This window comes from Saccharopolyspora phatthalungensis (assembly GCF_014203395.1).
Classification (GTDB): domain Bacteria; phylum Actinomycetota; class Actinomycetes; order Mycobacteriales; family Pseudonocardiaceae; genus Saccharopolyspora; species Saccharopolyspora phatthalungensis.
On the sequence record NZ_JACHIW010000003.1, the window covers coordinates 170,550 to 228,220 of the forward strand.

At 66.6% G+C, this 57,671-nt stretch carries 44 protein-coding genes and 2 pseudogenes (2 of these 46 cut by a window edge); 16 read left to right on the plus strand and 30 right to left on the minus strand.

Features of this window, described 5'->3' with window-relative positions; all coding sequences use genetic code 11:
* The 7 genes and pseudogenes from BJ970_RS36090 to BJ970_RS36115 all read right to left on the minus strand — a co-directional run.
* Nucleotides 1-1,337, minus strand: partial view of an O-antigen ligase family protein gene (locus tag BJ970_RS36090; RefSeq protein ID WP_184732939.1) — the 5' portion only. It extends 112 nt beyond the left edge of the window; only the first 1,337 of its 1,449 coding nucleotides appear in the window; the start codon lies at nt 1,335-1,337; its stop codon lies beyond the left edge, outside the window.
* Complete coding sequence (locus tag BJ970_RS36095; RefSeq protein ID WP_184732941.1) at nt 1,334-2,944, minus strand: lipid II flippase MurJ; 1,611 nt, start codon at nt 2,942-2,944, stop codon at nt 1,334-1,336. Before BJ970_RS36095 ends, BJ970_RS36090 begins: the two co-directional genes overlap by 4 nt.
* Nucleotides 2,941-3,852, minus strand: a complete 912-nt coding sequence (locus BJ970_RS36100) for a GumC domain-containing protein (RefSeq protein WP_184732943.1) — start codon at nt 3,850-3,852, stop codon at nt 2,941-2,943. The genes BJ970_RS36095 and BJ970_RS36100 overlap by 4 nt, the downstream gene beginning before the upstream one ends.
* Entirely contained in the window at nt 3,849-4,958 is a 1,110-nt protein-coding gene (locus BJ970_RS36105; RefSeq protein ID WP_184732945.1) for a DegT/DnrJ/EryC1/StrS family aminotransferase, read from the minus strand. Before BJ970_RS36105 ends, BJ970_RS36100 begins: the two co-directional genes overlap by 4 nt.
* Entirely contained in the window at nt 4,955-5,095 is a 141-nt protein-coding gene (locus tag BJ970_RS38675) for a hypothetical protein (RefSeq protein WP_246472212.1), read from the minus strand. Before BJ970_RS38675 ends, BJ970_RS36105 begins: the two co-directional genes overlap by 4 nt.
* Before the next feature lie 281 nt (nt 5,096-5,376).
* Nucleotides 5,377-5,970: pseudogene (locus tag BJ970_RS40325) on the minus strand (Gfo/Idh/MocA family protein); the annotation flags it as partial.
* Nucleotides 5,971-6,010: 40 nt separating this feature from the next.
* Nucleotides 6,011-6,913 (minus strand): IS5 family transposase, encoded by a 903-nt coding sequence (locus BJ970_RS36115; RefSeq protein WP_312864098.1) that lies wholly within the window; start codon nt 6,911-6,913, stop codon nt 6,011-6,013.
* A 686-nt stretch (nt 6,914-7,599) separates the two neighbouring features.
* Here BJ970_RS36115 and BJ970_RS36120 point away from each other — a divergent pair.
* Nucleotides 7,600-8,568 carry a glycoside hydrolase family 18 protein gene (locus BJ970_RS36120; RefSeq protein ID WP_246472214.1) on the plus strand — a complete coding sequence of 323 codons (969 nt, stop codon included), beginning with the start codon at nt 7,600-7,602 and terminating at the stop codon, nt 8,566-8,568.
* A gap of 249 nt (nt 8,569-8,817) precedes the next feature.
* Complete coding sequence (locus BJ970_RS36125; RefSeq protein ID WP_184732949.1) at nt 8,818-10,032, plus strand: phenylacetate--CoA ligase family protein; 1,215 nt, start codon at nt 8,818-8,820, stop codon at nt 10,030-10,032.
* Here BJ970_RS36125 and BJ970_RS36130 read toward each other — a convergent pair.
* Both BJ970_RS36130 and BJ970_RS36135 read right to left on the minus strand, forming a co-directional pair.
* On the minus strand, nt 10,014-10,154 hold the full coding sequence (locus tag BJ970_RS36130; RefSeq protein ID WP_246472216.1) for a hypothetical protein: 141 nt from the start codon (nt 10,152-10,154) through the stop codon (nt 10,014-10,016). The two genes, BJ970_RS36125 and BJ970_RS36130, sit on opposite strands and share 19 nt — an antisense overlap.
* A 75-nt stretch (nt 10,155-10,229) precedes the next feature.
* Complete coding sequence (locus tag BJ970_RS36135; protein ID WP_184733068.1) at nt 10,230-10,817, minus strand: helix-turn-helix domain-containing protein; 588 nt, start codon at nt 10,815-10,817, stop codon at nt 10,230-10,232.
* A 347-nt stretch (nt 10,818-11,164) separates the two neighbouring features.
* On the opposite strand from BJ970_RS36135, the gene BJ970_RS36140 reads away from it, so the two are divergent.
* The 5 genes from BJ970_RS36140 (at nt 11,165) to BJ970_RS36160 (ending at nt 13,953) form a co-directional block, all read left to right on the plus strand.
* The gene (locus BJ970_RS36140) at nt 11,165-12,073 is read left to right on the plus strand and encodes a hypothetical protein (protein WP_184732950.1); all 909 of its coding nucleotides are present in this window, start codon (nt 11,165-11,167) and stop codon (nt 12,071-12,073) included.
* Nucleotides 12,074-12,101: 28 nt separating this feature from the next.
* Nucleotides 12,102-12,287, plus strand: coding sequence for a hypothetical protein (locus BJ970_RS36145; protein WP_184732952.1), 186 nt, complete (start codon nt 12,102-12,104; stop codon nt 12,285-12,287).
* Nucleotides 12,284-12,769 carry a hypothetical protein gene (locus BJ970_RS36150; RefSeq protein ID WP_184732954.1) on the plus strand — a complete coding sequence of 162 codons (486 nt, stop codon included), beginning with the start codon at nt 12,284-12,286 and terminating at the stop codon, nt 12,767-12,769. Before BJ970_RS36145 ends, BJ970_RS36150 begins: the two co-directional genes overlap by 4 nt.
* A 457-nt stretch (nt 12,770-13,226) precedes the next feature.
* Nucleotides 13,227-13,682 carry a hypothetical protein gene (locus BJ970_RS36155; RefSeq protein ID WP_184732956.1) on the plus strand — a complete coding sequence of 152 codons (456 nt, stop codon included), beginning with the start codon at nt 13,227-13,229 and terminating at the stop codon, nt 13,680-13,682.
* A complete protein-coding gene (locus tag BJ970_RS36160) occupies nt 13,675-13,953 on the plus strand; it encodes a hypothetical protein (RefSeq protein ID WP_184732958.1) in 279 nt (92 codons plus the stop codon). The genes BJ970_RS36155 and BJ970_RS36160 overlap by 8 nt, the downstream gene beginning before the upstream one ends.
* Nucleotides 13,954-14,061: 108 nt before the next feature.
* Here the strand turns inward: BJ970_RS36160 and BJ970_RS36165 are convergent, their stop codons facing one another.
* The 6 genes from BJ970_RS36165 to BJ970_RS36190 form a co-directional block, all read right to left on the minus strand.
* Entirely contained in the window at nt 14,062-14,478 is a 417-nt protein-coding gene (locus tag BJ970_RS36165) for an Imm1 family immunity protein (protein ID WP_184732960.1), read from the minus strand.
* A complete protein-coding gene (locus BJ970_RS36170) occupies nt 14,475-15,293 on the minus strand; it encodes a DddA-like double-stranded DNA deaminase toxin (RefSeq protein WP_184732962.1) in 819 nt (272 codons plus the stop codon). The genes BJ970_RS36165 and BJ970_RS36170 overlap by 4 nt, the downstream gene beginning before the upstream one ends.
* Nucleotides 15,294-15,389: 96 nt before the next feature.
* The gene (locus tag BJ970_RS36175; protein WP_184732964.1) at nt 15,390-16,208 is read right to left on the minus strand and encodes a protein kinase family protein; all 819 of its coding nucleotides are present in this window, start codon (nt 16,206-16,208) and stop codon (nt 15,390-15,392) included.
* A 72-nt stretch (nt 16,209-16,280) separates the two neighbouring features.
* Entirely contained in the window at nt 16,281-16,424 is a 144-nt protein-coding gene (locus BJ970_RS36180; protein WP_184721980.1) for a hypothetical protein, read from the minus strand.
* Entirely contained in the window at nt 16,421-17,389 is a 969-nt protein-coding gene (locus BJ970_RS36185; RefSeq protein WP_221468587.1) for a radical SAM protein, read from the minus strand. Before BJ970_RS36185 ends, BJ970_RS36180 begins: the two co-directional genes overlap by 4 nt.
* Before the next feature lie 204 nt (nt 17,390-17,593).
* A complete protein-coding gene (locus BJ970_RS36190; protein ID WP_184732966.1) occupies nt 17,594-17,860 on the minus strand; it encodes a hypothetical protein in 267 nt (88 codons plus the stop codon).
* A 259-nt stretch (nt 17,861-18,119) separates the two neighbouring features.
* Between BJ970_RS36190 and BJ970_RS36195 the strand changes: the two genes are divergently transcribed.
* The 3 genes from BJ970_RS36195 (at nt 18,120) to BJ970_RS36205 (ending at nt 21,145) form a co-directional block, all read left to right on the plus strand.
* Nucleotides 18,120-18,317 (plus strand): DUF397 domain-containing protein, encoded by a 198-nt coding sequence (locus BJ970_RS36195; RefSeq protein ID WP_184732968.1) that lies wholly within the window; start codon nt 18,120-18,122, stop codon nt 18,315-18,317.
* A 316-nt stretch (nt 18,318-18,633) separates the two neighbouring features.
* Nucleotides 18,634-19,935, plus strand: coding sequence for an MFS transporter (locus BJ970_RS36200; RefSeq protein WP_184732970.1), 1,302 nt, complete (start codon nt 18,634-18,636; stop codon nt 19,933-19,935).
* 277 nt (nt 19,936-20,212) lie between these two features.
* Nucleotides 20,213-21,145: a LysR family transcriptional regulator gene (locus tag BJ970_RS36205; protein WP_312864651.1), complete on the plus strand. Its 933-nt coding sequence runs from the start codon at nt 20,213-20,215 to the stop codon at nt 21,143-21,145.
* Here BJ970_RS36205 and BJ970_RS36210 read toward each other — a convergent pair.
* The 11 genes and pseudogenes from BJ970_RS36210 to BJ970_RS36255 all read right to left on the minus strand — a co-directional run bounded on the left by BJ970_RS36210 (nt 21,134) and on the right by BJ970_RS36255 (nt 36,903).
* Nucleotides 21,134-22,246, minus strand: a complete 1,113-nt coding sequence (locus BJ970_RS36210) for an Mrp/NBP35 family ATP-binding protein (protein WP_184732974.1) — start codon at nt 22,244-22,246, stop codon at nt 21,134-21,136. The two genes, BJ970_RS36205 and BJ970_RS36210, sit on opposite strands and share 12 nt — an antisense overlap.
* A gap of 233 nt (nt 22,247-22,479) precedes the next feature.
* Nucleotides 22,480-25,317 carry a molybdopterin-dependent oxidoreductase gene (locus BJ970_RS36215; protein WP_184732976.1) on the minus strand — a complete coding sequence of 946 codons (2,838 nt, stop codon included), beginning with the start codon at nt 25,315-25,317 and terminating at the stop codon, nt 22,480-22,482.
* A 19-nt stretch (nt 25,318-25,336) separates the two neighbouring features.
* A complete protein-coding gene (gene nrfD / locus BJ970_RS37465) occupies nt 25,337-26,269 on the minus strand; it encodes an NrfD/PsrC family molybdoenzyme membrane anchor subunit (protein ID WP_221468588.1) in 933 nt (310 codons plus the stop codon).
* Nucleotides 26,250-26,801: a 4Fe-4S dicluster domain-containing protein gene (locus BJ970_RS37470; RefSeq protein WP_221468589.1), complete on the minus strand. Its 552-nt coding sequence runs from the start codon at nt 26,799-26,801 to the stop codon at nt 26,250-26,252. Before BJ970_RS37470 ends, nrfD begins: the two co-directional genes overlap by 20 nt.
* Nucleotides 26,802-27,092: 291 nt before the next feature.
* Nucleotides 27,093-28,136, minus strand: coding sequence for a terpene synthase family protein (locus BJ970_RS36225; protein WP_184732978.1), 1,044 nt, complete (start codon nt 28,134-28,136; stop codon nt 27,093-27,095).
* Nucleotides 28,137-28,206: 70 nt separating this feature from the next.
* Nucleotides 28,207-29,265, minus strand: a complete 1,059-nt coding sequence (locus BJ970_RS36230; protein WP_184732980.1) for a polyprenyl synthetase family protein — start codon at nt 29,263-29,265, stop codon at nt 28,207-28,209.
* Entirely contained in the window at nt 29,262-32,360 is a 3,099-nt protein-coding gene (locus BJ970_RS36235; RefSeq protein WP_184732982.1) for a non-ribosomal peptide synthetase, read from the minus strand. Before BJ970_RS36235 ends, BJ970_RS36230 begins: the two co-directional genes overlap by 4 nt.
* A 65-nt stretch (nt 32,361-32,425) precedes the next feature.
* Complete coding sequence (locus BJ970_RS36240; protein ID WP_184732984.1) at nt 32,426-33,751, minus strand: cytochrome P450; 1,326 nt, start codon at nt 33,749-33,751, stop codon at nt 32,426-32,428.
* A gap of 36 nt (nt 33,752-33,787) precedes the next feature.
* On the minus strand, nt 33,788-34,762 hold the full coding sequence (locus BJ970_RS36245; protein WP_184732986.1) for a spirocyclase AveC family protein: 975 nt from the start codon (nt 34,760-34,762) through the stop codon (nt 33,788-33,790).
* Nucleotides 34,763-35,501: 739 nt separating this feature from the next.
* Nucleotides 35,502-35,750: pseudogene (locus tag BJ970_RS38685) on the minus strand (ISNCY family transposase); the annotation flags it as partial.
* 886 nt (nt 35,751-36,636) lie between these two features.
* Nucleotides 36,637-36,903, minus strand: a complete 267-nt coding sequence (locus BJ970_RS36255; protein WP_184732990.1) for an acyl carrier protein — start codon at nt 36,901-36,903, stop codon at nt 36,637-36,639.
* Nucleotides 36,904-37,081: 178 nt separating this feature from the next.
* Between BJ970_RS36255 and BJ970_RS36260 the strand changes: the two genes are divergently transcribed.
* The 3 genes from BJ970_RS36260 (at nt 37,082) to BJ970_RS36270 (ending at nt 44,596) form a co-directional block, all read left to right on the plus strand.
* Nucleotides 37,082-38,116, plus strand: coding sequence for a ketoacyl-ACP synthase III family protein (locus BJ970_RS36260; protein WP_184732991.1), 1,035 nt, complete (start codon nt 37,082-37,084; stop codon nt 38,114-38,116).
* Nucleotides 38,117-38,180: 64 nt separating this feature from the next.
* Entirely contained in the window at nt 38,181-43,373 is a 5,193-nt protein-coding gene (locus BJ970_RS36265) for a type I polyketide synthase (RefSeq protein WP_184732993.1), read from the plus strand.
* Nucleotides 43,370-44,596: a cytochrome P450 gene (locus BJ970_RS36270; RefSeq protein ID WP_184732995.1), complete on the plus strand. Its 1,227-nt coding sequence runs from the start codon at nt 43,370-43,372 to the stop codon at nt 44,594-44,596. Before BJ970_RS36265 ends, BJ970_RS36270 begins: the two co-directional genes overlap by 4 nt.
* Before the next feature lie 144 nt (nt 44,597-44,740).
* Here the strand turns inward: BJ970_RS36270 and BJ970_RS36275 are convergent, their stop codons facing one another.
* From BJ970_RS36275 to BJ970_RS36285, 3 genes are all read right to left on the minus strand, one after another.
* Entirely contained in the window at nt 44,741-47,128 is a 2,388-nt protein-coding gene (locus BJ970_RS36275; protein WP_184732997.1) for an ATP-binding protein, read from the minus strand.
* A 520-nt stretch (nt 47,129-47,648) separates the two neighbouring features.
* Nucleotides 47,649-48,095 carry a nuclear transport factor 2 family protein gene (locus tag BJ970_RS36280; RefSeq protein WP_184732999.1) on the minus strand — a complete coding sequence of 149 codons (447 nt, stop codon included), beginning with the start codon at nt 48,093-48,095 and terminating at the stop codon, nt 47,649-47,651.
* A gap of 375 nt (nt 48,096-48,470) precedes the next feature.
* Complete coding sequence (locus BJ970_RS36285; RefSeq protein ID WP_184733001.1) at nt 48,471-49,613, minus strand: FAD-binding oxidoreductase; 1,143 nt, start codon at nt 49,611-49,613, stop codon at nt 48,471-48,473.
* Between the two features lie 109 nt (nt 49,614-49,722).
* On the opposite strand from BJ970_RS36285, the gene BJ970_RS36290 reads away from it, so the two are divergent.
* Nucleotides 49,723-50,388 (plus strand): GntR family transcriptional regulator, encoded by a 666-nt coding sequence (locus BJ970_RS36290; protein ID WP_184733003.1) that lies wholly within the window; start codon nt 49,723-49,725, stop codon nt 50,386-50,388.
* Nucleotides 50,389-50,533: 145 nt separating this feature from the next.
* Here the strand turns inward: BJ970_RS36290 and BJ970_RS36295 are convergent, their stop codons facing one another.
* A complete protein-coding gene (locus tag BJ970_RS36295) occupies nt 50,534-50,755 on the minus strand; it encodes a hypothetical protein (RefSeq protein ID WP_184733005.1) in 222 nt (73 codons plus the stop codon).
* A 653-nt stretch (nt 50,756-51,408) separates the two neighbouring features.
* On the opposite strand from BJ970_RS36295, the gene rox reads away from it, so the two are divergent.
* Complete coding sequence (gene rox, locus BJ970_RS36300) at nt 51,409-52,836, plus strand: rifampin monooxygenase (protein WP_184733007.1); 1,428 nt, start codon at nt 51,409-51,411, stop codon at nt 52,834-52,836.
* A gap of 372 nt (nt 52,837-53,208) precedes the next feature.
* Nucleotides 53,209-57,671, plus strand: the 5' portion of a protein-coding gene (locus BJ970_RS36305; RefSeq protein ID WP_184733009.1) for a WXG100-like domain-containing protein. 4,576 nt of this gene lie beyond the right edge of the window; only the first 4,463 of its 9,039 coding nucleotides appear in the window; the start codon lies at nt 53,209-53,211; its stop codon lies off the right edge, out of view.

Sequence of the window (57,671 nt, forward strand, 5' to 3'; positions counted from 1 at the left end):
ACCACGAGATGGATGTCGATCAACGACAGAACCAGGACCATCCACCAAGCAATCTCCAGCGTTGCCGCGCACGCCCCGACCGAGCCCGGATAGGAGGCCAGCCGGCGGGACTCGCGCAGCACCGCAACCGACAGCCAGGCGAACGCGAGCAGCAGCGGAATCCCGCCGACCCAAAGGAACTGCAGATAACCGGATTCGAGGTAGATCACGTCCCGCCAGGTCTCCGGGGCAGTGAGCACCGAGTCCGGTGAGATCCCGAGGACGAAGCGTCCGTCGGCCAGCTGGGGCAGGTAGAAGGTGGTGAGGTTGTCCCACCGGCCGAGCCAGCTGCGGGGCACGTCGTAGCCCTGCGCGAAGTCGGCCATGCGGCCGAGGAACGCGGGCGCGCCGACGAGCGCGGCGATCCCCACGATCGGCAGGAACCTGGCCACTTGGCGCCGGGCCTGGGGGTAACGGCGCAGGATCAGCACCCCGCCCACGAGTGCGGAGATCCAGGTCGAGAACTGCCCGCTTGCCAGGACTCCGGCACCGAGCAGGACGCCGAGCCCGATCCGTTCCCACTTGCCGAGGATTCCGCGAGTGCCGCAGTACAGCAGGAGTGCCAACCCGACGATGATGTAATCGCCGGTGGCGATCGAGGACGCCAGAGTCGCCGTGCCGCGTTCGCTGGCGTCGCTCGCGTCCGCATTCCAGAACGCGCTGAGCAACGCCAGCACAGGTTCGACACCCAGCGTCTGCAAGATCGCCACTACCGACAACCCCGCGGTCGGCCAGACCACCAGGCGGATGCAGCGAAGCCGCTGTTGTTCGGTGTGCACGGTCAACCGGACGAGCAGGAACAGCGCCGCGAGTTTGCACACCGGCAGCAGCGCCGCTAGATCGGAACCGTGTGGTTCATTGCCGCGCAGCATCATCGACGTGATCGGCCAGACGGTGCTGAACACCACGAAACCGGCCAGCGGAACGTCCAGTGGCCGCAGGCGCAGCGGGATCGGGTCACCACGTAGCAGCCGCAGCCAGCCGCCGAGGCATGCCCCGGCCACCAGCACGGCGAACAAGGCCTCGTTCGGTCGCGCTCCCGGCACCAGCGTGCCCCGGTCGATACCCGCGAGAAATGGCAAAGTCAGCAGGTAGGCGTAGGTCGCGAACACGGGGCGGTACGCGGCCGCGGCAAAAAGCGCCGCAGTCACCAGTGCCCCGGCGACCAGCGGCCCGGCCACTGCGATGGACAGCCCGGCCAGCGATGCGCACAACGCCGCCACGGTCATGAGCAGCATTCCCGCGCGGTCTGTGACCCTGCCGGAAATCTCGTCGCGTCGGGGCAGCAAGACGCTCATGGGCATCGTCCGATCCAGCTGATCCGCACCGCCCCGGCGTAGACGGCGATCGCCGCCAGTCCGCACGCACCGAGAACGATCACGTATCCGGCCTGGCTGATCGCGCCGACGCTCAGAAACCAGCGGCCGAAAGCGACGATCGGCACCATCGAGATGCAGGCGAGAAATGCCCGCGCGATCTGCGCGTGGTCGATCCAGCCTTCGGGCCGCAACGCTGCTCGCAGCCCGAAGATCACGGTCACCGCTCCGGCCAGCTCACCCGCGAGCAGGCTCGCGCACAGCACCACCAAGCGGGATTGGTCGTCCGGCACGAGCAGCGAGGTGGCGGTGACGGTGAGCGACGTGGCCAGCAGCGCGTAGCTGGCCAGCCGCGGGCAGCGGGTGTTCAGCCGCGCGAACAGCGCGTCGAGGCCGACCATGTGCACGCTCGCCGCGAACTGGGCGACCGCGATCACCGCGAGGCAGGCCGCGAGTTGGTCGATCAGCTTGTCCGAGTGCATCTGCCCGTTCGCCAGCATGCTCGCCAGCGGGTGGGCGAGCACGGTGAGCAGAAGCAACGGCGGCAGGCTGGTGATCGATGCGAGGCTTAGGGCTTGTCGCCATGACGCGGCGAAACCGCTGTGGTCGTCACGTGCGGCTGCGGCCGACAACCCTGGCAGCACGACGGTCGACACTGCCCGCGCCCCCAACGCGGTGGGGACCTGCATGACCGTGTATGCGTTCTGCACCACGATGACTCCGCCAGGCACAGTTGACGCGACGCCCAAGAGCACGTACAGCGCGACCGACCGTGTGAGGGGCAGGCTGATCGAACTGCGCAGCCGTCGCAGGACGGCCGCCAACTCCGGGTCCGAGCGCCATCGCAGCGACGGGCGCACCGGCAGCCCCACCCGGGACGCCCCGAACAACTGGAGGCAAGCATGTACCGCCACGGCAAGGGTGCTGCCCAGCCCGAGAACGACCATCGGACCAGCCGAAATGTCCGCGAAATCGAGCCCAGCGCCCCAACGCACACCGACCACGACTACGGCGGCGATGAGCACCACGTTCTCCGCTGCGGGAGCCACGGCCGCCAGCGCGAAGCGTTCATGGGCCTGCTGAGCAGCGGCTCCCAGCGCTGCCAACGTGTAGAGCATGACCTGGGGCGCGACCAGCAGGACGAGCACTGTCGTCGTTTGCTCGGCCTGCTCCCGGAGCGAGGGCTGCGAGATGCCGAGGCTCAGGCACCACCCGAGCACCGGCGCGACGAGCGCCATGAGTCCGGCTAGCCCCGCTGACGCGATCAGCAAGAATCCGCTGACCCGGCCGAGCAGTCTGATTGCCACGTCTGGTCCGCCGCGCGCGAGCACCTGCACCACGGTTGGGACGATCACCAGAGCGAGTGCCGGCCCCGCGATGACGCTGTAGGTCAGGTTGGGAACCATGTTCGTGGCGACGAACGCGTTCGCGAAGTAGGTCGGGCCGAGCACCGCGCCAACCACGACGACCCGGACCAGCCCGGTCAGTCGGCTGATGAGGATCCCACCAGCGACGACCGCGGAACGCCGCACCGTTCTGCTGGCAGCTGGCCGGGACAGGTCGCCGCGCGGCACGGAATGGACACTCACCGTGTGCTCCACCGGCGGACCAGCGGCACAGCGGTGAGGGCCGCGACCAGGAGCCCGGCGAGCGCTCCGGCCACCGTAGCGAACATGGGACGGGGGCTGACTGGGTCGGTCACCAGGTAGGCCAGTACGACGAGCTTGGGTTCGGAGCGCGCGAGTTCGGCCATGCTGAGCTGGTCGAGCTGCGACTGCAACTGCTGCTCGCGTTGCTGCAGGCCTTGCACCAGCGACTCGGCGGAGGCCAGCGAGGGCGAGCCGGCTACTGCGCGCTCGCGCGAGACCTGTGTGCTTGCCTCGGCGAGCTTCGCCCGGACATCGCCGAGCTGCCCGCGCACATAACCGTCCACTCCGGACCCGCTGTTGGTGCGCGCGACGTCCCGGTAGCGGTCGACGATCTCCTGGGTCCGGCGCAGGGCGACGTCGGGGACACCGGCCCTGGCCTCCACCTGCAGGACCTCGCTGCTGTCGAGCAGCGACATCGTAACCGTCTTTTCCAATTCCTCCACCGGAAGCCGCTCCCGGGCGGCCACTGGCCCGAGCACCTGCCTGCTGCGCAGTAGCACCAGTTGGGTCGTCAGACTCCGGTCCTCGCGCAGGAAACCGGTCGACTTCTCCTCACCGATCGGGAAGAGGATCTGCGCGCGCGCCGCGTACACCGGCGGCCACACCAGCGCTCCGACGAATGCGGTGCCAGCTCCGATCAGCACGATCAGCAGCGACACGCCCAGCAGCCGCCGCTTGTTGGCCAGCAGCGCGGACCACGCTCGGCTTCCCGGCTCGCCCGGCGAAGTCCGCCGGTCCTCTCCAGCGCCGAGGCGCGGACTGATGGACGCGGCAGCGTTCGCCATCGGAGCGGCGCCCGAGCGCTGAGCGTTGTCCGGCTCGCCGTTGGAGTGTTGGGTCTCGGTCAAGGCCAGACACCTCGCAATGCATCGCATACCCGCACGACGTCGTCGTCGCCGAGCGTCGGGGAGATGGGCAGGGACAAGATCTGCGTGGCGGCCTCTTCAGCGACGGGAAGCCGTTCCTCGCATCCGGGGAAAGCCGGTTGCCGATGGCACGGAACCGGGTAGTGCACGCCCCACCCCACACCGGCCGCGGAGAGCGCCGCACCTACCTGTTCCCGCTGCGGAGTCCGCACGACCGCGAGGTGGTACACGTGCTCGGCTGCGGGGTCCACGGCGACTGGCTCGAAGGACGACGGCAGCGATTCCCGGTACCGGCGCATGAGTTCGCGCCGACGCGCGTTGTCCGAGTCCAGGCGCGCGAGTTTCAACGACAGCGCAGCGGCCTGGATGCTGTCGAGCCTGCTGTTGCGCCCTGACAGCTCGTGGCAGTGCCGGTCGTGCGCGGCCCGACCGTGGTTGGCAAGGCGCCGCACCCGGTCGGCCAACTCGATGTCGCTGGTGACGACGGCGCCGCCATCGCCCAGCGCCCCTAGGTTCTTCCCGGGATAGAAGCTGAAACCGGCGGCGCATCCGACACTTCCGGCAGGGTGTCCGTTGTAGCGCGCTCCGTGCGCCTGTGCCGCGTCCTCGATGAACGCGAGACCGTAGCGGTCCGCGAGCGAGCTCAGCGTTGGCACATCGACCATTTGGCCGAACAGGTGGACCCCGATGATCGCTGCGGTACGTCGGTTCACCGCTGCGGCGGCCGCCGCGGGATCGATCAGCAGCGTGTCGGGGCGGACATCGACGAATACCGGCCGCGCCCCGGCCGCATGCACCGCTTCCGCGGTGGCGACGAAGGTGTTCGCCGGAACGATGACGTCGTCGCCGCCTCCGATGCCCAGCGCGGTCAAGATCAGTTCGATGGCGTCGGTGCCGTTGGCCACACCGACACAACTGCGCGACTCGCAGTACTCGGCGAACTGCTTCTCGAACCGTTCGACTTCCGGCCCGCCGACGAACCGGCCGTGTTGGAGGACCGCCTTCCACGCCACTTCCAGATCCGCGTGCAGCTCGGCGTTGATGTCGACGAGGTCCAGGAAGGGGACCGCACCGGTGCTCCTGTTCATTGCCCGGCCTCTCTGTACGCCGCCGGCCCCGCGAGCAGCTGCAGGGCTTCCGCCTCCTCGGCGGTGCGCTGGGCTGGAACATCCGAAACCCGCACCGACCGACCGGTGACCTGTGCCAGGTCAGTCGCGCTGAGCACCCGGACGACCTCCAGGCCGCTCCGACCGGAGGTGTTGGGGGTTGGCCGGTGCGTACGCAGTCGATGAAATGGGTGTCCTGCACGAGCAGCGGCTCGCGGAAAACCACGTGCGGCGAGACGATGTCGCCGGAGCGGTAGGTGACCGGCATCGCGTGCACGTCCGCCGGATCGTCGAGGCCGGGCGAGTCCACGCCGATGTCATAGACGCGGATCCGGTCCTCATCGGACGTGTCGTCGTAGACCGCCATCTTGTGGTCGCCGACGACCGTCACGCGGCGGACCTTCTGTGGATTGAGCCAGCTGACGTGGACGAAGGCGTAGGTCCCGGACTTCTCCAGCTCCAGGCGCACGTGCGCCACGTCCGCGTGTCGTCCGTCGACGTGATGATGGGCCCACGTGGTGACCGACGCCGGAGTTTCACCCATCAGGAACGAGATGATCGAAAGGTCGTGCGGTGCGAGGTCCCAAATGACGTTCACATCCCGTTGGTAGAGACCGAGGTTCAGCCGCGCGGTGTCGATGTAGAGCACCCGTCCCAGATCACCGGAGTCGATGATCTCCTTGAGTTTCCACACGGCGGCGTTGTACTCGAAGGTGTGACCGGTCATGAGCACCACGCCACGCTCATCAGCGGTGTCGACGAGTCTTCGGGCGTCCTCGATCGAGGTCGCCAGCGGCTTTTCGACGAGGGTGTGCTTTCCGGCGAGCACGGAGCGCAGCGCGATCTGTGCGTGCGAGCACGGCGGGGTTGCCACCACCACCGCCTGCACGCTGGGGAGAACCTCGTCTAGGGAGCACGCGGTGCCCGCCGCCGGGAAGTTTCGGCGGGCCTCGGCCAGCCGACCGAGATCCCGATCGACGACCACCGCCTTCACTCCGGGCAACGTGCTGAGAGGCTGTTGGGTATGTGAGTGATTACGCTGCGAGATGGGTCTCCACGGTGAGTCGGCGGGCGGCTTCGCGTTCGGTGGTGTTGGACCACTGGACGGTCTGGCCGGCCAGCCGGGTGGCCATGAGGCGGATCATCGCGAGCTTGATCATGGTTTCGGAGTTGACGGTCCGGCGTTCGTAGTCTCGTGCGAGGCGGCGATGACGGATCAGCCACCCAAAAGTTCGTTCGACCACCCACCTGCGCGGTAGCACCTGGAACCCCTTGACATCGTCGCTGCGTTTGACGATTTCCAGTACCAGTCCGAGTTTTTCCTTCGCCCAGGCCAGTAGGCCGTTGACGATGGAGTTGGCGTATCCGCCATCGGCCCAGACCAGCGCGATCGAGGGGAACCGGGCGGCCAGGCGTTGCAGGATCTCCCGCCCGCCGACGCGGTCCTGGACCGACGCGGAGGTGACCATGACGACCAGCAGCAGGCCGAGGGTGTCCACGATCAGGTGCCGTTTGCGGCCTGTCGTTTTCTTGCCCATATCGAACCCGCGCGCTTGGCCGCCCTCACTGCTTTTGATGGACTGGGCATCGAGCACCGCCGCCGACGGGTCCGCCTGGCGCCCGGCCTGGATACGGACCTGATCGCGCAGCGCGTCGTGAACACGGTCGATGGTGCCGTCAGCCGCCCAGGTCCGAAACCAGCGGTAGGCGGCGTCCCAGGGCAGCAGATCGCGGGGAATCATCCGCCACTGACAGCCCGAGCGCAGCACGAAGAAGACCGCGTCCAGCACCAGACGATCGCCGTATCTCCTTGCGGCACCGCCCTTTCGGCGGTCTCGTACCGGCATCAACGGTTCCAGGACCGCCCACACCTCATCGGTCAGACTGGACGGATAACATGAGCGGCGATCATCCCCGCCGGTATCGCAGTTGCACACACAACCAGATGACGGCGGGGATGATCTTTTGGTCTTCCCGACACGCCAACTATGATCAACATCACGTGGCGCTACGTGCCCACCCGGTTACCCAACAGTCTCTGAGAACGCGCATGTGCTTGGAACCCCAGTAGCCATAACCCACTACCGCAACGCGCACGCTGTCCGTTCGAGCCATGAAAGCCTCCAGAAACGGGGTTGGGAAGCAACTGGGATCCGGTGAGACATCGTTGAACTTCATCCGGAACTCTGCTTGTTTGGCAATACCAAAGTGGATGCGCACCATCGATTCGTCGCACAGCGTCAGCGCGGTACTGCCTAACGGAGCGGAGGCGAACATCTGATGGGGAAGCGGTGTCGTCACCTGCGCGTTTGACTGCGGGAGCATAAAGTGACCACGATGGCAGAAGGTGAGCTATCTTCGCGGAATAGCTGCAGGTATCCTGTGTGGACAGACACGATCTTCTTGCCAAAAAACTGGAAATCGCAGCCTGATCGAGTGACGTAGAGCTGCCGCTAGCAGAATGCGGAGCGGACGAATGGCAGTGAGAGCGCAGCGAACACTAGCGCCGCACATCCGGTGGCCCGCTTGTTGGCGGAACCACCGAACGAGTACACACGATTACCGGACCGTCCATATGGTGACGCGGCAGGCGGCTCTCGTGGCGGCAGGGGAGAATCGCATCATGCCGAAGATGCGCGCGCTTTTCATGACCCTCGTGATCGGTTGGGCGTTCATCTCGTGCGGAGCGCACGGCGACAGCGCTTCCCGGAGCACGGCCGCGGTGACTTCAGCGCCGTATTTTTTCTTCGGGTGGGGCAACCCCCCCGACCCGGTTGCGGTGATGAAGGAAACTGGCGTCAAGGCGTTCACTCTTGCTTTCATCCTGTCCGGTAATGGCTGTGATCCCGCATGGGACGCCGAACGTCCGCTGGACGGCCACGATGCCACTCAGATCAAAAGAATCCGCGATGCGGGCGGTGACGTCGCCGTATCCATGGGGGGCAGCGCCCAGGAGGGACGAAAGCTGGGCGAGGTTTGCCCGAACGAGCAGTCCCTGGCGGACGCGTACCAGAAGGTCATCGACGCCTACCAGCTCAAAGCGATCGACGTGAACATCGAGAAGGGCGAATTCAAATCCCCTGAAGCGCAAGACCGCGAACTCGGCGCGCTGAAGATCCTCAAGCAGCGCAACCCGGAGCTGAAGACGACCCTCGCATTCCCCACGGAACGTACCGGCCCGAGCGACTTCGGCAAGCGGCTCATCCGACGAGCGTACGAAATCGGCGCCGGCATCGATGTCTTCACGATCATGCCGTTCAATTTCGGGGGCACCGACATGACCCGCGATACGATCTCGGCCACCGAAGGGCTCGTGTCGGAGATCGCCAGCATCTTCGGAATACCGATCGAAGAGGCGTACCGCAAGGCCGGCATTTCGTCTAAGAACGGTGGGCTCGAGGAAACCGTGTGGTTGAAGGACTTCTACAATTTCCTGGACTACGCCAACCTCCGACGCCTTGGCCGATTCACCTTCTGGGCGGTCAACCGCGACCGGCCCGGCGACCCGAGTCATGACGCGGGGAGCGGGATCCCCCAGTTCGACTGGGACTTCACCAAGGTCGTAGCTCGCTACCACTCCACGGAGCCCTGATCGGTCCGGTCCGAGAACCACAGAACCGAATCTGCTCGTGTCACAAAGGCTTGCTGATTGAACGGTCCGGGAGGTCGGACGATGTCTCTGCTCCGTCTGCACACCGCCTTGCGCCCGCGCGTGGTCTCAGCCGTTACGCGCGGCGTTGTGGAGCCCGTTCTTCGGGCACCCTATCTGAGCACCGCCCGATGGTTGCCAGAGTTCTTCACGTGGCCTGAGCAAAAGCGGCGAGCTTGGCAATGGGGCCGGTTGCGCGCTGTCTTGCGGCACGCGCAGGAAGAGGTGCCGTACTACCGTGACGTGCTGGCCGGGCGGAACGTGGATGGGGTGGACCTCGCCGAGCTCCCCGTGATAGACAAGGCGAAGATGCGGCTATGCATGGACAATTTCTTGAGCCGGGGATGGCGAGACATTCCGCACATCGCCAAGAAGACCGGTGGAAGCACCGGCGACCCGTTCCAGTACCCGCTCGACAAGCGCGCCTGGACGCACATCTACGCGGCGAACCTGTACTTCTGGGAACGCACCGGCTACCGCTACGGGGACCGCCTGGTAATGGTGGGTTCTCCGCCCTCATTGCAGTCCGCGAGCGAGGGTGTGAAGTCTCGCTTGCGCGCTCGCTTGGAGGGGCGCGTGGTCTCCGCAGCGGGATGCCGCATCGACCCGGAGACGAGCCTGGAACGCGCGCTCACCGCCGGGCGCGCGGGGGGAGTGCTCTGGTACGGATACGCGAGCCATGTCGCAGCGATGGCCGACGCCGTACTGGAATCCCGTGTGCGCGTGCCCTCGCCGAAGGCGATCATCACGACGGCTGAGCTGTTGTTCCCGACCTGGCGCGAGCGCATCGAGCAAGCCTTCGAGGCGCCACTGCGCGACCAATACGGGTGCAACGACGGCGGCATCATGTCGCAAGAATGCTCACACGGTCGGCTTCACCTCGCCGAGAACGTATCGATCGTAGAGATCCTCGACCACGCTGGACGCCGGTGTCCACCGGGTGAGGAGGGTGACGTGGTCGTGACGAACCTGCACGCCCGGACGCTGCCCTTCCTGCGGTACCGGATCGGGGACCGGGCCGTGCTGGGCGCGGGGACATGTCCATGTGGCACGGAAGGTACGTTCCTGGAGCGGGTGGTCGGTCGGCAGGGCGACAGTTTGCAATTGCCGAACGGCAAGCACATTTCCATGCACGCGCTCGGAAAATGCTTGTTCGGTGCCCGTCACGTGCGTCGCTACCAGTTCGTCCAGCCGGATCCCCGTCGCGTCCAAGTGCGTCTGGAGGCCGAACCGGGTTTCGACGAGGATGAGCGCTCGATGATAATCGGCGAGGTCCGACGCCTGGTGGGCAGCATAGTCGATGTCGACCTGACGACCGACGAGCCGATGGAACGCACTCGGGGCGGCAAACATCGCGTAGTCGTGCGGACCTTCGACGGGGAACCGGGTCAGCCGATGGTCTGGTAGATCCAGTCCTGGTACCTGGTCGCGTCGGTGTAGACGGACGGGCCCATGCCGCACACCGGGACGACGCCGCCGAGTCGGCTGGTGACCCCGGTCAGTCGCCAGCCGTCGGGGCCGCCCTCCAACTGGGGGCCGCCCGAGTCGCCGAAGCAGCGCTCGTCAGTAGTTCCTGGCTGCCGGTGCAGATCTCGGTCTGAACGTCAATCCGGCTCACCCAGAATTAGAACCATCACGGCCAAACTGCCCAACAGCGTGGGCCGGGTCCAAGCCATCCACAGCACCTCGGCCTCTGGGATCCACGCCTCGTCCACGGCGGCCGCGCCCCGCTGGCGAGGCAGGACGGCCGTGACTCGCGCGCGCATCCGGTCCTTCAGGTACGGCTCGTCGGTCAGGCCCCAGCGCGCCAGGTTCTGGCCCACGGTCACCGGGCTGAGCAGGATGCCGTGCTCGCGGTTGATCAGTTCGGCGACGGCGTGCCGACTCCACAGTGCGTGGGACAGGCCGTGCCGGTCGGGGGTACCGGCGACGATCTTCTTGATCGTCCGCGCTTGCTGTGCCGGGGAAAGGGCGAGCTGCTGGCCTGGCCGCCGACCGCGAACCCTGGAGCGAAAGGATTCTTCGCCCCTCAGCCGATAGGCCCGCACCCATGCCCCGACCGTCTTGCGGGACACGCCGAGCAGGCGTGCCACCTCGGCTTGGGACACACCTGACTCGACCGCGGCGACGGCCCGACGACGTAGTTCTTCCAGCGCTTCAGGGGAGAGACTGCGCGCGTCACGTGTTGTCATCGTGCTCAAGCCAAGAATGTTGCAGGACGTTCGGTTCAAGCGAAACATCGTTGAAGGAAGGGCTGATCATTTCCCGTGGGCGAACGGCCGGTGTGACCAAATTTCCGAAAAACGGGTCATCTGTCGGGCGGCGTGAACGGTGCCCATTTCGGCGGCAGGGGTAGTAGGCGCGATCTCTTAGGCGTTGAGCACTGTGGACGATCCCTGCTGTGTCGCGCGGAGCGTGCGGAGCGACGGCCCGAGGTGAACGTGGTTGCCGCAGCGGTCGTGGACGCACCTGTGACCTGCGGTTTACCGCGAAACTTACCGTCACCGGGGCCAGCCTCGGTAGCTTTCTCGACAAACGAGTGCTGCGCAATCCCAACGGCACCGCGGCGATCACCGACCCCAGCGAAGACTGCATCTACAGTGACCGAACCCTGCGCGGGATCATGCGGGCGATGGTTCTGGACAACCTCAGCCAGGACGGGTTCATGCTGCCGTTGGACCTGCCTGCAACCGAGACCGGCACCGCGACCCGCACCTACTACGGCTACGAATTGACGACCGTGTGGGAACGCATGCAGGATCTCACCAACGTCATCGACGGGCCGGAGTTTGACTTCCAGCCGTATTTCGTCTCCGGCACCAACATGGTCCGCTGGCAGATGCTCATCGGCGGCCCACTGCTGGGCAACCAGCAAACCACGGCCGTGTGGGACTACGGCGGCGCGCTCGGCTCCATTGACGTCGATGTCAACGGCTCGACTTCACCGGCCGCCCGGGTATGGGTCAAAGGATCGGGAACCGACCGCAGCCTCCTGACCGGCTACGCCGAAGACACATCGTTGGTACAGCAGGGATTCCCGCCGATCGACTACGTAGACAGCGAACACACCTCCGCTACCGAGCAGTCCACGCTGGAGGACTATGCGGACGCCGACCTGGCCGCGTTCCGATTTCCCACCGAACAGTGGACCTGCTCTGTGCGGATCGACGGTGCCCGCTTCCAGGAAACCGGCGTGGAGATCTCGCCCGCGCTGGGGAACTGGCAACTGGGCGACGCACCCACCTTCTACGTTTCCGGGCACCCGTGGCTCCCGGACGGCGGTTACCGACGCCGCATCATCGGCTTCTCCGGTGACGGCCCCGAGCACGTGAAGCTGAAATTCGACGAGACCAGCCAATCCGCAACACCTACCCCGCCCGGATCTCACGGGCTCAACGGTCGCTTGGAACGGCTGGAACGCCAGGTCTCCGAGCTGTCCCGCTCCTGAGCACCCGCGCCTGGGGAGGTGACGGCGGATGTTGCCCACCGGCCTGGCGCAAGCCGTCGTCGTGCTCGTGTGCGCCGTGTGGGCCGCGAACTTCGTGGCCCCGTTTTTCGTGCCGGGCTACGTATCTGATCCGCAGCTCAACCTCGTGTTCATGAGCATCGTCGGCGGCGCTCTGGCGTTGAGCCGAAGCCGCAGACGGGACGGTGACCAATGACGGTGGCATACCTGCTGAATTCCGTCGCCTGGTCGTTGGCCGGATTCCTGCTCGGCCTGCTCCTGGGACAGCTCGGCCGCGCAGTTCAGGATCTCGAAGAAGTGGTGGCAGTGACACACAAAACGACCCCGCCCAGCAGGCGGAGACGACCGTTGCTGACCTGGGAACGCGCAGCCGGGATCGTGGCGGTGCTCTCGGCCGTCACCCTCGTCACGGCCGCGACGTCGGCCTACCAACTCCAGCAGAAAACCGAGTTCCAAACCCGCTACAACGTGGCGCTGCGAAACCTGCTGGAAAGCCGCACCCAGGCCAACCAGCGAGTGCGCGACGCGCAGGCCGAGTTCATCGCCGCGCTGGCCGCGCCCAACCTCAACCCGCGTGACCCCGCGCTGCGTACGGCGCTGGACCGCTACCACGCCGCACTGGAAGCCGACCGCGCCGAGCATGCCCGCGTGCCCGTGCCCGAAGCCCCCGACTGTTAGCGAGGTGATCGCATGGCATGGCGCGTCGCCCGCTCGCTCGACGTTCTACTGAACCAGCTCAACGCCCGTTTCCCCAATCGTTCCAAGGTTTCCGATGGCTCGATCGGAGACGCCGCGCACGCTAGCACCGACAGCGACCACAACCCGTGGTACGGCCCCGGCATCGTCACGGCACGCGATTTCACGCACGATCCCAACGCCAGGGTGGACATTGGCCGGCTGTCCGACGAGCTGGTCGCCTCCCGTGACCCGCGGATCAAATACATCATCGCCAGCGGCCTGATCCTGGATACCCGGCCGCAGTACAGCCCGTGGCGCTGGGTCCGCTACACCGGCAGCAACCCCCACACCAAGCACCTGCACCTGTCCGTGATGGACAGCCCCATCTGCGATGACACTCGGCCGTGGAACCTGCCCATGCTCGGCGGCACCACGACCCCGGGCACCGGAGGACGACTTGCAACCCGACGAACGCGCCGCCCTGTTCACAATCCAAAACGAACTGCTCGGCCCCCGAGGGCCGCAGGGGCAGATCCAAGGCTGGGGCACCACCAACGGACCCCGCACGGTCGTGGCGATGCTCGTGGATCTCGTCAACGCCGCATACGCGCCGATCCGCAGCGCGGTGCAGAACTCCGACTACGAAGCCCCGCCACGTCAGTACCTCGCCAACGCTGACGCCTACGGCTACAACGCCGCCCAGCAGCTCGGTGCGCTCCTGGCAGCGTTCGATGCGCTGGCCGACGCCTACGCACAGCACCGCGACACCGATGCGGCAGGCATCAAGGCAGCCGTGCGAGAAGCACTCCAGGAAGGCGTAGTCAGCGTTGACGTCAACATCTCGGGTCGTGCCCCGGACAACACGGTTGCCGACGACCGCGCCCAACTCGAACAGGAGGCGAGCCATGAGTGAGCACACGAGCCCGTCCGAGCCGATGCTGAGTCAGGTCGAGCCGGCCGCAGTGGCGGAAGGTGCCCGCATGGTTCTCGGGACGTTCGTGGCGCTTGGCTGGATCACCATCGACAGCACCACCATCAACGCGATCATCACCGGCGTGAGCGCGGTCGCCTCCGTGGCGCTGACGATCTGGACCCGCCGCCGCGTTACCCCGGCTGCCCGCCCACGCGACGCCGACAGGACAGCCCTCGTACCTGCGCCGCCATCGACCAGACTCGCCGAGTGAGGGACGCTCGGCGACCCGCCCTGTATTAGCTGCGCCGGGCATACGAAACGCCCCCGGTCTCCCGCGTTGTGCTCGCTTCGCGGGGAGACCGGGGGCGTTCTCTACGTGTTAGCGCGCCGCGATCCACTCAACACACGTCGGGCGCTCGCCAGTGCGTACGTACTCGGCGACGGCCCGTAGTACGAGCTCGATCGGCACCTCCGTGTGCGCGTCCATCGGCGTGTGGTGAAGCCCGCCTAGCCAGTAGTCGATCGGCTCCGCATTGGTTCCGTTCGCCGGAACCATCGGCGGTTGATCCTGCCAGGCGAGCGCGCCCGTCTCGGAGTCGCGAACGCCCACCGACAACGCCGGTTGCTCGTACCACGGAAGATCATCGCGGAGGTTCGACAACGTCCACGACCAAGGACAGCCGAGCTCCGGATCTTGGCTCAGTTGCCGAATTGCGTCGACCAGATCAACATCCGGCGGAAGCTGCCGAACATCGATGTCGTTGCTCCGTAGCAGATCGCTCGTACTCGCCGTCATGATCCCTTCCCGTGGTAGGTGTGGCTGAACGGTTTCCCGTCGGCCGTCGTTCCGTGCACGGTCATCGAGCGCCCCCGTGGCAAGAACCGTTCAAGCATGTCATGGCATCCCCGTGTCTGCCCCGGCTCCGAACCACACGGGGCGTGGTTGATCACGACTTCCTGATGTTGATCACCGGTCCGGGTCATCATCGCCGCGATCTTCATTTCGACGTGCCGTCGCAGGTCAAGCGGGCGGCGAACGCCGATCTCCTGTAGGCGTTGGTCGACCATGTCCGAGAATCCGTCAGCCCCGGACTGAACCCGCGTCGGGAGCCCGTTCACACGGACGTAGCCGACCGTCGGCGAGCCCGCGCCACGCTGCACACGTGGCGGTAAGCCTTCGTCGACCGCCCACGCCGCCGCCGCTGGGTACTCCGACCCGTCGACACCGACAGCGTTCGGCGGAGGCTTCGGCGCGGCTGGGCGCTCCGGTTGCGGCGGCGTGTTCCCGGCGGCCGAGCTCGCCCCCGCACCGATGCTCCGGCGATACTGCTCGATCCGTTCCCGCACCGCCGCCAACATCCGCCGTGCCTCCGTCAGCGTCTCGATCGCCCATTCCTGCGTCTGGACTGCCTCGGCCGCCTCCGGGTCGGTGGAACCCGTGAACGCCCAAACGAGCGCGTCTCGCCCCTCCTCCCACGCTGTGAGTGCTTGGTCCATCTGGGGGAGCGCCACGTCGAGTTTGCCGACGGCGTTCGCTAACCCCTGGTCGACCTCTTCCAACGCAGACATGAGCCCCCGATCGTTGCCGCGTTCGCCGGTCGGCGCGATCATGCCGGGCGCCCCCGACACCCCGTTTCAAGATCAACCCCTGCGGGTATCGCCGGCGATAGGGGATCATGCCTCTGAACTGTGAAAACAGGATCGGGATCAGCGGCGCGAGACGCCCCGTCGGCTCTCGGACCATGCGCGGGCGGTCGCCGCCATCGTCGTTGCCCACGGGCTGGGGTGATCCCGATCAATCTCGTTCCACATGTTCATGTTCGCGTGGGCGAACACGGCAACATGCTCAGGATCAGCGACGGCATAGGCGGGAAGTCGTGCCGCGATCGCTTCGGCCTGCGCAATGCTGTGTCCACGGGCCATGAGTCGCAGCAGCCAGAATGCCGGGTCGGTCCAGGATTGCGCCGGGGTCGCCCATGCCCAGTCGATCAGCCACGCCTGTCCTTGTGAGATCAGGATGTTGTCCGGCACCCAGTCCGTGTGGGTAAGTGCCGACCCGGCAAAAATCTTCGCGTCGGCAGGATCATCGACGTAGGTCCGCATGCGCGTTTCTATGGGCTTCCACGGACCAGGACCAGCCGGGATCTCAATGGCGCTCAAAACGCCCATGAGATCAACCACCAGATCAATGTCAGGTGAGCCCGGCTGGTAGTGCGCCGACCGGCCGTCAATATGCTCGAAACCGTTGACTTTCCAACCGTTTTCGTCGAACCAAAACAGCAGTTCCGGGGAAATCCCCTTGACCAGCGGCGCGGCGGCGGCCTCACGAGCCTGAGTGATGACCATCCGGTGATCAGACGGCAAGCCCTTCGCGAATACCCGGCCGTTGCGGGTCTCCAGCACGGCGGCTAGCGGCGAGTTCTGCCCGTCAGTCACGGCGCGTCCCGCAATGATCGGCCCCGTCCGGGCACTGATCGACTCGATGAGAGAGCCGGGAAAGTCGGCCCACTGGATACGTTTTGCCAACGGTGGTCCCTGCTGAATAGGGCGGGCGGCCCGGCATGATCACCGGGTCGCCAGCAGCGGTTGGTCACTCGATCACTGGTAGGGGGCGTCGCTGGATGAGCTGCACGCGCACATCGTCATGAGACCATCGGTTTCCCCGGTGAGTTCCACGGCGTCCGGGTCCAGCATGTCGGACTCCGGCGGAGCCGGGAGCAGTTCGACGGCAACAGCGGTCATGATTCACCTCCTTTCGCGCTCAGCGGGCCACTACTGCCGTGCTGGCAGTAGGTCTCTAGGGGTGCCTGTGCCTGCCGGTAGAGATTCGCCAGCGGCATACACGTCCCGCAAGATTTTTGAAGGGTGCAGCCCGAGCACCCGCCGTGACGGGTGGTGAGCCGGTCGCCGATCACGGCGAGCTTCCGGAGACCTTCCACACCCTCTTCGAGCAGGTTCACCTGCGCTTCCCGGCCGACCTTGCAGATGCTGGCCATCCCGTGGGGGTCGGCGTGGAAGTGCGTGATCCCCGCGTTGCACCCGGTGTAGGGGTCGTGCCTGCGCAACACCTCGTTCGCCTGGCTGGGGAGCACTTCGCCCGTGCCGTGAATAGTCGGCGTGATGTTGGTGTACTCGAATGACGGGATGCCGTAGCGGTCGGCTATCGCCGTCATCTCGTTGCGCTCATGCGCGTTGTGCCTGCTCACAACGATATTGATCCGCATTTTGAGCCCGGCCTCATGGGCGGCTTCAAGCCCGCGCATGAACCTCTTGAACGCCCCCCTGCTCCGGGTCATCCCGTCGTAGGACTCCTCCGTCGCCCCGTAGAGGCTGAGCGTCAGCCGGTACGGCCGGTAGGTTCTCAGAAGGTCGAGTGTCTTCCCCTGATACAAGCGCGACCCGTTGGACGAGATCTGGATCATCATCCCCAGCCCGTACGCGTAGGCGAGCGTTTCCGCGAACAGGGGATCGATCAGCGGCTCACCTCCGGTGAGCTGAAGCCAGAGAACCCCGGCCTTGGCCATGATGTCCAGGAGCCGTTCACGGTCGCGCCATTCCATGCCCGCAAACAGCTTCTCACCGAGATAGCAGTGATCACAGTCGTAGTTGCACCCGAGGCTGAGTTCGTAGCTGGCGCGGGCGTAACCGTACGGGGTATCCGGGCGCACCATGATCGTGTCCCCGGCCGCCTTCCCGGCCACGTCCACGCCCCACAGAGCATGGGCGGACTGGCCAGCCAGCCAGGCACCGGATCAGTGGTGGCGGCGTCCCGCAGCTCCGCGTACTTGTTTACGCCGAGCTTGATCCCTCCCTCCTGGCCAGGACTGACGACCAGGTGACCCACCGGGATAAGGGCTAGCGATGAGTTCGTACACGGTCCTGCCTCCAATGTGTCCACGGACGTTCCTCGTTCAGAGCCCGGATACGTAGGATTGAATCGCTGTGCGAACCCGGTCCTCATAGCCGATGAGATCGGCCGTGTCCTGCTTGGCCTGCGCAAGCAGGCCCAACGTTTCGGTAATGCGGCCGCCAGGATCGGTAATACCGTGAGTGCGCATCTTGAAGTGGATGTAGTGCCGTTCGAACTTGTCCTCGATCTCCATGAGCGGACCGACGATCTCGCTGAGGATTTCCTCGGGTATGGCCGTAAGTTCGGCCTTGAACTCTTCGACGTTCATTCGACTCGCGTGCTTCTCTGTTGAGGGTTACCGGACAGGCATGACGTGCACGGTGCGCGACGGCTCCGGCATGGCGGGCGGTTGATGGGCGCTCGCCGCGTGGTTGATGAGCTGGATACGACGCAACCGCTTCCGCGTGTGGCCGAGCCGGACGAGCGCCCGCCAGGCCGTTACGCCCGCGTGTTTGGTTCGATAGCTGAAGACGGGAGCACCCAGCACAGGTGAAGCCGGTTGCGACCACAGGTCGCTCGTCGGCCCCGTGCCGCACTCGGGCGCTCAGTGGTTTAAGCGCAGCCGTTCGCAGACGCAGGACGCCTGCGTTGAAGCGGCGCTCATCCCCGGCTTCGCTGGTGTCCAGGACACCAAAGACCCGGAGCGCAAAGACCGCCTGGTCTTCAGCTCCAAGCAGTGGGCCACCTTCATCGAGAATGTGAAGGCCGGTAACGCGGACCTCTGAGTTCGCTCCACACAAGAGAAGCGCCCGCCCCCGATAGCAGAGGAATCGGGGGTGGGCGCTTTCTTGTAGAGCGGGTGGCCACCCGAGAGGGCAGCGTACCGAGCGCGGGTGACCATCGCTCTCCTTGACTCGCTGCGACACGAAAACCCGCCCGGCCGAAGTGCCAAGGCGTGGGGGTGAACTGTGGGGGAAGTGTGTGCACTGAAGCCCTAGAACGGTCGGAACCTGACGCAGTGTGACGGAGCCTGACGCAGCTTGACTAGTGATCGTCGCAGGTGAGAAGCTGTTTCCGCTCAAAACACCAGCGCACAGCGCCGTGGGTCAACAGTGGTACGACTTCGCCCTCTACGGGGCGGCGTCCGCGCTCATCTTCGGGCCGCTGTTCTTCCCGCAGCAGAGCTCGGTCGGCGGAACCCTCGCGTCTTTCGCGATTTTCGCCGTCGCGTTCTTCGTGCGACCACTCGGCGGGCTGATCGCCGCGCACGTCGGCGACCGGATCGGCCGCAAACCCATCCTGGTCTTCACCGTCACGCTCATGGGCGTGGCCACGGTCGCGGTCGGTCTGCCGCCCACCTACGAGTCGATCGGCATCTGGGCGCCGATCCTGCTCGTACTCACCCGCCTGCTGCAAGGCATCGGAGCCGGCGCCGAGTTCGCCGGAGCGGTCACCGCGGTCGCGGAGTACGTGCCGCGGAATCGACGCGGCTTCTACACGTCGTTCTCCCAGGCATCCGTCGGTCTGGCCTTCGTGCTGTCCACCGGCTTGTTCAGCCTCCTGGCCGCGATCCCCCGCGACGCCCTGCCGGGCGGCGCCTGGCGAATCCCGTTCATTGCCAGCATTGCCATCTTCGGCGTCGCCATCTTCATCCGTCGCCGTGTCGAGGAGACCCCCGAATTCGTTGAGGTAAAGACAAAAATCGGCATGGAGACGACGGAGCCGCAGAAGATCCCACTGCTGCGCGCGATCAAGGAAAGTCCGCCCGAGCTGATCGTCGGCATCCTGTGCGGATCCGGCCTGAACGTGGCCGGCTACCTCGTCAACACGTTCTCGCTGAGCTACGTTAAGAACACGCTTGAGATGTCCGCCACGGTGGCGACACTCGGCGTCGTCGTGGCGACCGGCGCCAGCGTCGTCACCGTGCCGCTGTTCGGCCTCCTCGCGGATCGTTTCGGGCGCTGGCCGGTCCTGCTGGGCGGCGCCGTCTTCACCGCGCTCTACATGCCGTTCTACTTCCTGCTTCTCGACACCCGGCAGGCCGGCCTCGTGCTGATGGCCATGGGAATCGCCTACGGCGTCGGACAAAGCGCGATGCCCGGTTCCCAAGGAGCGTTCCTCTCCGAACTCTTCGCGACTCGCTATCGGTTCACCGCGATCGCGGCGTCCCGTGAGATCAATGTGATGATCCTCGGCGGCACCACCCCGTTCATCGCCACTGCCCTCGTGGCCGCGAGCAACGGCTCGCCCTGGCTCGTCGTGCTCTTCGTCGTGGCCTGCCAAGTCCGGACGATCGCCTCGGTGCTTCTCATGCGGACGACCAGGAACCATGACGCGGAGAACGCCGCGAGCAATGCGGAACCGCGGAACTCAGTCCCGGTCACGGGGCCCGCGGGCGAGTAAGCCAAGTGTCGTCGAGACAAATGTGCACAATGCGGGCATTTAGGGTGCGCGGGTGAGGTGGGAAAGCTCGGCGAGCCGTCCGGACCTCGACCGCCGCATGCTCACCGACCGCACCTTCCGTGACGTCGACTGGGTCAGCAGCGCGGAATGACCGACCATGCGTTTGTGCGGCAGCTCGCCGAGTCCCGCATCAGCCGCGCGAGTCCCGAGGTCGTCGTCGAGTCGATCGGGCACTCGAAGGTGTCCAACACGGCTTGCGGCTCGTAGGATGCGCGATGTGGCACCGCTGTCGCCCCGGATGCCGGAGATCGGCGCGCTCGAAATGCTGCTCAGCGTCGCACGGCTAGGGAGCTTGAACCGTGCGGCCAAGGAACACGGTATCTCGCAGCCCGCGGTGAGCTCCCGGATCCGCTATATGGAGCGACTGGTCGGGGTGCCGCTGTTGGAGCGTTCCACCTCCGGTTCACGGTTGACCCCGGCCGGCGCGCTCGTCGCGGACTGGGCCCGCGACATCGTGGAGTCCGCGGCGGTCCTGGACGCGGGGATCAGCGCGTTGCGGGAGAAGCGTGCGCACGAACTGGGTGTCGCGGCGAGCATGACCGCGGCGGAGTACCTGGTGCCCGGCTGGCTGGTCGTGCTGCACGAACAGGCGCCGGAGCTCAAGGTGTCGTTGCGGCTCGCCAATTCGGCCGAAGTGGCCAGGTTGGTACTCGGCGGCGAGGTGGACCTCGGATTCGTCGAGGGCCCGTCGGTGCCCGAGGGACTGGACAGCCAGGACGTGGCCGCCGACCGGCTGGAGGTGGTGGTGGCGCCCAGCCACCCCTGGAGTCGTCGGCGCACCCCGGTACCGGCGGCGGAACTGGTCGCGACCCCGTTGATCCAGCGGGAACCGGGCTCCGGCACGCGGTACACGCTGGAGCGGGTGCTCGCCGCCTTCGGACCGCTGGCACCGCCGCTGCTGGAGGCGTCCTCGACGACCGCCGTCCGTTCTGCCGCCGCGGCGGGGGTGGCACCGGCGGTGATCAGCTCGCTCGCCGTGGCCGGGGACCTCGTGGAGCGTCGGCTGGTCGCAGTCCCGGTCGAGGGCATCGACATGCGGCGGGTGATCCGCGCGGTGTGGCGGTCCGGCCATCAGCTGTTGGGACCGGTGCGGGACCTGGTCGGGGTGGCGACGCGGTCCCGGCGCGCCGGCCGTCGCTCACACTACTGACAGCGGCAGCGGCACCCCCGCGAGGCCGCGCCGCACCACGGGAAGTTCCGCCGCGAGTTTCGCCATAGTCGTCGCGGACGGCGCATCGGGATCGCGCGCCACCACGGGAATCCCGGCGTCGCCCGCTTCGCGCATGGCGATATCCAGCGGCACCTGCGCGAGCAACGGCACGTCGAGCTGCTCCGCGAGTCGGTGGCCGCCGCCGGCGCCGAACAGGGGTGTGGCGGCACCGCACGACCCGCACACGAGCTCGGACATGTTCTCCACGACACCGGCGATCGGCATCCGCTGGTCGCGCGCCATCCGGCCGACGCGGGCGGCGACGGTCTGCGCGGCGGGCTGCGGCGTGGTCACTGCCAGCAGCGCGGCCTGCGGCACCAGTTCCAGCAGCGACAGCGCCACGTCGCCGGTGCCCGGCGGCAGGTCCAGCAGCAGCACGTCGAGATCGTCCCAGTGCACGTCCACCAGGAACTGCTCCAACGCCTTGTGCAGCATGGGTCCACGCCACACCACGGGTTCAGTGTCCTCGACGAAGAACCCGACCGACATCAACCGCACGCCGTGAGCCTCGACCGGCAGCATGATCCCGTTCAAGGCGACCGGATTGCGCCGCACGCCGAACAGGTGCGGGATCGAGTAGCCCCACACATCGGCGTCGAGCACGCCGACGCGCTGTCCCGACCGAGCCAGGGCGACCGCGAGGTTCGCCGTCACGCTGGACTTGCCGACGCCGCCTTTGCCGCTGGCCACGGCGTAGACCCGGGTCTGCTCGGGGAGTCCGCGCGGCCGCGCGCCGCGGAGGTCGCGCGCCAGCACCATGCGTTCCCGCTCCGACATGGAGCTGAAACCGACCTCGACCGCGATAGCGCCGGCGGCGGTCGCGGCCGTGGTGATGGCTTCTCGAAGTGACTCGCGCAGCGGGCATCCCGAGGTCGTCAGGGCGATGTCGATGCGCGCTCGGCCCCGGCGGTCCACCTCGACGTCGCGGACCATGCCCAGCTCGGCGAGTCCGCGATGCAGTTCCGGGTCCTGCACGGCACCGACCGCGGCGCGCACCAACTGGCTGTCCGTGTGGCGTTCTGCCTTGTGTTTCAACAACATCGGCTTACCTTCCTAGGGTCTGTCTTATAAGCGGCGTAAGCCGCTTGCGGTGTGGGATTCCGCTTGCACCGCCTGCCCACAGGGTCCTAAACGGCTCAGACGTCGTCTGGCGAGGACAGCCCCAGCGCCGCGTATTGGGCATTACGTAAGTCGGGGATCCCGGAGTCCCAGGCGGCGTCTGAGGTTCCGCTACCCCCACCCGCTACGCAAACCAACTTTGAACACCTATAATGTCAGACGCGGAAGGCTCGGCGTACCGGTGGTACTGGCCTCATCAGGAACTCTGGTCGGCGCTGGCCGTTGGGGCCAAGCGTGGCACGGGTTTTGGCCAGCCATTCCCGGTACACCTCGCGGGAACGCCGAGTGTCGACGTAGACGTCGCCGTAGCGGTCTTCTGGGCGGGCCGGGCTCAGGCTGATCTTCTGCAGCCAGCAGTGCATGCCCGACCACGGGTCCGGTTGCACCCCGAAAGCGAGGTTCTGGTGCACGCCGGGGTCCTGCCAGTGGATGCGTGAGGAGTCCGGATCATCGGAGTCGAACGGTGCGATTCCCGTCTTGTGCCGCAGCAGGAAGGTGTGCTCCCCGTGCGGGTGGGACAGCTCGACCATGCCGGCGACCCACCGGCTGCCTTCGCCGGGGTGCAGGCGCCAACGTCCCATGTGGTGCGATAGAGCGCACACGCCCGGCCGGATCCCCTCGGTCACCCAGACCCGGCAGACGAAGTAGCCGATCCCGGTGCCGATGCGCACCAGATCGCCGGTGCCGACCCCGTGGCGTCCGGCGTCGGCCGAGTTCAGCCACAACGGGTGGGTGTTGCTGATCTCGTTGAGGTACTTGGCGTTCCCGGACCGGGTGTGGATCAGCGTCGGCAGCCGGAAGGTCGGCACCAGCACGAGCTCGCCGGCCGCGATGTCGATCTCACCGTAAGCGACGTGCGACCGGATGTATCCCGGGGTGGCGTGTTCGGGCCAGCCCCAGTCGCGCATCGTCGTCGAGTACACCTCTAGCTTGCGCGACGGGGTGAGCCATCCGGCGGTGACCGAACCGTCGTCGTGCCGCACGCCGACGGAACCGGCCTCACCGACCACCGGAGGCGCGGACTCCAGCGTCACCGGCCGCCGGAACACCCCGTCCTCGTCGGCTTGCGCACCGTGCAGGTCGGCGTCGGTGAGCTCCCGTTCGTCCTGGCGGTACACGTCGTGGTCGATTTCCACGACGCCGTAGCGCCGCATGTACTCCAGCGGCGTCATGCCCTGCTCTGCGGCCTTCTCCGGCAGGCCCGGCACCTGGTTCTCGAACACCCAGCGGTAGTACTCGTCGACGGTGATCTTCTCGCCCGGCCGGTACGGCGACTCGAAGTGCTTGCGGATGCCCAGCGCGTTGTCCGGATCGATGCGCCAGGACAGCTCGAACCAGAACTCGTTCTCCTCCCACACCTCGCCGGGGTTGGCGTCCCGGGTGTCGGTGTAGTCGCGGCCGAGTCGATCCATCGCGACCCGGCGCACCGGTTGGCGAAAGCCCAGCCAACGGCCCGCGTGGGTCTCGTAGGAGTGCGTGTCATGACGCTCCGCACCGTGCCCCATGGGCAGCACGTAGTCGGCGAACTCCGCGGTTTCCGACCAGGTCGGGGTCAGCGCGACGTGCAGGCCGACCTTGTCCGGGTCGGTGAGCTGCTGCATCCAGGTGAAGCCGTCGGGGTTGGTCCAGATCGGGTTGTAGACGCGGGAGAAGTAGACATCCAGGCGACCGCGGCCTTCGGCGAGGAAGTGCGGTAGCAGGATGGACATCTCATTGGTGGACAACGGGTATTCGCGGGGCCAGGTCAGCTCGTTCCAGTGGTCGTGCGGCGCGGGCATCGCCGGCCCGTGCGGGATGAGCTTGTTCCAGCCGTTGGGGCTCGTTCCGCCCTTCGCGCCGATGCTGCCGGTCAGCGCGAGGACGAACCACAGCGCGCGTGCGACCTGCCAGCCGCCAAGATTGCCGGCGCACGCCGAACGCCAGATGTGTGAGGCCAGCCGGCCGCCGCACGCGGCCACGGTCTCCGCTATCTCGGCGATCTTGGCTGCCGGGACGCGCGCTTCCTGGGCGGCGAAATCGAAGGTGTATTCGGCGTAGTCGGACTCCAGGCGGTCGAGGAAGGTCCCGAAGTCCGACGGCGCGTCGGGGTGCAGTTCGCGCAGGTAGGTCTTCCAGTTGAACCAGCGTCGAAGGAAGGCCTCGTCGACCTGGCGGGTGCGCAGCAGGTGTGCGGCCACCGCCAGCAGGATGGCGGCTTCACTGCCCGGCCACGGCGCCAGCCAGGTGTCGGCGTGCGAGGCGGTGTTGGACATCCGCGGGTCCAGCACGATCAGCTTCGCGCCGCCCTGCTTGCCCTCCATGATCCGCTGGGCGTGCGGATTGAAGTAGTGCCCGGTTTCCAGGTGTGAGGACAGCAGGAGGATCACGTTGGCGTTGGCGTAATCCGGCGACGGGCGGTCGTAACCGGCCCACAACGTCATGCCGAACCGCGCGCCGGACGAGCAGATGTTGGTGTGGCTGTTGTGCCCGTCGACGCCCCAGGCGTTCAGGAATCGCTCGGCGAATCCGTCCTCGCCGGGCCGCCCGACGTGGTACATCACCTCTTCGTGGCGATTCTCCAGGATGGCTTGCCGAATCCGGGCGGCGATGTCGTCGAGCGCCTCGTCCCAGCCGACCCGCTGCCACTGCCCGGCGCCGCGGTCACCGGTGCGCTTGAGCGGGTGCAGGATTCGCTCGGGATCGTTGAGCTGGTTGATCGTCGCCGGTCCCTTGGCGCAGTTGCGACCGCGTGAGCCGGGATGCGCCGGGTTGCCTTCGAGCTTCTTGATGGACAGATCGTCCTTGTCGACGTAGGCGAGCAGGCCACAGGCGCTTTCGCAGTTGAAGCAGGTGGTGGGGACCAGCGTGTAGGCGTGGGGCACTTTTCGCGGATGCGCCTTGGCGTCGTACTCGACGTGGTCGTCCCAGGTCGACACCGGCGGGAAGTTGCGCAGATGCTCGTGGTTCCGCGCGCCGGGCAGCACCGGTTCGGAGCGCGGTTGCTCGTCGTGCATGGGCGATTCCTCTCCCGATTCAGGACAGCGGAACGTCTTGGGCGGCGCGCACGAAAACGCTCTCGTAGGCCAGCAGCGCGGCTTGGACCACGACACCCGCCAGCACCGGGAGCATTACGGACGTGCCCTGCCACCCGGTTGCGGCCGCCACCGCGGCGACGATGGCGAGCGCGACGCCACCAGCCCAGAACACGCGTGCGTAACGGCCGTGGGTGACCATGTGCGCGGCAGCCTGGGAATTGCGGGTCGGGTGCCGGCCCAAGTACTCCAGCAGCAGCATCGCCACGTGCAGCAGGGTGCTGATCGCAAGGCTGCGGGCGACGAGCGCAACCGACTCGCCGGACGGGTCGAGGAAGGCGAAGAGCAGCAGCGCACCGGCACCGACCATCACGGCCTGCACGATGAGGTGCCAGAACAGCAGCGGGGACTGCCACAGGTCGCGCCCTTCGGCCTGGCCGAACAGGAATCCGGTGTAGCCGGCGGTCAACGCCGCTGCCGGTACCACCGCCCAGGCCAGCGGGTCCAGCACCACCTCGGCGGTCTGCGTGCTGACTACCCCCGCGGCGGTCAGCACGCCCATGCACAGCCAGGCGGTCGCGATGGCGGCGAACACGCCCAGCACCACTGCGCCCCAGACCAGCCACGATGTCGGGTTGGGCTTCAGCAGCAGGTACAGGAACCGCTTGGGCTGCTTGAGGTCCCAGACCAGCAGAACCCCGGTTACGGCCACGCCGACGACACCGAGCGCCGGCGCGACGACCGTGCCCAGCAGGCCAAGGTCGACCCCGAGAAACCGCGCCAGCGCCGCGACCAGCAGTGCGCCGGCACCGAACGCCTTGGTCCACAGGTAGGTCGTCACTCGCCACCCCCACGGGCGAGGGTGCGCCGTGTTCAGCGTGGTGCGGGCGCGGCTGACCGGGTCGACGGGCAGGTCAGACGGCCCGGTCGGCACCCAGGTAGAAGACGTTCGGACCGGTGTTCTGCTCGGGTGCCCGCACCTGGACGGGATTCTCGTTGACCAGCCTGGCGATTCCGCTGCCGGAATCGTCCAGATCGCCCACCCAGATCGAGTGCGTCGGGCACACCACGACGCACGCCGGTTCCAGGCCCTCGTCGACCCGGTGGGCGCAGAAGTTGCACTTGGCGGCCGTGTGGGTGTCCTCGTCGATGTAGATCGCGTCGTACGGGCACGCCTGCATGCAGCCCTTGCAGCCGATGCACCGTGCCCGGTCGAAGTCGACGATGCCGTCGTCGCGTTTGAACAACGCTTTCGTCGGGCAGATCCGCACGCACGGCGCGTCCGTGCAGTGGTTACACCGCATCACGCCGAAATCCCTCGTGGTGGCCGGGAAATCGCCGGACTCGACGTACTTGACCCAGGTGCGGAACTGGCCGACCGGCACCTCGTGCTCGGTCTTACACGCGACGGTGCAGGCGTGGCACCCGATGCAGGTCCGCTGATCGATGGCGAAGCCGTAACGCACGCCGTCCTCCTCACCAATGTCGGCGATGGAAAGCAATCGCGGTCGGTCGAACGAGGACTGTCGGCGCACCAATACCGCTGGGCGTCCGAGGACCTGTCCAGATCAGACCGTAGATTGGGACGGCCGCATCGACATCAAAGACCGTTGTTGAGGGGTATTGAGTGATCTTTGAACCGAAGCGTGTACGGACCTGGCGTGAGGCATTGCCAATCACGAGTGAGTTGTTGATGTTTGTCGTTGGCGAACTTTTTTTACCGCGCGGTCGCCAGGGTGCGCAGCGCCTGACCGTCGTTATAGCTGCGCGTTGACCCCGGGAAACTGGGTGTGGGTGGGGAACAGCCGGAGTTCGCCGGAGAGTACGCCGTTCCATTGGAACCTGGGACCGTGGTAGCGGGGTGTCAGATAGCTCCACCGCTGGTTGGCGGCACCGATCGCCTGGAGAGCGTCCAGGTACATCCGCACTTCTTCCCGTTTCCCGAGCTCGGTGGCCATGATCTCGTCATATTGTTTCAGGACCCGTTCCTGCCGGTCGTTGATCAGCGTGGCGACCGCCGCAAGAGCATCATTCAAAGACAGTCCCTGGTTTCGGCGGAGCAGGCAGACCAAGTTGGTGTGGTCGCCCCGGAAGCATTCCTTGCGGAAGGAAAGCAGGTCGTTGGGCAGGATCCAGTGTTCGGCTATGAGCCGCTCATATTCCTTGATCAGCCCGTTGGAGCGAATCTCGGATGGCAGGTCGAGTTCCAGGACGTATTCGGCGAAAACCATGAAGCTGGACGGTCCCGCGCTGTCCACGCGCAACCGAAGGTATGCCTGGAGCGGGTCCTCGTCGGTGGCGTCCGGAGCGTCCAGCTCGGCGACGAGCCCACGGACCTGCCAGGTGCTCATGGCCTCGACCATGCGCTGGAAGAACTCCGGCGTTGTTCGTCCCCTGATCCGATCGACCAGTTCGCGGATCACCTCTGGCGGCCATCGATGTGTGCGCGTTGGCTCGCCGACCACTAGTCTCCACAGATCCTCAACGTACTCGGCGCCGCGCTGCTTGCGGAGGTTCTCCGGCGCGTCGGGGTCGGTCACAATCCGGGTGAACTGGTCATCGACCATGAACCACCAGGTGGACAGGTTGCAGATATCGAGGAGCCGACCCCGGTCCGCTCTCGGGTAACCGGTGCACACCAGGGTGCTGCCCAGCATGTCCAACGTGGCCTGTGCCCATTCGGTGTCACCGGGGCACAGATCCTGCACAACCCACTGCTCATTGCGTTGGATGAGTTCGTAGTAGTCGGGATGGAAATCGCAGGAGAAGCGCTGTGCGATCGCCGGAAGGCTGGCGCGCATGCCCGGGACAAGTCCCGGACACGGTCTCGCCGGATCAATAATGCCGGACAGCCCCATCGGTTCTTTCCTTTCAATGTCCGCGCTGTGTCGCGCGAGTGGCTAACTCGCGCAGGACAGCGTCGTCCTCTGCGGGTAGCTGCGCGGCCTGTAAGGCCGCCAGTGCCGCGTTGTAGCGGTGAACGATCATTTCCTCGACGGTTGCGCGGGAACCGGTGACGGTGAAGATATGTCTGATCTCTGCCGCGTGGGTCTCGTCCAGATCCGGGTTGCCAATCAGAGCACGTAACCGGCTTCGCTGATCGGCGTCGGCTCGCTTCCAGGCCAATGCGAGCAGGACGGTGTGTTTGCCGTCGCGCAGATCGTCGATGGCGGACTTGCCGGTATCGGCCGGGTCGGCGAAGACACCGAGCAGATCATCGCGGAGCTGGAAGGCCTCGCCCACCGGTATGCCGTAGGCGGTCCAGGTGTCGAGCATCTCTTGCCCCGCCCCCGCGAGAATCGATCCGAGCTGCAACGGACGCTCCACGGTGTACTTGGCCGTCTTGTACGTGGCGACCGTCAGGGCGCCCTCCATATCGTCATCGAGTACGCCGGTCGAGAGCAGGTCCAGATACTGACCGCTTAGGGTCTCGGTGCGCATGGCGTTGAGCAAGAGCCAGACCCGGCTCGCCCTGGCCGGGTCGAGTTCCGCGCCGTGCACCAGCTCATACGACCAGCCAAGGATGAGATCACCAAGCAGAATCGCGGTATGACGGCCGAACTGTTCGGACGCCGGATGGGTCGGATAGCGGGTAGCGATCTGCCGGTGCAGGGTCTGGCGACCACGACGGGTGTCGCTGTCGTCCATGACATCATCGTGTACCAGCGCGAAGGCGTGGAATAGTTCCAAGGACGCGGCAAGGTGTATGACATCGGCCGGGGCGCCGGTCCCGCCGGCCGCACGCCAACCGCTGTAGCACAGCGCCGGGCGCAAGCGCTTACCGCCGGCGAGACAACCCCGGAGCCACTCGATGAACAGTGAGACCTGCGGTGTGGCCGCCCGCTGCTCCTGGTGCGTGAGGAAATCCTCCAGCAGCGCGTCGACGGCGGAACGGACGTCACCTACTACGGAATGTGCGGTCGTCGTCATAATTCACGCACCCATGTGTCGGCCGGTACCAGACGGTCCATCGGATGGTCACCGTGCTGGTCATAAGCTAGGACGATCTCTCGCATCCGATGCAACATGCCGTCCACATACTTGGCGGGCAGGAAGGCGGTATCGTGGAATGCGGCCAGCCGCAGCATGGTTCCCTCCTGTCTGGCGATCATGTTCAGCCCCACCGGTAATCGGTATGGCAGCCCGTCGTAGTCGACGTGGTATGGGTCGCTGCGCTGGATCGAGCAGCCTTTCAACTGCAGGCCGGCCACCGGCGCCAGCGTCTCGAAGACGACCGGCTGCGACTTGGCGGCCACGGCGAGCAGGTCCGGAAGCTCCGCGCAGAGGGCGGGCATCGTGGCATCGGCGTGCCAATAGGTCGTGTTCAGTTCGTCGGCCGCCAGTCGGAGGCTATCTATAAAGGACAGATTTGGGAGGACCCGCTGGCGAACTAGCACCGTGTCGACGAAGACCCCCACGGTCCGCTCCAGCTCGGCGCTGCGCCGCGCCGCATTGACGGTGTTCAGCAGCACCTCCTGCGCACCGGTGTCGGCGGCCACGAGCGCATGGATCATCGCGTACAGGCCGGTGTGTAGCGTCACCCGGTTGGCCTGTACCAGCCGGAGAAAGCCGGTAGCGGGCACGACAACACTGTTGACCCTGACCCGGTGGGGCTCTTTGGATCTTCGCAGACGCTCGTTGGGAACGAGTTCGACAGGTCTTGCGCCACGGCATTTCTCGGCCCAGTACGTCAGGTCGGCGGCGCTCGGCGCGGGCGCGGCTTGGCTGATCGCGGCCCGATAGCTGGGCGCCGCATCGAGCCCCGGGGCACGGCCGGCCAGCATGCCCGCGTAGAGCTGGCTTAGCTCGCGCTCGATCAGATGAAGCGACCAGTCGTCCGCGATCATGTGCTGGACCCGCAACGATAACTGGTGCTCAACATCCGAGAAGCTGATCAGGTCGGCCGCGAAAACCCGCCCGGACGCCAGCTCTAGTGGCTCGGCCCGGAACAGATCCGCCAACCTGGTCCGCGGCCCTGCCGTGCGCAGCAGCCCGGTTGACGGCTGTCCGATCAGCTGACACTGCTCACCAGGCCGCAACTGCAGCGAAGTTCGCAGCGCTTCGTGCCGGCTGACCAGTTCGTCGACCGCGTCGCCCAACGCCGTGACGTCGAGCGTGCCGTTGATCCGGTAGGTGGCCGACAGGGTGAAGTCCGGCCCGGCTACGACGTTCCAGCCCGATGCTTGGTCGTGCGCCCAGACCGCGGACTGCATTTCGGTGAGCGGTAACCGGCCTGCCGGAGCCTCCTGCGGTGAACTGGCAGTGGCGGGTCGGCTGCGAGCGGGCGCGGTGGCCAGCCAGGCCGCCAGGTGCGCTACCGTCGGTTGCTCGAACACGATCCTGATCGGTGCGTGGACGCCGAACTCGTCACCGATGCGGTGCGCGGCGCGGGCGGCCAGCAGCGAGTCACCGCCCAGTTCGACGAAATCGTCGTGCAGGCCAATGGGTTGCACGCCGAGCAGTTCGGCGAAGATCGCCGCGACTCGGTGCTCGTCCGAAAGCGCTGGAGCCGCGTAGGCGGTACTCAGCTCCGGTCGCGTAACCGGTGGCTCGGGCAGGGCCGCATGATCGACCTTGCCGTTGGCGGTCAGCGGCAGACTGGGAACCAGGACATAGGTCGCCGGGCGTTCGTACTCGGGTAACAGCTGGTTCGCGTGCTGCCGCAGCGCGGCATACAGCGCCTCGGTCTGTGACATATCCCCGGACTCGGCAGTGATGTATGCGACCAACCGGTCAGAACGCTTGACGACGGCCGCATCCCGGATGTCAGAGGCACCGCGCAACACGGCAGCCACGCCGCCCGGCTCGACCCGATGACCGTTCACCTTCACCTGTTCGTCGAGCCTGCCGCGGATTTCCAGCTGGCCGTCTGGACGCCACCGCCCTACGTCTCCAGTGCGGTAGATCCGGCGGGAGGGGTCGGCCGGGTGCGGCACGAAGACTGTCCGGGTCAGTTCCGGTAAGCCGACGTAGCCCTCGGCGAGGTTGGCGCCGCCAATGCACAGCTCCCCGAACTCGCCTGGCGGTAACACCCGCAGGTCGCCGTCCAGCACGAGGACGTCCGTGTTCAGCACGGGCGTTCCGATGACGACGTCCTCGCCGGGATGGAGAGTCGCGCCCGCGCACCATACGGCCGCCTCGGTGGGACCGTACTCGTTGGTCAGCTCCACATTGGGCATTCGCCGGTAGTGTTCGTCGACGAGCTCGGCAGGACACGGTTCACCGCATACCACGACCTGTCGCAGCCCAGGCGCAGGCTTGTCCACAGAGGACAGAACGGCGCGGTAGAGCGACGCGGTGAGCAACGTGTGTGTGGTGGCACCGGCGGACAGCGCGTCGGCGAACTCGCCGAGCAGCCCAGCAGTGTCGGGCGCGAGCATCCGGAGCGTTCCGCCGGTGGCGAACGTCCACCAGATACCCGCCAGGGAGATGTCGAAGGTCATCGGTGAGACGAAGGCGAACTCGCCGATCCCCTCGCCGTAGCGGTGCAAACGGGCATAGGTGGAGTTGGCGACGGCGCCGTGGGACAAGGCCACCGGCTTTGGCCGCCCCGTGCTGCCCGAGGTGTGAATCACACAGGCCAAGGCATCCATGGGAGGCTCGGACCATGCTTCATCGGGTGACGACCGGCGAATCGCCGGATCGTCGAGGATGACTTGCCGGGCGTCCCCGACAGCGTCGCGTTCGCGCTCCACCACGAGATACCGCGCCTTGACACCGTTGAGTAGCTGCCGCAGCAGCGCGTCGGGGTGCGTGGGAGCAACGGGAACATGCACCGCACCAGCGGTGAGCACCGCGACGTGGGTCACCACGGCCGCGACACCGCGCGGCAGGCAGCTTGCTACCGGCGTACCCGGACGAACACCAAGCTCGACGAGGTATGCGGCGAGGCGGTGCGCCTCGTCGAGGAGCTCCGCATAGGTGAGCTGACGATTGGCATCTTTGACAGCGACAGTCGCCGGGTGAAGCTCGGCGCTGCCGCGCAGCATCGCAAGTAACGAAGGGGCTCGAAGAGCAGCGGACATCTGAAAAACCTTCCGTGGCCGGTAGGTCGTCCCACGACGGAAGCCGCCGGGGACCGAGATGTGGTTCACGAGGAGGACCGTGCGATGGCTCGGAGCCGGAGTCCCTTCGGTCGAATCGTCCCGCCCGGCAGGATCCGTCCCCGCTGGCTGGGAATGGGCGCCAACCGCCAGCGTCTGGCGATGGTGGCCAGCACGAGAGTGGCTTCGGCGAGGGCGAAACCTTCGCCGATACATTTCCGTGCGCCGCCCCCGAACGGGACGTAGGCATGGCGTCCGGGCGGGGTATTCCACCGATCGGGGTCGAACCGCTGAGCGTTGGGGTGCTCGTCGGGCCGACGATGGATGAGATAGGAACTGAAGACGACGGTGGTGCCGGCCGCGATAGGGTGTCCGCCCAGTTCGGTGTCGGTGCTGGCGATACGGGTCAGAAGCCAGGTGGGCGGATAGAGACGCAATGCCTCGTTGATGATTCGGGCGGTCAGGACGAGTTCGGGCAGATGATCGACGGGGTCGCCGGTCAGGACCTGGTCCACTTCGGCGTGTAGCTGGTCTTGAATGTCGGGGTGGTCGCTGAGCAGACGCAGCGCCCACGACAGTGTGACCGCCGTGGTCTCGATTCCGGCGAAGAAGAACGTCATGATCTGATCGACAAGTTCGGCGTCACTCAGCGACCCGCCGTCGAAGTCCGTTGTCGCCAGCAGCATGGACAGCATGTCGTCATGGTCGGTGCTGCCGGCGCGGCGGCGTTCCGTGATGATGCCGTGCGCGATCTGTTTGACGCGTGCCGTGGCGCGGTTATAGCGGAGGTTGGCGGGCAGCGGAAAGTTGTTGATCACGTCCGGGAGGATTATCCGCCGCAGACTCTGGAGCACGATGAGGTTCACGTTCTCCGTCAGTTCGGCGTGCACATCCGCGGCCAACGCGGTCCCCAGTACCGTTTCGGCCAGTGCATGCGTGGTAATCGCCGTCATTTCAGTCAGCACATCAACGGCTTGTCCCGGCTGCCACGCATCGACGACCGCCGCGGCCCTCCGGGCGATCACGCGCGAATAACCGGGAAGACGCTGCGGGTTGAAGGCGGGCTGGATCAGCCGCCGCTGTCTGCGATGCTGGCTGTGCGGGCAGGTCCCCAGGCCGTTGCCGAGGATGGGTCGGGCGACATCGTAAGCGAGCCCTCCCTTGTCGAAGATCTTGTCGTTGAGCAGGACGTGGCGGGTCAGTTCCGGCGTGCAGACCACGACCGCCCGTATGGTGCCAACCCGGACCGTGACCAGGTCGCCGTAACTGGGCAGGGTGCCCCAGAAGCCCAGCGGATCACGCAGCAGGCGCGGGACGTGGCCGAGCACGGGTATCGCCCCGGGGGCCGCGGCGGCTGTGCATGTCGTCTCCATCGATTTCTCCCTAAGCCGCACTAAGGATCTTCTTACTCAAGGCATGATGACCGAGGCGCAATTGCCCAGCAGGTAGCTCGGAATGCCCGGCGTCGGACTTTGGAAAGCACTGCTAGCCGCCGACACGACGACCCACGGCAGTAACAGCAGATTAGTGCACCCGGCGACCGCCAGAATCCGTGGCACGGCACGGAAGCGGGGGCGGAGCGCGTCGAGACCTCGTTCAACGGTGGTCAGACCGTCGGCACTCCGCCGGAAGTAGAGGACGGCCAGCGCGCCAACCCACAGCGCATAGAAGATCTCATGGTAGATGGGAAATTGATAGCGAGTTCCCGTCCAGAAGGAAAGATTCGGAATCGCGGCAGGGTAGGCGGCCAGCTCCAGCCAAACCGAAACATTGACCAGAGCGACGATGACAACGGACGTGATGGCTAGTGCAATGACGTTGAGCGTGCGCCTCGACAGTCCGTGCCAGCGGCGTTCAAGCAGCCGAAAGAGACGGCCCAGGCCCACGATGATGTAGACGAAAACCAGATAACCGAGCGTCACCTGAAATATCGATTCGGGTCCATGGCCGCGACAGCTGTCGATCCAACCGGGAGTTGCCGCGGCCCAGGAGCTGACGCTGACCATGTGGCTGTTGAGACTGAGCGTCGGTCCGACGAAGTTGACCAGGGGATCCTGCCACGCAGTGAGCAACAGAGCGCACGCGAACACGGCATCGGCGCCGAGTTGATGCTCCCGGCGGTATTGCCGGACAATCCTGATCGCAAAGACGATGAGGATTACCACGACCAGCAGCTCGAATCCCCGCAACACGACGATATTCCAGGCCGGCGGTCGGTCTGGGCCAACGGGGGTGACAATATGGGCCTGGCCGGTGACGAGCCAACTACCGTATATCCATGCCTGGATCAGGACGAAAACAGCGCCTAACGTCGCCCAAGCTCTGATCGGGGACCAGCCGACCAAGACTTTGGTTAAGCCGATTCTCGGAGCGGGGCTATCCATGCAGTAGTCCCTCCATGCGGGCATGACAAGTCGCGAAGGATGCTGGGGTATATCGCAAACGGCTCGCCTGTCAGGTAGCAAGTTTGGTTCTATCCTGTAATCAATGAGTACAGGATAGACTACAGGCTGTTATGTTCGTAGTGTCCTTACGGGCAGAGATTGTCGCCCCAACAAACATCTGCCGCTTATTGTGGTCGCCTGCGGTCGCGCTTGCCGGTAACCTCCATCGAGGTCAGGCTGCGTGTCGGTACTCGGCGCGGAAGCCGCCCAGGCGCTCACGTCCTCGTATTTCGAGGCGGGCGAGCGGGGTTGGATCGGCCATCGACTCCGGCAAAAGGTACAGCGGACGGGTGTTCGCGCCACGCTTTTACGGAAGTTCGACGAATTCTCCAGGTGCCGCTGGTTCCGGATCCCCGCATCCTTAAGGATGGCGTCAAAAAGTTCGGGCAAAATTGCTGCCCGCGGTCCCAGATCAGGAACCGCGCCCTGCAACCCGGGCGCTCGCGCCGATGTGGTGGAGGAGTTGCCGACGGCGCTTTTCCTGCCGCTAGCTACTTCGACCCGAAAAAGTCGTTGTGGTGATGGTGGACTGTGCTCGGGTCCGTGCGGCCGGATGGCGGGTCAGTGGGTTCGGCGGTGCGGGCGGGGCGGGTTGTCCTGCCGGGGTTATGCGCTCTTGGCGTGCGCCAGTGTGGCGATCTTGACGAGGTTGTGGGCGAGGACGCCGTCGCCCGCAACCGCCGGCCGCCCGACGCCGGTCGCGTATCGTGCGCGCCGCCCACCGGCGGCCTGCACTCGCTTGGCCGTGCCCGCGATCCTGGGGACCGCCTTGGCCAGCAGGCCGGAATCGGTCGGGTTTTCCACATTGGTCTCCACCGCCGTTGGCATCGACCCGAATCTTATTGGTGTGTACCAGTTTCGCTGTGGCAGCCTTGGCCGGCAGCGTTTCGTTGAGCCCGGCCACCGCCTCCGGCCCGCACCTTGAAGAACGCCGGATCGTCCGGCAAAGCGTTGACCCGCTCGAGCTCGCCCGGCATCCGCAGACACATCTCCGGCAACATCGTCTCCCCCGACGTGGGCTGCGGATTGGTGGGACCATTTGGCCTCAATTCCCTTGCGCCACAACCGTCCCGGCCATGATCCCACCAGTCGGGCACCCAATCTCGCAGGCACGCTGACGAACTACGGACCTGGTTCGCGGCCGGCGGTGGACAAAGCGGCGTTCTGTCGATAGCGGAGCAACGAAACTTGGCCAGCGCGCGGCGGCAATTACTTGGATCGCCCCATCGAACGCGGGGCTGTCGTCGAATTCGGGCAGGGGGCCAACGGCGCCGAGGCGTTCGCGGTCCTCGTGAGCACCTTTTTGTCGTCCACATGCGACATTTCACCGCTCTGCGGACCTGTCTCCGAGGGCGGAACCAAGGGCTCTACCAAGCCGCACAACTACATTCGGCACCAACCGAAACGATAAACAATCCACAGAGCGTGATCGCGCCCGCTGTCCAACCAAGATCCAACTGAGACGCTGTGAAAATCTTGATCCACCGGTGTTGACTTTTCCTCAAGTTTGCTTCTAGGGTTCATTACGAATCTTCGTACATCCGCCGAATTTGAACTGCGCTAGAAGTGTAGGAGCACTCGATGGTATGGGTCGGCGGGGGCGGCAAGTCGCCTATGGACTAATCGATCATCGAGGCGGTGTCCCGGGTGGATGTTCGACTGTGCGGGCGCACCCGCACCCGCACCCGCGGCCGGGCTCATCGAGGCCGTTCCCGAGAAGAGCGCAAACCGCTACCACGCAACTACTAATATGAGAAGTCGACCGGGCCGGATTCCGTTTCGGGCGGGGAAGATCCTCCGCAAGTCCGCCGCCGTCACCTCGGCGTCACCTCCGACAGGTCCGCCACCATCGTGGAGATGGCGTGCACGTCGTGAAACTCGTCCCGGTTCACGCGCTGGTACGGGATTTCGACGGCAAGCTCGGTACGAATGAAGTTGATCAGCATCGCCAGTCGCAGCGAGTCCAGCACTCCGTCTTCAAACAGAGCAGTGATGTGGGTGAATTCCTCGGGTTCTCCGTCGGTCAGCAGTCGCTCGCGGATGAAGTTGCACAACCTGTCCTCGACCTCGTCTACGCGCATTATTTCCTCCCGAAAGTGTGCCGTGTCGCCACGGTCGCCGGGTAATCAAGGCTCGCAGGGAATCGTTTGTCCGTACCAAACGGAAAGCGAGATGACGGGATGCGACGCTACCCGACCACTGTAGAGCGGCGCAAGAAGAAAATGTATTTCCGGGTGCGGTTTCAGGAGGGGTGCACGCATGCGTGCTTCCGACATGTTCATCAGCGGTCTTGGTGCGTACGTCCCTGATCAAGTAAGTGTGGCAGACGCGGTGCGGCAGGGCTGGTATTCCGACGAGCTGAGCCGGCTTCAGGAGTTCGTCAGCATCGCGGTCGCCGGTGGGATCTCCGCACCGGAGATGGCATTGCGCGCCGCGCGTGATGCGATCGAGGGCAGCGCGCATGCGCCTGACGAGCTGGACCTGTTGCTGTACTGCGGAGTGTGGCACCAGGGCCCCGACGGCTGGCAGCCGCAGTATCTCCTGCAACGCGAATTGATCGGCGGAGACGCGCTGGCGGTGGAGATCCAGCACGGCTGCAACGGCCTGTTCAGCGCGCTCAGCCTCGCGGTGGGCCATCTGCACGCCGACCGGGACCAGCGGGCCGCGCTGCTGGTGGGTACCGACAATTTCGGCACCCCGCTGATCGACAGGTGGTCGGTGAGCACGGCATTCGTCGTGGCCGACGCGGCTAGCGCCCTGGTGCTGAGCAAAAAGCCGTCCGCGGTGCAACTTCTGTCGGTGAACCTGCTGACGGTGCCGGAGGGAGAGCAGACCCACCGCAGCGGCGAGCCCCTGTTCCCGCCCGGGGCCACCGTGGGGCGCGTATTGGACTTCAACGCGCGCGCTGAGCATTTCCAGAGGGCATCCCAGCGGGACAGCGGTGGCACCCTGATGTCGTTGAAGATCCGGCAGCGCTTGCTACAGACCGTCCACCGAACCTTGGTGGAAGCCGGTATCGACATCAGCGACATCTCCCGGGTAGCTTGCGCGCACTATTCGCGGGAACTGGTCGAACAGTGGTTCCTGAGTGCCGTGAACATGCCGTTGTCGCGGTCGACGTGGAACTACGGCAGAACCATCGGTCATGCCGGCTGCAGTGACCAGTTCCTCGCGTTGCGCAATCTCATCGTCTCGGGGCAAGTGCACCAGGGAGATCACGTGTTGCTGCTGGGCGTCGGCCCGGGAATCACCATCGCCGCCGCGGTGGTCAGGATCGCTGACTCGGTCAAGTGAGAACTGCGGCACCCGTCGGTCACCTGATCTTGACGGGACACACGACCGTCGAAGGGAAACCGCAATGAACACGCAGCTGGACCCGACAGAACCGATCGCAGTCGTGGGAATCGGGTGCCGTTTCCCCGGTGCGGCAAGCTCTCCGGACGCGTTCTGGGACCTGCTCACCGCCGGTCGCGACGCCGTGGGACAAGTGCCCGACGACCGCTGGCGGGACTACCTGGCCATGGGTGCGGCCCACGCGGCGGCCGCTCAGCGAGCACCCAAGCGCGGCGGCTATCTCGGTGACCGTGACATCGCCTGCTTCGACAACGAGTTCTTCGGCTTCACGCGCCGAGAGGCCGAGACGATGGACCCGCAACACCGGATGATGCTGGAGGTCACTTGGGAGGCCCTGGAACACGCCGGTATCCCGCCCCTGACGCTGACCGGCCGGCAGGTCGGCGTGTTCACGGGAGTGATCAGCGACGACTATGGCCGCCGACTGCTGGAGAACTTGCCTGACGTGGACGCGTGGGTGGCGAGCGGGGCGTCGAACTGCGGCGCGGCCAATCGCGTGTCTTACGCCCTGGATCTGCGCGGCCCCAGCCTCGTCGTGGACACCGCGTGCTCCGCCTCGCTCACCGCGGTACACCTGGCCTGCCAGAGCCTGCGGTCGGGGGAGACCGAGCTCGCGCTGGCCGGTGCCGTCAACATCATCGCCGCCCCCGGCTGGTCGCTATCGCTGGAGGCGGCGGGCATGTTGTCACAGGTGGGGTTGTCCAAGGCCTTTTCCGCTGACGCCGACGGCTACGTGCGCGGCGAAGGCTGCGGCGTGCTGGTGCTCAAGCGGCTCGTCGACGCCGAACGCGACGGTGACCGGATCATGGCTGTGGTGCTGGGTACCTCGGTGATCCACGACGGTCGCACCGAGAACTTCGTGGCGCCCAGCGAGACCGCCCAACAGGCCATGGTGCGTAATGCCTGCGCGCAGGCGGGGGTCGAACCGGCCACAGTGGACTACGTCGAGGCGCACGGAACTGGCACGCGGCGCGGCGACTACACCGAGGCCACCGCGCTGAGCGCCGTCTACGGGGCTGAGCGTCCCGCGGACGATCCATGCTTGATCGGTTCGGTGAAGACCAACATCGGCCATCTGGAAGCCAGTGCGGGAATGGCCGGGATCATCAAGGCCGTGCTGGCCTTGGGGCACGAGCACATTCCGCCCAGCCTCAACGTTTCGTCGCTCAACCCGTCGATCGACTGGGCGACGGCGGGCCTCAGGGTGGCCACGCAGCCGACGGCGTGGCCGCAGCGCGCTCACCCCCGGCGCGCCGCGGTATCCAGCTTCGGATTCGGCGGCACCATCTCGCATGCGGTCCTGCAACAGGCCCCCGCTCGCCGCCCAGCAGCGATCGAGTCTCCCAGCATGCCCGCGAACACGAACGCGGTGTACCCGCTGTCGGCGCGGTCCGAGTCCGGGCTGCGTCACAATGCGGCCCGGCTCGCCGACTGGCTGGACGGCCCCGGTGCTGCCACGCCACTGGCCGATGTCGGCCACACGCTGGCCCTGCGACGCTCACACCTGACACACCGGGCCACCGTGGTCGCCGCGGACCGCGATGAACTGATCACCAGGTTGCGCCACATCGCCGACGGCGAGCTGGCTCCCGGGATCGCCACCGGAACCGCCGAGGACATTCCTCGTGTGGTGTGGGTGTTTTCCGGGCATGGCTCGCAATGGGTGGGCATGGGGCGTGAACTGCTGGCCACGCAGCCGGTTTTTGCCGACGTGATCGACCAGATCGAGCCGGTGTTCGCCGAGGAGGGCGGTTTTTCGCTGCGTGCGGCCCTGCGCGACGGCGAGTTCGCCGGCGCAGGCCCGACTCAGATGTTGATCTTCGCGATGGAGGCGGCGCTGGCCGAGGTGTGGCGCGCCCACGGTGCGACCCCGGACGCGGTCATCGGGCACTCGATGGGCGAGATCGCCGCGGCGGTTGTGTCCGGCGCGTGCACCCTTGAGGTAGGCGCGCGGCTGATCAGCAGGCGCTCCCGCCTGCTGTGGCGCGCCGATGGCAAGGGCGCGATGGCCACCGTCAATCTGCCGTTCGACGAGGTTGTCGCCAAGCTGGCCGGTCGGCAAGATGTGGTGGCCGCGATCTCGTCGTCGCCGACGGCTTCGGTGATCTCCGGCGAGACGGCTGCGGTCGAGGCGCTCATCGCGGAGTGGGAGGCTGAGGGCCTCTTGCCGCGCAAGATCGCCGTGGAGATCGCCTCCCACAGCCCGGCCATGGATCCGCTGCTGACCGAACTCCGGGAGTCCGTCGCCGACCTTCCTCTTGTTCAGCCGCTGATCCCGATGTACAGCACCAGTGCCACCGATCCTCGGGCGAAAGTCGCGCTGGACGGCGACTACTGGGCGAACAACCTGCGGCAGCCGGTGCGGCTGCGGGAGGCCGTCGAGGCAGCCGTGGCCGACGGCTATGGCGCGTTCCTCGAAGTCGCGCCGCACCCGGTGGTGTGCAACCCGATCATCGAGACCCTATCCGCGTTGGGGCGCGATGACGCTTTCGCGGGGCTTACCCTCCGCAGAGGGCACCCCGAGCTTGAGACCTTGCTGAACAGCATCGGCGAGGCGCACTGTCGTGGCATCGAGGTGGACTTGGGACGGCTGCATCCCGGCGGTGCACTGGTGACTCTGCCGTCCATGCAGTGGCAGAATCAGCCGCATTGGCGCGATTTCGCTCCGTCGGGCGCCGTCGAGCAGGCCAACCACGTCGCGGACTCGCACTCGTTGCTGGGTGCGGCTACCACTGTCGCGGGCCATTCGCTGCGGCTGTGGCGGACCTTCCTGGACGGTGACAACCGCCCCTACCCCGGCAGCCATCCCGTCAACGGCGTTGAGATCGTGCCCGCCTCGGTGCTGGTCAACACCTTCCTGGAGGCCGCCAACGGAGTCTCGCCCGGCGTGCTGACGGATGTGCAGTTCCGGCTGCCGCTGGTCGCCGACGACCAGGGCAAGGAGGTCCAGGTCGTCCACGATCACCGGTTGGCGCTCGCTGTGCGCGATCATGGCGCTGCCGAGCACTGGCGCACCTGCGTCACCGCGTCGATTCCCACGCAATCTCCGCACGGAGCGTTGCCCGCCACCCTGCCTGAGCCGCCGGATGAGTTCGTGCCCGGCGACCCCGACGAAATCCATGCCGGCATGGCCAGGACAGGGGTGGGCGGTTCGGCATTTCCCTGGCAGGTCGAGCAGTTATCCCGTGCGGGGCGGGCGCTGCGCGTCAGCGTGCGGCACGACTCCACCACCACCTGGGCGCCGATGCTGGACGCGGCGCTGTCGGTCGCCGCTGACGCCCTGTCGGATGGCACCACGCTGCGGATGCTCGCGCACGTCGCCGAGGTGCAGCTCACCGGCGGGCCGCCCGCGTACGCCGTGATCCAGGCGAGCGTCGACCAGGATCGCGACACGGCAACCGTGCTGGTCGCCGACCGCGACGGCACCGTGCTCGCGCGGATCAGCGGCGTTGGCTGCGCCGAAGTCGGCGCGGGCACGCTGGGCTCGGTCAACCCAGCGAGTCTGGTGCACGAGCTGGCATGGCGACGGTTGGAGCTCTCATCCGCACCTGAGCCGCCGACCGGCGTGGTGTTCGTCGGCGCGGACATGCTGCGCGAACCCCTTGCCGCTGCGGGCGTGCACTGCACGGTCGTCAGCAAGCCCGACGAGCTGGTCGCCGTGCTCGACTCGGCGTCACACGTCTGCGTACTCCCACCGTTGCCGGACAACGATGACGAGGTGCCGGACGCCGCCGCGCAATCGGCGAACCTACTCATCGAGACGGTGCGTACGGTGGCCGGCGCGGAACTGACGAGGAAGCCCCGGTTGTGGTGCCTCACCGCCGGGGTCAGGGACATTGCAACGGAAACCCGCCTCGCGCATGCCCCGTTGTGGGGCGTCGGGCGCATCGTGGCTGTCGAACACCCGGAGCTGTGGGGCGGCATCCTGGACGTGGATCCCGAGGACCCCAACGGCGTGGCCACGGCGCTGGCCGACATCCTGTGCGCCGGCCCCCGCGAAGACGTGATCAGCGTCCGCCGCGACGGCCCGTCGGTCGCGCGACTGGTACCCACGACCAAGGAACCGGCGGGTGAACCGGTCCGCTGCCGCCCGGACGGAACCTATCTGATCACGGGTGGGCTCGGTGGGCTCGCACCCGACATCGCGCAGCGGCTGATCGACCACGGCGCGCGCCGCATCGTCCTGGCCAGCAGGCACCGGTTCCCCGAACGAAGCACGTGGGACCGCCTGACCGACGCCGAAGTGTGCGGCCAGATCGAGTGGATCCGCGCGCTCGAAGCCCAGGGAGTCACCGTCAAGATCGTCGCGCTGGACATAGCCGACGCCGCGGCGGCGGCCCGTGAGCTGGCTCCGGGCGCACTGGGGTTACCGCCAATCAGGGGCATCGTCCACGCGGCAGGGGTGATCGGCGACCGGTTGGTGGACGAGATCGACGGCCAGGAGCTGGTCGATGTGGTGCGCCCCAAGGTATCTGGTGCGTGGACGTTGCACAGGCTCTTCCCGCCGGGAAGCCTGGACTTCCTCGTGCTGTTCTCCTCCAACGGCTATCTGACCGGCATGCCGGGGCAGGCCATGTATGCGGCCGGCAACGCGTTCCTGGACGCCTTCGCCACGCTCCGCGGATTTAGCGGTGCAGGGGACACCGTCAGCATCGGCTGGTCGCTGTGGCGAGGCAAAGGCATGGCGGGCAACAAGGTTGTCGAGAGCGAAATGCGTGCCCGGGGCATCGCCGACACCTCGGCAGCGGAGGCTCTGCAGGTGTGGGACCACATCGACCGACGCGGGCGCGGCTTTTTCGCGGTGCTGCGCACATTGCCACCCGACGACGAAGCACATGTGTCGCTGCCACTGCTCAGCGAGGCCATGGACCTGCAGGCGCTGGCCGCGGCGGAGCCGGACTCGGCTGCTTACCAGCACCTTGAGCCGGAGCAGTTGCGCGAGTGGCTGACCGGCGAGGTTGTCACGCTCATCGCGGCGGAGATGCGGGTGCCCGCCAGCAAGCTGGACCCGCAGGCGTCGTTGGTCAACCAGGGACTGGATTCGGTGATGTCGCTGGTGTTGCGCAGGAGGCTGGAAAGGCAGTTCGGCCAGAGCCTGCCCGCTAGCCTGCTGTGGCATAAGCCGACGGCCGCCGCGATCGTCGACCATCTGTCTGGTCTGTTGTCCAACAGCGTGCAGGAGGGCGCAGCGTCATGATTACCGACACCAAGAACGTTGATCGCCTCGGTTTTCTCGCCGAGGCAGCGCTGGGGTACAACCCGGTCGATCCCGACTACCACGGCAACGCGCACGAGCGCCACCGGCGGATGGCCGAGCGTGGTCCGTTATTCCGCACCGACGGCGGGATGTGGGCCGCCGTGTCCCACGAGGCGTGCGCAACCATCCTTCGCGACGCCAGGTTCGGGCACGACCCCGGCAGCCCGGCGCAGAACCTGTTCGATTCGACGCAGCGGCCAAGCGTGGCGCTGCGCTCGTTCGAGTTCATGGACGGCCCCGAGCATGACCGGCTGCGCAAGCTGGTCAACCGCGCGTTCACCGCGCGCCGCGTGGAGCGGCTGCGCCCGGCCGTGGAAACGCTGGCCACTCGGCTGCTCGCCGGTATGAGCGGCCGGATCGACGTGCTCGCGGACTTCATCCTGCCGCTGGCGATGACGACGATCGTGGACATGCTGGGGGCCCCGGCCGAGGACCACCACCGGTTCCGGGTGTGGGCGGAGGCCATCGTTCGCGGGCTGGATCCGGACTTCCTGCTTTCCCCCGCGGAGCTGGCCGCGCGGGAACAGGCCAACGCCGAGTTCGCCGAGTACTTCAATCATCTGGCCGCGCTGCGCCGGGCCGAGCCGAAGGACGACCTGATCAGCGCGCTGGTCACGGTCGAGGACGACGGTGCCGTCCTGAGCAGCGACGAGCTGGTCGCCATGTGCATGCTGCTGCTCGCCGCCGGGCACGAGTCCATCATGCACCTGGTCGGAAACGGCACGGTGGCCTTGCTGCACAACCCCGACCAGCTCGACCACTTCCGCGCCCACCCCGGCGAAGCGGCGAACGCCATGAACGAGTTGCTGCGCTACGACCCGCCTGTAGTGCTGCTGGTGCGTACTGCGCTCGCCGACGCCGAGGTGCTCGGGCAGCGCATCCGCCGTGGCGAGATCGTGTGGTTGCAGATCGGTGCGGCCAACCGGGACCCGGCCGTCTTTCCCGCGCCGGACCGGCTCGACCTCACCCGGGACACCAGCGGCAGCCTGGCCTTCGGGTTGGGTGCGCACTTCTGCATCGGGGCCTCGCTAGCCCGGCTGGAAGGCCAGGTCGCGTTGTCGGCCCTGCTGCGCCGCGACGTCGCCCTCGCCGAGGAACGGCTGATCCACCGGAAGAACGTCGTCGTCCGCGGATACGAGGCGGTGCCCGTGGTCCTGAGATGAGGCCTCGACGGAGATCAAGCCCTCGCCACCGCTTAAGACGAAAGAGTGTCCAAAGTGGATGATACAGGGAGGAATATAGACTAAATCTCGTTCAGGGCGCCACCGATATTCTTCGCCCTGCCGCGCGGGGCGGCGGCGCTTCGACTACATATCGCGTGTGCGTTGCTGGGTGTATGCCCAAGCGGCCACCTGGGAGCGGGAGGTGAAACCGAGTTTGCGGAGGATGTTTTCGACGTGGGTTTCGGCCGTGCGTAGGGAGATGACGAGCGCGGCGGCGATTTCCTTGTTGCTGTGTCCTTGGGCGACTAGGTCGGCGACTTCTCGTTCGCGGCGGGTCAGCAGGGCCGTGACCTGTCCGGCCGGTGCCGGTTCCGGCCGCTTCTCCCCGAGAACGTATGCGAGCATGCCCTCATACGTGAGATTGCGACCGCGCTCCACGGTGTCCTCGAATACGGTGTCGGCCAGTGCTTCGCGCGTTTCCTGCGCACATGTTTGGTGAAAGCCAACCAAATGTTTGAAAGCGCGGAACGACGTGCCGACGTCGCGGAAGAGGGCTCCGGCGGCGCCGAGCAGGGTGGCGGCCCGTTGGTACTGTCGCTGCTTGGCTGAGACCCAGGCCAGCACCTCCAGGGACCGCGCAGCGGCGAGCGGATTGAGGCCTTGTTCTTGGCTGAAGCGGAGGTATTCCTCTTGGTAGTGGCCGGCTTCGGTGGTGTTGCCGTCGGCCCAGGCGGCGACTCCGACGAGCCACATGGCCTGGCGGAATGCGGGTCCTGCGTGGGTGATGGTGAGGATGTGCCGGCGGCATTCCTGGACGAGGTCGTGGTCGCCTTGTAGTCCGGCGGTGACGCCGGAGGGCAGCAGGGTCAGCAGGGTGAGGTTGGGGTCGGGTTCGTCGGTGTGGGCGAGGATCGTGCGTGCTCGGTGCAGGGCGTGGGCGGCGGCGGGTAGGTCGCCGGCGAACAGGGCGCCCATGCCTTGGACGTGGGCGGCGTAGGCGAGGGTGAGGGGGTCGCCGAGTCGTTGGGCGAGTCGGTTTCCTTGGTCGAGTAGTCCTTGGGCGATGTCGGTGTCGCCTTGGGCGATGGCCAGTTCGGCGTCGAGGAGGAGGGCTTTGGCGCGGACGACGGTGGGTTGGGGTGCTTGGGCCAGGGCCAGGTGGAGCCAGCGTCGGCCTTCGGTGAACAGGCCCAGGCCCCACCAGCAGGGCCAGGGCAGGGTGACGACCAGGCGCATGGCTTCGTGGGCTTCGCCGGGTTGGCCGAGGCAGAATTCGACGGCGGCGCGGAGGTTGGACAGTACGCTGCGGATGCGGTTGAGCCAGTGTCCTTGCTGGTCGCTGACCCATTCGGCGCGTGCGCGGGCGACCAGGTTCTGGTACCAGTCGCGGTGGCGGCGGCGCAGGGTGTCGTATTCGCCGGTGTGGTGGAGGTGTTGTTCGCCGTAGTGGTGGACGGTTTCCAGCATGCGGAAGCGTTTGGTGGTGCCGTGGTCTTCGCAGATGAGGATGGATTTGTCGATGAGTCCGGCGATGACGTCCAGGAGGGCGGCTTGGGGGAGTTCGTCGTCGGTGCAGATGCCTTCGACGGCGTCGAGTTCGCAGCCGCCGACGAAGACCGATAGGCGGCTCCAGAGGGTGCGTTCGGGTTTGGTGCAGAGTTCGAAGGACCAGTCCAGGCAGGCTCGGAGGGTTTTCTGGCGGTCGGGTGCGGTGCGGCTGCCGCGGGTGAGTAGGAGGAATCTGTCGATGAGGCGGTCGAGGATCTGTTGGGGGCTGAGTGTGGGGAGCCAGGCTGCGGCGAGTTCGATGGCCAGGGGTACGCCGTCGAGGCGGTGGCAGATGCCGGCTACGGCGCGGTAGTTGGTTTCGGTGAGTTCGAAGGTGGGCACGGCGGCTTTGGCGCGGGTGGTGAACAGGGCGGCGGCTTCGGATTCGATGAGGTCGGCCAGGGTGGGTTGGTTGTCGGGGTGTGGGGTGGACAGGGGTGGTACGGGGTAGGTCATTTCGCCGTGGATGCGCAGTGGTTCGCGGCTGGTGGCCAGGATGCGCAGGCGTGGGCAGGTGCGCAGTAGGGCGTTGGCCAGCAGTCCGCATCCGGGGATCATGTGTTCGCAGTTGTCCAGGATCAGCAGGAGGTCTCGGTCGGCGAGGTGGTCGAGTAGTCCGGGCAGGGTGGGTTCGGCTGCGCCTAGTTCCATGGCCACGACGTGGGCGACGAATTCGGAGCTGTCCATTTCCCAGCCCAGTAGTTCCGGGTCGCGGATCTTGGTCAGGTCGACGAACCACACGCCGTCGGGAAAGGCGCGGCGGGCCTGGGCGCCGACCCGTAGCGCCAGGCTGGTCTTGCCCACGCCGCCGACGCCGGTCAGGGTCACCAGCCCGGAGTTGCCCAGGATCGTCCGGATCTCGCTCAACTCACGCCTACGCCCGACAAAGCCGCACAGATCCGCAGGTAGCTGCCCACTGGGGCGCGTGCCCATCGCCGAGGCGCGGTCGTGCGCGTACTCAGAGTCGGAACGACACGTAGGCATCACCAGCCTCCCCCGCCTCATCAAAGAAGGCCCGAGCCGCCCTGTCACTGACGATGCAGACAGTCACTGAGGGTTCCACGCTGTTTGACCGCATGTCAATTCGGCCCCGGGCCTGGCTCGCCACGGTCGCCGCGTTCCGCCTGGTCGAGGGGATCACCGGGTGCATACAGTCGACGATCTGCCTGGCACGGCCGACGGCCCCGAGACCTACCGCGCCGCCTTCCACGTACCTGAAATCCAAGCTGCTCAACGGTCTCACGCTCGGCCCCGACGACCCGCGCGCCCACCGCTGCGCCGCCCCCGGCCGCAACCCCGCCGGGAAATCTGGGGCAACCTCGCGGGTTTCGTGGGGTGTTCGGTGGACGAGTGTGCAATGTAGACGGTCGTGGTGGTAGGAGCCGAGGTAGGAGACGACGTCCCGCCTGGCGTCCGTGCGGAAGGCCCACAGGGTGGTGCCAATCCGGCTCTTGTAGCGACGAACGACTCCGCGCCCGCGTTGGCGCAGCACGCGATTGGCCGACTACAGGGCTTCTAGTTCGTCATGTCCGCCTTGTTGCGATACGACGCTGAGGGCCACATTGCTGAACTTCCAGCCGCTAGCCGTCCTCGTGAGGCGGCAGTCATAGATGCCTTCGACGATCCACGGATCGGTGTCGGCTTCAGAGCGCCAGTGCACGGAGTGGAGCTGGGCCCGCAGGGTTCCGCGGTCGCCGTCCTGGGTGATCACATGGTCGCGGGTGGTGTGCTGGGTGCGGGGGAACTTCGCCAAGTTGGCGCTGACGGCCTCGGCGAGACCCTCGCGGCCCTCATGCTGGCCCCAGGGAAGTTCGAGGATGCCGTCCTCGGTGTAGCAGTCGGCGTAGGCGTGGAAGTCTTTCTCATCGAGCGCCGTGGTGAAGCGATGGAGCCTGGCCGAAATCTGTTCGCGGTCTGTCTTGGAAAGTGCCGGGTCGAGAGGATGAGACATCGCGTGCCCTCCGGATCGCTGACTGGTTCGTGGGGGCGATCCTAGAGTGTAGCGGCGCCGCGAGCTCCCCGGCACGGTCCTCGGCAGTGAAGACGGCGTCGAAGGTTTGCGCGAGTAGAGCTCCACGGTGCACCCATCGTCCACACTGGACGATTCGCGGTGTTAGGAGAGTTGATCTTGAAGCGCCCCTGGTGTCTTACTTGGGGATACCCGTGGGTCTGTGTCTGGACTCGCGGGTGTCAGCGGGTCGCGCGCTCCACGAGCTCAAGGATGTGGACGTAGGGCTGCCCGGTGGCGCGGGTCATTCCTAGCTCGCAGGTGCGGTTGCAGGAGGCGAAGGCCTGGTGCTTGCCGTCGGTGATCTCCGCGGCCTGGTCATGGGTCGCCGACGCGGTGAGTTCGGGGCCCGATGATCGGCAAGGCCTCCAGTGCGGGTCGTGCCGTCTCGGCCAGCTCGTCGACGTCGGCCCGTGTCGCGGCCTGGTACTCGACGAGCAGTGCGGCGTGCTTATCCACCGCGAGGGTCCGCAGCAACTCGTCGGCGGCGGGATCACGTTGGCCGACACGCAGCGACGTGGCGTCGAGCAGTTCGATCGACACGGGGCCCGAGGCGACCAGTCCGGGCAGCGCACCCGTCGCCGCGGCGAGGTCGTCGAAGACCAGCAGTCCGGTGCGGGTGTGGGGCAGTACCGGCACGGTCCGCATGACGATGGAGGCGATGAACGCCAGCGTTCCCTCGCTGCCCACGACCAGGTGGGCCAGGATTTCCGCGGGGAGGGAGAAGTCCAGCAGCGAGTTGATTCCGTAGCCCATCGTGTTCTTCATGGCGAACTGCTGCTCGATCCGTTCCCGCAGAACGGGGGAGTGGCGCACCTGGTCGCGGAGGCGCCCGAGACCGGCGTAGAGCGCCGGTTCGCAGGCGCGCAGTTTGTCATCGGCGTCCGGGGCTCCGGTGTCGATGACGGTGCCAGAGGGTAGGACGAGGACCATCGATTCGAGCGTCGCGTAGCTGTTGGCCGTGGTGCCGCAGGCCATGCCGCTGGAATTGTTGGCGACCGCGCCGCCGAGAGTGCAGGCGATCTCGCTCGCCGGGTCAGGCCCGAGCTTGCGCCCGTATCGGGCAAGTCGGGCGTTGACCTGGCGGATGGTCGCGCCCGGCCCGACGCGCACCCGCAGGCCGTCGTCGAGAACCTCGATCGACCGGAACCGGGATCGGGTGTCGACCAGAATCCCGGTGGTCCCGGCCTGGCCGGACAGGCTCGTGCCACCGGAGCGGAACGTCAGTGCGATCCCGACGGCCTTTGCCGCGGCGAACAGACGGCCGACGGCTGCGGCATCGTTCGGTGTGGCGACCGCGGTCGGCACGAGGTGGAAATGCGAAGCGTCATGGGCGTAGGAGAGCCGGTCGGTCGCGCGGTCGAGCAGCGACCCGTCCCCGGCGAGGGCTCGCCGCAGCGTTGCCAGGGAGCCGGTCGCTGCCGCCTCGTTGAGACCCGTTCTCCTCAGCCACTTTCGCATCGTCATGTTGTATGACAACCTGACTACCACGTCAATACCGGGCGAGGTACGGCTGGGGAAGCGGCGGATATCCTGACCGTCGTAGCGAGCGGAAGCGCGGGTAGGTGACATGGGGCGACTCGAGACGATCTCGGTCACTACCTTGTTGGTCGACACGCTTCGGGCGCAGATCCTCGACGGGAAGGTCGAGTCGGGTCGCGGCCTGGCGGAGAACGATGTCGCCGCCGAGTACGAAGTTTCCCGCCCGACCGCCCGGGTCGCGATCACCCAGCTCGTGCAGGAGGGCCTGCTGCGCCGCAACGGGCGCCAGCAGCCGGCTCGCGTCCCGCAACTGACCGCGGCCGATGTCGAGGACCTATTCGTTGTCCGGCTGCCGCTCGAACTTGAGGTCGTCCGGCTCGTGGCGGGGCGCCCGGACGCGCACGGTCGGGCCGCGCGGGCGGTCGATGACCTGCGCGCCATCGACTCCGGCCGGCCGCACAGTGCCTTCGTCGAGGCGGATCTGCGCTTCCATCGGGCCCTTGTCGATGCAATCGGCAGCCCGCGGATGACCAGCCACTACGAGCGGCTGAGCGGCGAGATCCATCTCTCGATGGTTCAGTCGCGGCTGGTGCTCGGCCGCGACCGCATCGTGGCCGAGCACAGCGCGATCCTCGCCGCGATCGTCGCCGGCGATGTCGCGCGTGCGCACGAGTTGATGGAATCGCACCTCGCCGGTGCCCGGGACGCGATGGTGGCCAGTCTGGGTGCCGACTCGCTCGTCAGCGGGCAGTGAGCACCATGCGGAAGCGCGCGGCGACGGAGATCATCTTCTGGTACGCGTCATTGGCTTGGTTCAGCGGGAGAATCTCGATCACCGGGCGTATTCCGTGCAGGAGGTGCCGCGATGGGGGGCGAGCGCCTCGCGGGTCTGTCGGGCCTCAATAGGAACCGACCGTGCCGTCGGTCCATTCGTCCAGGTCGTCCAGGCGCGTTCCGACGTGACCAGGGAAGTCCTCAAGGGAGTGCAGGCGCCGATGGATTTCCGCGCGGACGACGAGCACTTCGCGGCGGTGCCGTTGCACGAGGTCCCAGCACTGCTGTTCGAGCGCGTGGTTCATGCAGAGCTCGGCGAGTTTGGCGCGGCGATCAAGTTCGTCCAAGAGGCAGGATGCCAGTGACGCACTGTGAGATTGCTGGATGAGCTGGGACATGGTCACACCCCGATTTCATCGGTGGATGTCTGGTGGGTCGACCTGTTTAGGGCACTTTCCACTGTGACGTCCGGACCAGAGTCAGGTACGGGGCGAACTACTTAACACGCAGTCACATTTGGCTTGAGTAGTGCACCGGTCTGCCGTGCTGGGCTAGCGGACGATCGACCGGCGCTGGCGGCAGGCCCGGTGGGGGTCAAGTGTTCGAGGGGGACTTGCGCGTTGACCACACGCCTAGTTGTTGACGATGGCGCCCGTCCCGGTAGTAGCCCGGATGCCCGCGAGGCCCGTGGGAGGTCTTCCTGGACCCTCGGCATCGCCGTACGCGGCGTCGCTGCTTCGGGAGGAGCTTGTCCGTCCACAACGGACAAATAAAAGGCAAGGAGAGCACCACTGCCTGCCACCTTCAACATATAGCGCACTGGGGGCCTTGCGGCAAGACCCGGGTCGTGCCGCAGAATTCGTCGGCCGAAGCCAGTACTTGGGGAAATGGGAGTCGCGACGTGCGTGTGTTGTTGTCGACGTATGGGGGCCGCGGGGGACGCGCCGCCGGACTGCGCGGAGCAGCCGACCGAAATTCATCTCGTTAAATGGGGATTTTCATGATTGACGTGATTATTGCCGGCGGCGGACCGACCGGCGTGATGCTGGCTTGCGAGTTGCGGCTGCACGGCGTGCACGTGCTCGTGCTGGAGAAGGACGCGGAACCGACCAAGGTTGTCCGCGCGCTCGGCCTGCATGCGCGCAGCATCGAGGTGATGGCCCAGCGCGGTCTGCTGGAGCGGTTCCTGGCGCTCGGCAAGCAGTATCCGGTCGGTGGTTTCTTCGCCGGCATCAGCAAGCCGGCGCCGGAGCGGCTGGACACCGCGCATCCGTATGTCCTCGGCATCCCGCAGACCACCGTCGAGCGCTTGCTGATCGAGCACGCCACCAAACTTGGCGTCGAGATCCGGCGCGGGTGCGAACTGGTCGGGCTGAGCCAGGACGACCACGGGGTGGCCGCCGAGCTGGCCGACGGCACGCAGCTGCGCTCGCGCTACCTCGTCGGCTGTGACGGCGGCCGCAGCACGGTGCGCAAGCTGCTCGGCGTCGGCTTCCCCGGCGAGCCCACCAGGCGCGAGACACTGCTGGGCGAGGTGAAGCTGACCGCGTCGCCGGAGACGTTGAACGCCGTGATAGCCGAGGTCCGCAAGACCCACAAGAATTTCGGCGCCGTGCCCCTCGGGGACGGGGTGTACCGCCTCGGCGCGCCCGCCGAGGGGGTGGCCGAGGACCGCACGGTCCCGCCGACCCTGGATGAGCTGAAGCAGCAGGTGCGCAAACTCGCCGGCACCGACTTCGGCGTGCACTCCCCGCGCTGGCTGTCCCGCTTCGGCGACGCCACCCGGCTGGCCGAGCGATACCGTTCCGGGCGGGTGCTGCTGGCCGGCGACGCGGCGCACATCCACCCGCCGTACGGCGGGCAGGGCCTCGGCCTCGGTATCCAGGACGCGTTCAACCTCGGCTGGAAACTGGCCGCCGAGGTCGGCGGCTGGGCGCCGGAGGGGCTGCTGGACAGCTACCACACCGAACGGCACCCGGTGGCCGCCGCCGTGCTGGACAACACCCGCGCGCAGGGCGAGCTGCTGTCTCTTGAGCCGGGTTCCCAGGCAGTGCGTCGGCTGGTGGCGGAGCTGATGGACTTCGAGGAGGTGAACCGGTATTTGATCGAGAAGATCACCGCGCTCGGGGTTCGCTACGACTTCGGCGCGGGGCATGAACTTCTGGGCCGGCGGATGCGGGACGTGGGGCTGAAGCGGGGGCGCCTCTACGAGTTGATGCACGGCGGCCGCGAGCTGCTGCTCGACCAGACGGGCCGGCTTTCGGTAGCGGGTTGGGAGGATCGGGTCGACCGCGTCGTCGACGTCAGTGAGGAACTGGACGTGCCCGCTTTGCTGTTGCGGCCGGACGGCCACGTGGCGTGGGCCGGTGAAGACCAGCAGGAACTGCTCGACCAGCTGCCTCGGTGGTTCGGCGCCGCCGTCGGCTGAGTTCGCAGGCGTGGCCGGAAGGGGTGTGACGCGGCCGGTGCGGTAGCGCACCGGCCCAGTCCCCGGATCGACGGTGTCCGGTCACAGACCTCTGGCCCGTACATCACCGGACCGGCGCTTCGCGACTTGCGTACGGGGGCAGTGAGTCCTTTTGGGCAGCCACAGCTACCCAAAAGACTCGTGCCTGCGGACCTGCGCGCCTCCGGATGAGCACAGGAGGGCCCTTTTGTTGGGTTTTGAGAAACGGCACACGCAAAATCATTGCGCGTGTCGGGGGTGCCTGGTTCAAACGGGCGGTATGGCTGGTTCATACTACCCAGCGCGGTAATCGTTTCGGCCAGGTTTCGAACTTGATCTGATTGGGTGGACCGTGTGTCTGTGTTGGTGCCGGAGGAGGTGCGGCGGCTTTTTCAGGTGTTGACTGGTGAGGATATGACGGATGCGGATGAGGATGCGTTGTTTGCGGTGGCGGAAGGGTTGGAGTCGGGTGCGGCGACGGTGGAGGAGCTGGGTCCGGTGGTGCGGGAGGTGGTGGGTCGGGTACGGGGTGGGTTTTCGGGCAAGGCGGCGGATCGGTTTGCGGAGCGGTTGGCGGGGTTTGGTCCGGTTTTGGAGTCGGGTGGTGTGGGGTTGCGGGAGTTGGCGGGGTTTGTGCGGGGTTTGGCGTTGCAGGTGCAGTATTTGAAGTTTGTGACGGTGGGCGGGTTGGTGTTGCTGTTGGGGGAGGTGGCGTGGGCGGTGTCGATGGCGGGGCTGACGGCGGGGGCGAGTATGGCGTGGTTGGCGGCGCGGTTTGCGGTGATGCGGTTTCTGTTGTCGCGGTGGTGGGGGCAGCTGTTTATGCGGCTGGCGGTGGCCCAGGTCGTGGGGATCGGGATGCAGTTGGTGGTGGAGGTGGGTGCGCAGGGTGCGCAGTTCGCGTTGGGGACACGGAAGAAGTGGGATGGGCAGCTGACGACCATGGCAGTGGGGGTGGGTTCGTTCAGCGCGTTGTTGGCGGTGCCGTTGTCGGCGTTGGGCAATGTGGTGGGTAATGCGATTACCAAGGTGTTGGTGCGGGGTTTGGGTGACAAGATCGATGCTGAGGTGTTGGCAGCGGCGGCGAAAAATGCTGCGGAGGAGCACGCGGTGCAGTATCCGTTGTCGTCGATGGCGAAGTTCGCCGATATGGTGTCCAAGAGTGTGGATGATTACGCGGGGATGTCGGTGCGGGCGATGTGGGCGGCGCGGTTCGGTCACGGTCTGGGGGAGTCGCTGGAAGAGGGCTTGACCGAGATGTTCGGCGAGGCGGGGTATGGCGCGCTGAGTGGTCAGGGGGCGCAATGGAATCCCTTCTCGTTCACCGCGGGGTTGTCGGAGGCGGTAGGTTCGGGTATTGGCAACCTGGCGGGTCTGGCGATGCGTGGTGAGTTGGTTCCGGCGGGCCGGGCCCGGAATGCCGCCGACGGCGAGAAGGACTCCGCCACTGTAGACACCAATGCGTACACGACGGAGGAGCTGAAGACCGATTCCGCTTTGCAGCCGGGAGAAAAGTCCGGCTTCCTGAGCAGCCTGTCCGGTGCGGACTCCGAGGCGTCCAAGGTCGGCGCGTATGAGACGCGGCGGGACAACGCGCCGTTGCTATGGCGTGAGGGCGATGCGAATGCGCAGGCCGCGCTGTGGGATCAGAGCAGGCCGGGCACGCCGCCGCCACCCTACAGTCAGCCTCAGGACGAGGACCTCGTCCACAGCGATCCACCGGGTTCCGGTGGCGCTTCCAGGGAGGGCGATTCCCGTGCCGGTATGCCGCCGCCTGCATACGGTGCGGTTACTGGCGATGTCCATGCCGATGTCGAGTCGTCTGGTGTGGACGTTACACGGGAATACCGTGGCAGCGCATTGGTTTCTGACCACGTTGTCTCGGTTGGGGATTCCCGTACCGATTCGCCGCACCGCGACGACCGTCTCGTCGCCGAAACCTCCCAGGCGGATAGCCAAGAGGCTGTCGACGATGTGCAAGTGACAGAGCCGCTGTTCCACGTGAATGACGCTGCTGTTCCTGAGGTGTCCGCCAGGGCGGATTCGGTTGCGGGGAATGCGGATTCGGCTCGTTTGAGCGATGGTGGGCCGCACGCGCAAATGCCGCCGGACCCGTCTGGGGCCATGGCTTCGGGTGATCCTGTGTTGGTTCCGGAGCCGGTGGGGTTACCTGCGGATGCGGTGCGGGTGTCGGTGCCGGCTGAGGTGGTTTCCAGTGCTGGGCTTGTGGGTCTGGTGCGTGGTCGGGCGGGGGATGTGGGTGTGGGTCCGGTGGTTTTGGTGTCGGGGGAGGGTGTGGGTGTTGCGGTGGCGTCGTCTGCTCAGTCGTCGCGGGTGGCGCGCGAGGTGGGGCGTGATGTTGTGGCGTTGATGCCGGGGAGTGGCTGGCGCGGTCCGCGGTGGATGCAGTTCGCTCCCGACGGTTCCCGTCCCCGCCCGTTGGGCGAGCCCGGCCGGATTGCGGCCTTGCCGCAGGTCGGCGGGGGGCGCTTCGGGCTGGATGATTTGGCGAGTTCGTCGACTGCGGTCCCCGGAAGCCCCGCCGAGGCTGTGGTTGCGGGACCGGGTGAGGCGGGGAGTGCTGCGACGGCGCCGGGTGCCGATTCCACGGCTGCCGGCACGCCTGAGTGGACGGAGTCGGATCTTCGTAGTGCGGTTGAACGGGCTCGGTCCTTGGGTGGGAACCGTGATGTTGCGGTGGGGATCGTGCGGGGCACGCATGATGTGGTGGCGCTGGCGCGTGGAGATGCGGGTGTGCCGCTGGATGACGTGGTGGCTTTGGTCGCGGTGCGGGCTGATGCGGTCGGTCATGACGAGGCGGTGCGGTTTTCCCGGGAGTTGGCGGCCAGACTCGGTACGCAGGGGACGGGCTTGGGCGTTCGTGCGGGGGCGGGGCCGGATTCGCGGGCAGCGGCGAAGGAGTCCGAGGAGCTTGCGCGCGGCGAGCACGCCGGTGGACCCGAGGAGTCGGGTGTTCCGATGACGTGGGGGTTTGATCCGGGCTTGGAGTCTGCGTTGGATTCGTTGGGTGTGGCGGGATGGTCGTGGGGTGGTGTGTCGAGGGACGGGGAGGAGGCAGGGCTGGCGGCTTTCGGCGTGGATGCGGGTGATCGTGGTGCTGATGGGGTGGATTCGGTCGGTGCGGGCAGTGGGCGTAAGCGGGGTCGTGAGGATGGTTCGGTCGATGAGGGCGCGGCGCGCCGGGCCGCGGGTCCGGAGGATTTCCCGGTTTTGCCGGATTCATTGGATGGTGCGGGTTGGTCGTGGGGTGTCGGTGATGTGCCGGGTGCGGATCCGTTGGATTTGGCGGCCAGGGCTGAAAATCTGGATTTGCTGGGGTTTGGTACGGACGCGGCGGTTTTCGGTGATGTCGGAGGTGCGGATTTGATTGCTGGGGGTGCTGCATCGTGGTCGGTCGCACTCGGTGGCACGGAGGTGGATTCGGCACTGGAAGCGGTAGACACGGCCGAGAATGCGGCTAGCGTGGAGTCGTTGAAGGAGGCGGCGCGGGTGGAGGCGCGGCGTGCTCGTGATGCGGGTGAGCCCTACACCGGTGCGGAGTTGGGGAAGAGGCTCGGCAGGAGCAAGTGGTGGGGGCAGGCGCGGCTTGCGGAAATCAGAGGGGAGAGTGGTCCGGCACAACGTTCCTTGCAAGGTCCGGAGGGGGAGCGGTTGCGGGAGGCGGCGCGGGTGGAGGCGCGTCGTGCTCGGGAGGCCGGTGAGTCCTACACCGGTGTGGCGTTGGGGAAGAGGTTCGGGATGAGCGTGGCGTGGGGTAAGGAGCGGCTTGCGGAGATCAACTCTGTGGATGGCGTGGCCGGGCGGGCTGCGCAGGAACAAGAGCGGAAGTGGGCGCAGGAGCGGGAGGCGGGGCGGGTGGAGGCGCGTCGTGCTCGGGACGCGGGTGAGCCCTACACCGGTGCGGAGTTGGGTGAGAAGTTCGGGAAGAGCACGGCGTGGGGGGCGCGCCTGGTTGCGGAAATCAGGGCTGAGGGTGATGCGGGACGGTCTGCTTCGCAGAGGACGGGGGAGCGGTTGCGGGAGGCGGCGCGGGTGGAGGCGCGTCGTGCCCGGGACGCGGGTGAACCCTACACCGGTGCCGCGTTGGGGGTGAAATTCGGAAAGGGTTCGACGTGGGGTGGGCTGCGGCTTATGGAAATCAAGGCCGATGGTCGTGCGAGCGGTACGGCTTTGCCGGAGCAGGTGCAGGGGCGGGGGCCGGATCCGCAGTCGGAAGTTCCGCTCTCCGAGGGGCCTGTGAGTAGAGGTCAGGCCGGTGGTACGGCCACCGACCCGATTGATGATCTGGCCTGGTGGGGGCTTGGTCCGGCCGTCGAGTCCGCATTGGATTCGCCGGAGGTTGGGGGATGGTCGTCGGGTGATGTGGCGGGGACGGGGTCGAATAACGCGGGATTGTTTGCTTTCGATGTGGACCTCGATCTGGACGCGGTTGGTCCTGGTGTTGGAGGGATGGGTTCGTTTGGTGAGAGTAGTGGGCGTGAGTGGGGTCGTGACGATGGTTCGGCCGACGAGGCTGTGGGGATCGGGCCCTCGGGTCGGCAGGGCTTCTCGACTTTGCCGGGCTTTGCGGGCGGTAGTGCGGCCGTTGGTGGCTTGTCGGAGGGGCCGTTGTCGTGGGGTGTTGATGAGGTGCCGGGTGATAGTGGCGGTTATCTGGATCCGGGTGGAGTGGGGTTGTTCGGGTTTGGGGTGAGCCTGGCTGATGGTGATGCTGGCGCACTTTCGACCGTTGAAGGTCCGGCGGAGTTGTCGGTGGGTTCCGGTGGCGTGGCGGGTTCGGTGCCGGAAGGGCCGGA

Excerpts from the sequence above, each read along its gene's own strand:
- BJ970_RS36235 (WP_184732982.1), bottom strand. The coding sequence starts at position 32,360 with ATGTCCGCTGCTCTTCGAGCCCCTTCGTTACTTGCGATGCTGCGCGGC.
- BJ970_RS36170 (WP_184732962.1), bottom strand. The coding sequence starts at position 15,293 with ATGATCGCGCCGACCGGCGAACGCGGCAACGATCGGGGGCTCATGTCT.
- BJ970_RS36180 (WP_184721980.1), bottom strand. The coding sequence starts at position 16,424 with ATGACCGCTGTTGCCGTCGAACTGCTCCCGGCTCCGCCGGAGTCCGAC.
- BJ970_RS36105 (WP_184732945.1), bottom strand. The coding sequence starts at position 4,958 with ATGAACAGGAGCACCGGTGCGGTCCCCTTCCTGGACCTCGTCGACATC.
- BJ970_RS36290 (WP_184733003.1), top strand. The coding sequence starts at position 49,723 with ATGGGGCGACTCGAGACGATCTCGGTCACTACCTTGTTGGTCGACACG.
- BJ970_RS36215 (WP_184732976.1), bottom strand. The coding sequence starts at position 25,317 with ATGCACGACGAGCAACCGCGCTCCGAACCGGTGCTGCCCGGCGCGCGG.
- BJ970_RS36160 (WP_184732958.1), top strand. The coding sequence starts at position 13,675 with ATGAGTGAGCACACGAGCCCGTCCGAGCCGATGCTGAGTCAGGTCGAG.
- BJ970_RS36190 (WP_184732966.1), bottom strand. The coding sequence starts at position 17,860 with ATGAACGTCGAAGAGTTCAAGGCCGAACTTACGGCCATACCCGAGGAA.
- BJ970_RS36260 (WP_184732991.1), top strand. The coding sequence starts at position 37,082 with ATGCGTGCTTCCGACATGTTCATCAGCGGTCTTGGTGCGTACGTCCCT.
- BJ970_RS36135 (WP_184733068.1), bottom strand. The coding sequence starts at position 10,817 with ATGACAACACGTGACGCGCGCAGTCTCTCCCCTGAAGCGCTGGAAGAA.
- BJ970_RS36280 (WP_184732999.1), bottom strand. The coding sequence starts at position 48,095 with ATGTCTCATCCTCTCGACCCGGCACTTTCCAAGACAGACCGCGAACAG.
- BJ970_RS36210 (WP_184732974.1), bottom strand. The coding sequence starts at position 22,246 with ATGTTGTTGAAACACAAGGCAGAACGCCACACGGACAGCCAGTTGGTG.
- BJ970_RS36270 (WP_184732995.1), top strand. The coding sequence starts at position 43,370 with ATGATTACCGACACCAAGAACGTTGATCGCCTCGGTTTTCTCGCCGAG.
- BJ970_RS36120 (WP_246472214.1), top strand. The coding sequence starts at position 7,600 with ATGCCGAAGATGCGCGCGCTTTTCATGACCCTCGTGATCGGTTGGGCG.
- BJ970_RS36275 (WP_184732997.1), bottom strand. The coding sequence starts at position 47,128 with ATGCCTACGTGTCGTTCCGACTCTGAGTACGCGCACGACCGCGCCTCG.
- BJ970_RS36255 (WP_184732990.1), bottom strand. The coding sequence starts at position 36,903 with ATGCGCGTAGACGAGGTCGAGGACAGGTTGTGCAACTTCATCCGCGAG.
- BJ970_RS36225 (WP_184732978.1), bottom strand. The coding sequence starts at position 28,136 with ATGCGCGCCAGCCTTCCGGCGATCGCACAGCGCTTCTCCTGCGATTTC.
- BJ970_RS36240 (WP_184732984.1), bottom strand. The coding sequence starts at position 33,751 with ATGGAGACGACATGCACAGCCGCCGCGGCCCCCGGGGCGATACCCGTG.
- BJ970_RS36150 (WP_184732954.1), top strand. The coding sequence starts at position 12,284 with ATGACGGTGGCATACCTGCTGAATTCCGTCGCCTGGTCGTTGGCCGGA.
- BJ970_RS36145 (WP_184732952.1), top strand. The coding sequence starts at position 12,102 with ATGTTGCCCACCGGCCTGGCGCAAGCCGTCGTCGTGCTCGTGTGCGCC.
- BJ970_RS36285 (WP_184733001.1), bottom strand. The coding sequence starts at position 49,613 with ATGCGAAAGTGGCTGAGGAGAACGGGTCTCAACGAGGCGGCAGCGACC.
- BJ970_RS36265 (WP_184732993.1), top strand. The coding sequence starts at position 38,181 with ATGAACACGCAGCTGGACCCGACAGAACCGATCGCAGTCGTGGGAATC.
- rox (WP_184733007.1), top strand. The coding sequence starts at position 51,409 with ATGATTGACGTGATTATTGCCGGCGGCGGACCGACCGGCGTGATGCTG.
- BJ970_RS36230 (WP_184732980.1), bottom strand. The coding sequence starts at position 29,265 with ATGACGACGACCGCACATTCCGTAGTAGGTGACGTCCGTTCCGCCGTC.
- BJ970_RS36165 (WP_184732960.1), bottom strand. The coding sequence starts at position 14,478 with ATGACGGCGAGTACGAGCGATCTGCTACGGAGCAACGACATCGATGTT.
- BJ970_RS36245 (WP_184732986.1), bottom strand. The coding sequence starts at position 34,762 with ATGGATAGCCCCGCTCCGAGAATCGGCTTAACCAAAGTCTTGGTCGGC.